This is a genomic window from Mycobacterium sp. NPDC003449 (genome assembly GCF_053588415.1).
In genome coordinates this window covers 1-43,734 of the sequence record NZ_JBSFPX010000039.1, presented here as the reverse complement: position 1 = coordinate 43,734, position 43,734 = coordinate 1, and the positions used below count along the sequence as shown (strand labels likewise).

Below are 43,734 nucleotides of genomic sequence, written 5' to 3'. Positions count from 1 at the left end.
TTTATTCCCCCGGCCCCCCCCTATCTCACCCCGCGCCCCCAACCCCTCTTCCCCCCCCCCCCGCTCTTCCGTTCGGGTGTCCTCCGCCCCCCCCGTCGGCTGACCGCCGGTCAGCCGACGCGCAGCACCGCCTTGCCCGCGACCTGGCGGCCCAGCAGGGCCTGAGCGGCGTCCGACACGTTGTCCCACGAATCCCGCAATCCGATCTGCGGATCCAGCTCACCATCGGCGAGCAGGGTCAGCAGGTAACGCAGATCCGCTTCGATGGGCGTCCGAATGGTGAATGCCTCCAGGCGCTTTCGATTGCCGGTACGACGTTCTTCCTCGAAGTTGATGGTGGTCGGTTCATTGGAGGCCATCCCGATCGATTGCACCGAACCACCGTCGCCGACCAGGGAGAAGCCCTGGGCCAGCATCCGGCCGCCCACGTTGTCGAGCACGCCGAACACCGGCTCGGTCAGGTCGTCGAGACCGACCACGATCTCGTGGGCGCCGATCTCTTCGAGGCCCTCGCCGCGGGCCGGGCTGCCCACCGCGGCGATGACGTGCGCGCCCGCCCGCGCCGCCAGTTGCACCGCGTACCGGCCGACTCCACCGGACGCACCGGTGATCAGTACCCGGCGCCCGACCACCGGGCCGAGGGCGCGCAGCGCCTGCAACGCCGTCACGCCCGCCACGGGCAGCGCTGCCGCCTCGTCGAATTCGACGAACTCGGGCAGCACCGCCAGGTTCGTGGTGTCCAGGGTGCGACGTTCGGCCCAGCCGGCCCCGCCGTTGAAGCCGACCACCCTCGTGCCGGCCGGTGGACCGGAGCCGTCGGGCGCCGGTTGGACCACCACGCCCGCGGTGTCCCAGCCGGGTATCTCGCCGGGTTTGCGGGCGTGGTCGATGAAGTGCAGCTCGCCGAAGTTCAGGGCGATGGCATGGACGTCGATCAAGGTCTGGGAATCGCCGGCCGCGGGCTCGGCCACCTCGTCGAAGCGCAGATTGGCAGGGGCGTGCGGGTCGTAGACGATGGCTCGCATGCTGGGGCAAACCCCGGTAGGTAGCCCGACTATTCCCGTAGCCGGCGATTTCGTAGGGTGGCGCTGATGAGTCGGCAGGACCGTCTTGACTGGGACACCACCTACCGCGGTTACGACACCGCGGTAGGTGGCCCCGGCCTGCCCGGTGCGTTCGCCGCCCACGCCGCGCAGTTTCCGACCGCGGGCACGGCGCTCGACCTCGCCTGTGGACAGGGCCGGGGTGCCGTCTGGTTGGCCGGGCGCGGACTGGATGTCGTGGGCGTGGATGTGTCGGGCGTGGCGATTGCACAGGCCACGGCGCTGGCGAAGCACTATGGGGTCGCCGGGTGTTGCCGCTTCGAGGTAGTGGATCTGGACGACGGATTGCCGCCCGGGCCGCCCGTGGACGCCATCCTGTGCCACCGATTCCGCGACCACGCGCTGTACGGCGCAATGTTCGATCGGCTCGCCCCCGGCGGCGTGCTGGCGATCAGCGTCCTCAGCGAGGTCGGTGGCCCGCCCGGACGGTACCGGGCAGCGCCCGGCGAGCTGGCCGCAGCCTTCTCCGAACTCGATGTGATCGCATCGGGCGAGCGCGGTGGCGAGGCTTGGTTGCTGGCGCGCCGCCCGATGACCGCCACCGCATCATGAGTCGCTCACGTGTTGTATCCGTCGAGCCGAGCCGGCCACGGGTGGGCATTCAGCGCGGTTCGTCCAGGCGGCCGAAGCGGGCCGCCGCGATCGGGTTGGCGTCGGCAACCAGATCCTCGAAGCGGTAGTTCGCGATCTTGGCGATCTCGATCAATGCGAACGCCTTCTCTGTCGCAGGCGGATTGTCCATCCGCGACCAGCCGTTGCGCAGCACCCGGTCGAAGCGTTGGGTTTCACGTGCGCAGATCACCAGCGGGAAACCGAAGTGCTCACGGTAGGCGGTGGCCAGTTCGACGACGTCGTTGTGGTCGTCCTCGCCCAGATGGGACAACGCCACATGGTCAACGGCCAGCGCATGCCCGGTTTCGTCCTCGGCGCCCAGGTCCGGAAACGCCAGGAGCAGCTCAAGTTGCTGCTCGGCGGACCCGGTGAGAACCGCATCCTGGAACGCTTCGCGCAGCGCCCGGGTATCGGTGTACGGACGCTGGTCGAACGCCCGGTCGGTGGCCCATGAAACGTCCTGCACCACATGGCCGAACACGCCGCTGAACCGCTCCTTGGTCATCGCGTTGACCTCGTCGAGCGTGATGGTGCCGCCGCCCGCGACCCGTGGACCGGGCCCACCCAGGTGGAAGAACACGATGTTGAGCAGGATCGCGCAGACTGCGCCGATGCTGATGCCGCTGCCGAACAGCAGATCAATACCTGATGGAAGCGCCTGTGCCACATCGGGATAGGAGGTCACCCAGAATGCGAGCGCCAGGCTTGTGGTGACGATGATGAGGTTGCGATGGTCGGAGAAGTCGACCTTGCCAAGGGTTTGGATGCCGACGACGGCCACGGTGGCGAACAGTGTCAGCGCGGCCCCGCCGAGTACCGGCTGGGGTATCGAGGATACGATCGCGGCCACCTTCGGCAGGAACCCGAGGAGGATCATGATCACCCCGGCTGCGGCAACCACCCAGCGGCTCTTGATGCCGGTGAGTCGGACCAACCCGACGTTCTCGGAGAATGCCGTGTAGGGAAAAGAATTGAAGACACCGCCGATCGTGGTGGCCAGGCCGTCGGCTCGTAGCATCCTGCCGATGTCGGAGGCACTGACCCGCTTACCGACGATCTCGGCGGTGGCGTAGGTGCTGCCGGTCGATTCCACCGCGGTGATCAGCAGCACGATGACCATCGTCAAGCAGGCGACGACATCGAACCTGGGCCAGCCGAACACGAACGGCGCGGTGAACCCGATGAGTGACGCATCGCCCACCTTGTCGAAACTCATGTCGCCCAACGCATACGCCACGGCGCACCCCATGAACAGGCCCAGCAGCACCGCGATGGTAGCCAGGAAGCCGCGGAACAACCGCTGAATCGCCACTATCACGGCGATGGTGCCTACCGCGTACAGCAGCCAGCGCAGATTGGTCGGATCGTGTTCGCCGGTATGGGGATTGGTGACGGCGTCACCGGCGCCGACCGGGATCAGGCACAGTCCGATGATGGTGATCAGCGTGCCGGTGACGACGGGCGGGAAGAAGCGCAGCAGCTTGACGAAGACCGGCGCAATCAGAAATGTGAAGATGCCGGCGACGATCACCGCGCCGTACACGTAGAGCAGGCTGGCCGAGCCACCGCCGTGCGCCAACCCGATGGCGATGATCGGCGACACCCCGGCGAACGTCACACCCTGCAGCAGCGGCAGCCGCACGCCGACCTTCCAGAACCCGACGGCTTGGATGATCGATGCGATGCCACAGGTGAACAGGTCGGCGGTGATCAGCTTGACCAGGTCCTCGGCAGGCAGATCGATGCCGCTGGCGATCAGGATGGGCACCAGCACCGCACCGGCATAGAAGGCCACGACGTGCTGAAAGCCGTAGGTGGCCAGTTTGGGAGCGGGCAGGACCTCGTCAACCGGGTGGAGCCGTTTGCCGGGCTTCTGGGTGATCGGTGCCGTCATCGTCCAAGGATCGGGCAAGGCCCCGGTTCTCGCACGCTGAACCACAGGTGTGCCTGGGGTGGCGCCTCGACGGCGAACGGATTACCGTCGAATAACCCGAGTTCAACAGGAAACGACGGCCTGCTCAGGACTGAAACGGACACCTCCGGGCGACAGATGATGTCACGTGCCCAAAGGAGCCTTCCATGAACGAATTTCGCGTCCCCGCCGTTGACATCGGCCCCTACGTCGCGGGCGCAGACGCCAACGAGAAGGCCGCCGTCGCCGCTGCCGTGGACAACGCCTGCCGGGAAGTGGGCTTCATTCAGATCCACGGACACGGTATCGCCCCGGCGACCATTGCCGACCTCACCACGGCGATGGATGAATTCTTCGCGCAGTCAACGCAATCCAAGAATGGTTCGCGTCGTCCCCGGGAGGAGAACCGCGGTTACAGCCCGCCGAAGTCCGAGTCGCTCAGCCTGAGTCTCGGCGTGGAATCCGCCAGCCGGATGAACGACTTCTTCGAGGCGTACAACGTCGGGCGGTCGACACGGGACTATCGGGACGTGCCCGCGGACGTGCGGTGGCACTACGCCGCCAACACCTGGCCGGAGATCGGCGGATTCCAGGACCGCGTGATGAACTATTTCGCTGAAGCCGAACGTGTTGCGGTCACCATGACGAACATCTTCGCCGATGCACTGGGGCTGCCGGCCACCTACTTCAGGGCGTTGACCGACCACTCGATCAACGTGCTGCGGATGAACAACTACGCCCTGCCCGAGGGCACCGAGGTCGCGCTCGACGGTGATCTCACCGGCATGGGTGAGCACACCGATTACGGCCTCGTCACGATCCTGTGGGCCGATCAGGTGCCTGGTCTCCAGGTGCTCGGAGCCGACGGGATCTGGCACGAGGTCAGCCCGGAAGACGGTGCGCTGCTGATCAACCTGGGCGACTTGACCGCACGGTTGACCAACGAGCGGTGGCTGTCCACGCTGCACCGGGTGAAGCCGCCCATCGTGGACAACACCATCGCGCGGCGCAGGTCGGCGGCGTTCTTCCATGACGGCAATGCGGATGCGGTGATCGCGCCCTTGGGCTCGTGCGTCGACGAGCAGCACCCCGCCGTGTACAGCGCTGTCACCGTCGACGAGCACATCCGCGCCAAACTGGCGGGCTCGCGGGCCGGCGTGCGCAATGTCGGCGCGCGACGCGAAAGCGCCCGGGTGCTGGCCTCGCGCCGATAGCGCGCTACATCGGCGCGTTAGCGGGTACGAAAACCCCGGAGCTGTCGGCCTCCTCCTCGGCCCGGATGACGTGCACGACCGCGTTGATCAACGCCAGGTGGGTGAACGCCTGCGGGAAGTTGCCGAGGTGGCGGCCGGTCCGCGGTTCGATCTCCTCGGCGTAGAGGTGCAGCGGGCTGGCGAAGGACAGCAGGCGTTCACACAGATGCTTGGCCCGGCTCACCTCGCCGATCTCGACCAGCGCCGACACCAGCCAGAACGAACAGATCGTGAACGTGCCCTCCTCACCGGCCAGCCCGTCGTCGGTCTCCTCGACCCGGTAGCGCAGCACCAGCCCTTCCTCGGTGAGCTCGTCGGCGATGGCCAGCACGGTGGCCCGGATCCGCGGATCGTCGGCGGGCAGGAACCTAGTCAGCACGGCCAGCAGCAGCGAGGCGTCCAGCGCGTCGTCGCCGTAACGCTGGGTCAGCACGCCCCGGGAATCGACCCCGCGGGCCAGGATGTCGGCCTTGATCTCCTCGGCGAGCGCCCGCCACTGCTGGGCGTAGCTCTTCTCGCCCTGCAGGTCGGCCAGTTTCGAACCGCGGTCGAGGGCGACCCAGCACATGATCTTGCTCGAGGTGAAATGCTGCGGTTCGCCGCGGACCTCCCAGATGCCGCGGTCGGGCTCCTTCCAATGCTTGATGGCCTCTTCGACCTGGTTCTTGAGCACCGGCCAGAGCGCTTCCGGGATCTGCTCACGCGATTTGGCGTGCAGATACACCGAATCCAGCATGGTGCCCCAGATGTCGTGCTGGCGCTGGTTGAACGCGCCGTTGCCGACCCGCACCGGCCGGGCGCTGTCGTAGCCGGACAGGTGGTGCAGTTCCTCCTCGAGGAGGCTGCGTTCCCCGCCGACGCCGTACATCACCTGCAGCGGATGCCGTTCGCCGTTGTTGGCGCCCGATACATCGGCGATGAACGAAAAGAAGTCGTCGGCCTCGCGGTCCAAGCCGAGGGTGTAAAGGCCCCACAGGGCGAATGTGGAGTCACGGATCCAGGAGTAGCGGTAGTCCCAGTTGCGTTCGCCCTGAGGGGTTTCCGGCAGCGACGTGGTGGGTGCGGCCAGCAGCGCGCCGGTCGGCGAGTAGGTCAGGCCCTTCAGGGTCAGCGCGCTGCGCTGCAGATACGACCGCCACGGGTGATCGGGGAAGTCGCCGACGTTGATCCACTGACGCCACGACTCACTGGTCTTCCACATCTTCTCCGCGGCGTCCTCGAAGGTCTGCGGCGCCGGATGTTTCGACCAGGACAGCGCGACGAACACGTTGTCGCCCTCGGTGAGCCGGGTCCTGGCTCTGGCCTCGCGGCCCTCCAGCCCGATCCGCAGATTGGTGGTGAGCCGCATCGTGGGGTGCGAGTCCGGGTTGCGGCTGGCGCGGGCGATCGCCTCGCCGTAGGCCGGGCCGGAGTATTCCCACGCGGCGCTGACCCGGTGGTAGTCGAAGGCCGGTTCGCAGTTCATCACCATCTCGACGGTGCCGCTCACACATTTCACGGTGCGCAGCAGGATGTGCTCGGCATCCCAGTCCATCGGGGTGCGGCGGTGGGTGCGCGAACGGGTGTCGATGTCGTGCCAGGGGCCCATCACCAGCGCATCGCGCACGATGATCCAACCGGTGTGGGTCTGCCAGGTGGTTTCCAGGATCAGGCTGCCCGGCAGATAGCGCCGGGCGGCGGGCACCGACACCCCGTAGGGGCCCAGCCGGAAATGCCCTGCACCGCGGTCCAGGATCGCGCCGAACACGCTGGGGGAGTCCGGGCGCGGTACGCACAGCCACTCCACCGACCCGGCCGACGAGATCAGGCAGGTGTTCTCGCAGTCCGACAGGAAGGCGTAATCGGCGATCGGCGGGAACGGGTTGCGCAGTCCGGCTGCCGCCGCGTACGGCACGGGAGCCGTCACGGTCAGGGGGGTCGCGGATTCGGGCGCGCCCGTTGTGGCGCCGCCGGCAGCCTCGATGTTTTGCAGGACCATCCGGACATCATCGACTGCGGACGCCGGTGCCGTCTACCCAGGCGGCGCGTGTCGAACGTTACCGGTCGGACGGGATGGATCGGGTGGCCGCCGCGATCGCATACCCTTGCCGGTATGGGCGCACTCCTCAACTGGTGGGACGGCGTCGAATTGTGGCTGACCGGGTTGCCGTTCATCGCTCAGACGGCGGTGGTGATGCCGGTGGTGCTGGCCCTGGCCTACGGTGTCGCGGTGCTGCTCGACGGTGCGCTCGGGCGCGGCATCGACGGGATTCGTCGCCTGGGCCGGGCCGGCGCCGATGCACCCAGCGACGAATTGAGCACCGAATGAATCCCATGCCCCGTTCGAGGGTGACGCTGGTGCTGGTCATCCTGGTTGTGCTGGTCATTTTGATGTGGTGGCTGGCCCGCTGAGACCGCGTCGAGCCAGGACACCGATCGCTGTCGGGTGGTGTGGGCTAACTCTGTTATTCTTCGCGCCATGCACGCAGCGTCCGCCGTCCCGGGGAGCCACATCCTGGCGCTCCCCGTCGTAGGCTCATTCGCCGCTGCCGGTCTCGACTGTTGTCGCTGATTCCAACCCGTCCGCGGTTTGGTGTCGGTAGGGGCTTGCGCCGTGCCCGGATACTGATCCTTCGCCCTTCCGCTTGACGGACCACCACCGTCCGCAGAGAGCTAGGAAAGGTCATTCAGTGCCCATCAACAAGACCAACATCAACAAGTTCTGGCGCCACGCCGTCGTGCTGGCCACCACCGGGGTCCTCGCGGTCGGCTGCGCCGGCGGCACCAGTGACGTCGCCGGGGGCGACGGCGACAACGGGGGCGGCGCCGAGACCAAACTGACCCTGGTCGCCTACGCGGTGCCCGAGCCGGGGTGGAGCAAGATCGTCCCGGCGTTCGCGGCCAGCGAGGCGGGCAAGGGCGTCGGGGTGACGACGTCCTACGGCGCCTCGGGCGACCAGTCCCGCGCGGTCGTCGACGGCAAGCCGGCCGATATCGTCAACTTCTCGGTGGAGCCCGACATCACCCGGCTGGTCAAGGCCGACAAGGTGGCCGAGGACTGGAACGCGGGCAACACCAAGGGCATCCCGTTCGGGTCGGTGGTGTCGCTGGTCGTCCGCAAGGGCAACCCGAAGGGCATCAAGAACTGGGACGACCTGCTGCAGCCGGGCCTTGAGGTGGTCACCCCGAGTCCGTTGAGTTCGGGTTCGGCCAAGTGGAACCTGCTGGCGCCGTATGCGGCGAAGAGCAACGGCGGCAAGGATTCGGCGGCCGGTCTGGACTTCGTGACCAAACTGGTCTCCGAGCACGTCAAGACCCGCCCCGGATCGGGCCGCGAGGCCACCGACGTGTTCCTGCAGGGCACCGGTGACGTGCTGATCAGCTACGAGAACGAGGCCATCAACGTCGAGCGGCAGGGTAAGCCCGTCGAGCACATCAACCCGCCGCAGACCTTCAAGATCGAGAACCCGGTGGCCGTCGTCAAAACCAGCGCCCACGCCGATGCCGCCAAGGCGCTGGTGAACTTCCTCTACACCCCCGAGGGCCAGAAGCTCTGGGCCGAGGCCGGTTTCCGCCCGGTCGACCCCGCCGTGGCGGCGGACTTCACCAAGGACTTCCCGGCTCCCGAGAAGCTGTGGACGATCGCCGATCTCGGTGGGTGGGCCGACGTCGATCCGGCACTGTTCGACAAGGACAATGGATCGATCACCAAGATCTACAAGCAGGCGACTGGATGACGGCAACCGCCGAGACCGAACCGACGGCGCAGCCCGCGCCGGGAGAACCGATTCCCGGCACGGGCCGCAACCGCTACGGCAGCACCTCGCTGCGGGTCGGCGCCGCGTCGATCTGGTTGAGCGTCATCGTGCTGCTGCCGCTGGCCGCGATCGTGTGGCAGTCCGCGGGTGGTGGCTGGGACGCCTTCCGGCTTGCGGTGACGTCCAACGCCGCCGTCGAATCGTTGCGGGTGACGCTGACCATCTCGGCCGGTGTCACGGTGGTCAACCTGGTGTTCGGGCTGCTGGTGGCGTGGGTGCTGACCCGCGACGACTTCGTGGGCAAACGCATCGTGGACTCGGTGATCGATCTGCCGTTCGCGTTGCCGACGATCGTGGCGAGCCTGGTGATGCTGGCGCTGTACGGTCCGGCCAGTCCGGTCGGCCTGCACCTGCAGCACACCAAATGGGGCGTCGGGGTGGCGCTGCTGTTCGTGACGCTGCCGTTCGTGGTGCGCTCGGTGCAGCCGGTGCTGCTCGAACTGGACCGTGAGGTCGAGGAGGCCGCGGCCTCGCTGGGCGCCAACAACCGGATCATCTTCCTCAAGGTGATCCTGCCCGCGCTGCTGCCCGCGCTGTTGTCGGGTGCCGGCCTGGCCTTCTCCCGCGCGATCGGCGAGTTCGGATCGGTGGTCCTGATCGGCGGGGCGGTGCCCGGTGAGACCGAGGTGTCCTCGCAATGGATCCGCACCCTGATCGAGAACGACGACCGGACCGGGGCGGCCGCGATCTCGATCGTGCTGCTGGTGATCTCGTTCCTGGTGCTGTTCGTGCTGCGGGCCGTCGGGTCCCGCGCCGCCAAACGCGAGGAGCTCTCCGCGTGACACTCTCGCCGTGGGTGCGTAACCTGCTCCGCTACCTGGCGCTCGGCTATATCGCGGTGCTGGTCGTGGTGCCGGTGGGGCTGATCCTGTGGCGGACGTTCGCGCCGGGCATCGGTGCGTTCTTCGCCTCGGTGGGCACGCCCGCCGCCGTCTCGGCCCTGAACCTGTCGCTGCTGGTGGTGGCGATCGTGGTGCCGCTCAACGTGTTGTTCGGGGTGCCGACGGCGTTGGTGCTGGCGCGCAACAGGTTCCGCGGCAAGAGCGTGTTGCAGGCCGTCATCGACCTGCCGTTCGCGGTGTCGCCCGTCGTGGTCGGTGTGGCGCTGATCCTGTTGTGGGGATCGGCCGGGCTGTTCGGTTTCGTCGAGCAGAACCTCGGGCTCAAGATCATCTTCGGGTTTCCCGGCATCGTGCTGGCCAGCATCTTCGTCACCGTCCCGTTCGTGATCCGCGAGGTCGAACCGGTGCTGCACGAGATCGGCACCGACCAGGAGGAGGCCGCCGCCACCCTGGGGTCCACCTGGTGGCAGACGTTCTGGCGGGTCACGCTGCCCTCGATCCGGTGGGGGCTGGCCTACGGCATCGTGCTGACCGTCGCGCGCACCCTCGGGGAGTTCGGTGCGGTGATCATGGTGTCGTCGAACCTGCCTGGCGCATCCCAGACCCTGACCCTGCTGGTGGCCGACCGCTACAACCGCGGTACCGCCGATTCGGTGTACGGCGCGTACGCGATCTCGACGCTGCTGATGGCCGTCGCGGTGATCGTTCTGGTGGCGCAGGTGCTGCTGGACCGTCGCCGTAACCGGGCCGAACAGTCCTAGGAGGAGTAAGAGCTATGACCGATGCGATCGTGGTTCGCGGCGCCAACAAGCGCTACGGCGATTTCGCGGCGCTGGACAACGTCGACTTCTCGGTGCCATCCGGTTCGCTCACGGCGCTGCTCGGACCGAGCGGATCGGGCAAGTCCACACTGCTGCGGGCGATCGCGGGCCTCGATCAGCCCGACACCGGGACCGTCACCATCAACGGGCGCGACGTGACCGGGGTGCCACCGCAGCGGCGCGGCATCGGCTTCGTGTTCCAGCACTATGCGGCGTTCAAACACCTCACGGTGCGGGACAACGTCGCATTCGGGCTCAAGATCCGCAGGCGCCCGAAGTCCGAGGTCACCGAGAAGGTCGACAATCTGCTGGAAGTGGTGGGGCTGGCCGGGTTTCAGACCCGCTACCCTAATCAGCTCTCCGGTGGCCAGCGTCAGCGGATGGCGTTGGCCCGGGCGCTGGCGGTCGATCCGCAGGTGCTGCTGCTCGACGAGCCGTTCGGGGCGCTCGACGCCAAGGTGCGTGACGATCTGCGGACCTGGCTGCGTCGTCTGCACGACGAGGTGCACGTCACCACGGTGCTGGTAACCCACGATCAGGCCGAGGCGCTCGATGTGGCGGACCGGATCGCCGTGCTCAACAAGGGTCGTATCGAGCAGGTGGGGTCGCCGACCGAGGTCTATGACGAACCGGCCAATGCGTTCGTGATGTCCTTCCTCGGTGCGGTGTCCGAGCTCAACGGAATCCTGGTGCGCCCACACGATATCCGGGTGGGCCGCAGTCCGGAGATGGCAATCGCGGCGGGCGACGGCACCGCCGAGGCGACCGGTGTGCTGCGCGCCACGATCGACCGGATCGTGATGCTGGGCTTCGAGGTTCGGGTCGAGCTGACCAGCGCCACCAATGGTGCGTCGTTCACCGCGCAGATCACCCGCGGCGATGCCGAGGCGCTCGGGTTGACCGAGGGCGACACGGTGTACGTGCGGGCGACCCGGGTGCACCAGATCCGCCGAGCAGACACAAAACTGCCCGATTTCGCCGAAAACTAGGCAGGTTTGCGTCTGCTCGCCGGGAAACTGGCTAAGCGGCGAAATCGGCGCTGCGCGCGGCGAGGGCCTCTTCGTAGCGGTCCAGCACCGTGGCGGCCACCAGCCGGTGCGGCCCCAGCGGCTCGGCCATCGACATCCCTTGGGCACGCGCGAAGTCGGCGACCCGATCGGTGATCCGGCCATGCGCCAGGAACCACGGTGCGACCACCAACCGCTGGGCTCCGCGGGCGCGTAACCGCTCGGCCGCCTCGGGCAGTGCCGGATCCTGACCCGTCGCGAACGCGACCTGCACACCGGCCCACCGGGTGCCCTCGGCCAGCCGCTCGGCCAGGCCTGCGGTGCGGGCGTTGGCCGCCGGATGAGACGATCCCACGCTGGTGAGCAGCACGCCGAGGCCGCTGTCGAATCGAGAAACCCCCAGTGCGGCAAGGCGTTCCCGCACAACCAGGAGCAGGCGGGGGTCCTCGCCGAGCACATCGGCCTGGCCCACCTTGGCGCCGGACTGCGCGATCAGGTCGGGGATGTCGGTGCGGGCGTGGTAGGCGCTGGCCAACAGCAGTGGCACCACGACGGATCCGGGCGCCGCATCGCCGAGGACATCGGCCAGGTTGGGCAGATTCTGTTCACAGAAGGCCACCCGAACCTCGGTGTCGGGCAACAGTCTGCGCACATGCCCGGCGATCGCATGCGCGTTCGCCGACGAACGCGGGTCGGCGCTGCCGTGCGCGGTGAGGACGAGCGGGCTCACCTCGACCTCATGACGCGTGCAGTCCGCATTCGGTCTTGGCCTGCCCGGCCCACCGCCCGCTGCGCGGATCGGTGCCCGGCGCGGGCTTGGCGGTGCACGGTGCACAGCCGATCGACGGATAGCCCTCATCGACCAGCGGGTTGACCAGGATGCCGTTGGTGTCGATGTAGGCCTGCATGTCCTCATCGCTCCAGGCCGCGATCGGGTTGATCTTCACCAGTCCGAACGCGTTGTCCCAGCTGATCAGCGGGGCGTTGGCCCGGGTCGGGGCCTCCACCCGGCGGATACCGGTGACCCAGGCCGAATAGCCTTTCAGCGCCTTGCTCAACGGCTCGACCTTGCGCATCCGGCAGCAGGCCGCGGCGTCGCGGGAGAACAGCTCCTTCCCGAGCAGTTCGTCCTGCTCGGCGACGGTGTGCTCGGGCGTCACATTGACCACGTGCACGTCGTAGACCGCCTCGACGGCGTCCCGGGTGCCGATCGTCTCGGCGAAGTGGTAACCGGTGTCGAGGAAGAGCACGTCGACCCCGGGCCGGACCTTCGCCGCCATCTCGACCAGCACGGCGTCCTGCATATTCGACGCCACCACATAGTCGCCACCGAAGTGCTCATCGGTCCAGCGCAGCAACTCGGCCGCGTCGGCACCGGCAAGTTCGGCCGCACCGCGTTCGGCCAGATCTCGCAGGTCGGTCTCGGAAACTTCGCTCACGGACAATGCACTCACCTCAAGTCGGCTTCGTCGGCCCGCACGGCCCACTGGGCGAAACGCTCGCCGTCCTCGCGTTGTTTCACGAAGTTGCGAACCACGCGGTCGATGTACTCGCCGAGGTCGGTGGCGAGCACCTTGTGCTGGCGCAGCTTGCGTCCGAAACCGCTGTCCAGGCCGAGGCTGCCGCCGAGATGGACCTGGAAGCCCTCCTCCGGGCCGTTGCCCTCATCCACCATCTGTCCCTTGAAGCCGATATCGGCGACCTGGATGCGGGCGCAGGAGTTGGGGCAACCGTTGATGTTCACGGTGACCGGTACGTCAAGCTCGGCGTTGAGATCGCCCAGCCGGCGCTCCAGATCCGGCACCAGGGTCTGGGCCCGGCCGCGGGTGTCGGCGAAGCTCAGCTTGCAGTACTCGATGCCGGTGCAGGCCATCAGGTTGCGACGCCAGTGCGAGGGCTGGGTCTGCAGACCGAGTGCCTCAAGGCCGTCGCGCAGCGCATCGACCTTGTCGTCGGCGACGTCGAGGATGATCAGCTTCTGGTAGGCGGTGAAGCGGGCCCGGTCGGCGCCTGCCGCCTCCATCAGGTCGGCCACCTTGGTCAGGATGGAGCCCGAAACCCGTCCGGCGATCGGCGCGGCGCCCACGGCGTTGAGGCCGTTCTTGGTCTTCTGCACCCCGACGTGATCGATGGTGTGCGGCACCTGCTCGGGCGCCGGGCCGTCTAGTAGGGGCCGGTGCAGGTACTCCTGCTCGAGAACTTTCCTAAATTTTTCTACGCCCCAGTCCTTGACCAGGAACTTCAGCCGAGCCTTCGAACGCAGCCGCCGGTAACCGTAGTCCCGGAAGATCCCGGTGATGCCCTCCCAGACGTCGGCCACCTCATCCAGCGGAACCCACACGCCGAGGCGCTGGGCCAGCATCGGATTGGTCGAGAGGCCGCCACCGACCCACACGTCCAGGCCGGGGCCGTGTTCGGGATGGTTCACCCCGATGAACGCCACATCGTTGATCTCGTGGGCCACGTCCTGCAGCCCCGAGATCGCGGTCTTGAACTTGCGGGGCAGGTTGGAGAACTCCGGGTTGCCGATGTAGCGCTCTTCGATCGCACGCAGCGCCGGTGTCGGGTCGAGCACCTCGACCAGCGAATCGCCGGCCAGCGGGGAGCCCAGCATGCCGCGCGGGCAGTCACCGCAGGCCTCCATGGTCTGCAGGCCGACCTCGTCCAGCCGCCGCCAGACCTCGGGAACGTCCTCGATCCGCAGCCAGTGGTACTGCAGGTTCTCCCGGTCGGTGATGTCGGCGCTGTCGCGGGCGAAGTCGACGGAGATCTGTCCGAGCGTGCGGATGGCCTGCGCCGACATGGCCTTGCCGTCGGTGCGCACCCGCATCATGAAGTACTTGGCCTCCAGCAGATCGGCGTTGTCGTCGCCGGTCCAGGTGCCGTCGTAGCCCTCGGTGCGCTGGGTGTAGAGGCCCATCCAGCGGAACCGGCCGCGCAGGTCGTTCTTGTCGATGCTGTCGAAGCCGTGGCGCGAGTAGACGTTGATGATGCGATCACGCACGTTGAGCGCGTCGTCGTCCTTCTTGAACTGTTCGTTGGCGTTGAGCGGCTCACGGTGGCCCAGCGCCCACTGGCCCTCACCGCGGGCGCGCTTGGCCGGACGGGCGGCTTTGGCGGGTGCCTGGGGGGTTGTCACGGTTTGGTGCTCCTTCGCGGAGGAGCCGGCCTCAGGTCGCGCGATTCACCGGTGGCTGTCCGGCGGCGCAGATCCGGCGGCCAGCTGAAAATACAGGTGGGCAGGTCTACACGGGATCAGGGCAGACAGCAACAGCTACAGACACGCTTGAAATCGACATGCCGCCGTGCCACCAGCTGGACGCCGGTGATGCTGTCGCGGGCGGAAGTCACGCCAGCCATTGTGCCACGATCGGCGCCATAGCCCCTAACCGGGCGATATTTGCGCTCACGGTGCGCAAAAGTCGCCGCTGGACAGTCTGGGAAAATCGTGGACATGCTTACCCGGACCGCGCTCTTCGGCATCTATATCCATGTGCCGTTCTGCGCGACCCGCTGCGGATACTGCGACTTCAACACCTACACGCCCGCCGAGGCGGGCGGGGCCAATCCCGACGGCTGGCTGGACGCGTTGCGGATCGAGCTGCGGCTAGCGGCCGAACGAATGGGTGCGGTGCCGGTGGCGACGGTGTTCGTCGGCGGCGGCACCCCGTCGTTGCTCGGCGGCGCCGGGTTGGCCGCGGTGCTCGACGCGGTCCGGGACAATTTCGAGCTGGCCGCGGCCGCCGAGGTGACCACCGAGGCCAACCCGGAGTCCACCTCGCCGGAGCTGTTCGACGCGCTACGCGGCGCCGGCTACACCCGGGTGTCGCTCGGGATGCAGTCGGTGGTGCCCAACGTGCTCGCGGTGCTGGACCGCACGCACTCGCCGGGGCGTGCGCTGACGGCGGCGGCCGAGGCCAAGGCGGCGGGTTTCGCGCATGTCAATCTCGACCTGATCTACGGCACGCCGGGGGAGTCCGACGACGACCTGCGGCGCTCGGCCGATGCCGCGGTGCACGCAGGCGTCGACCACGTGTCGGCCTACGCGCTGGTGGTGGAGGACGGAACGGCGCTGGCCCGCCGGGTGCGCCGCGGCGAGGTCGCCGCACCCGACGACGATGTGCTCGCGCACCGCTACGAGCTGCTCGACGCGCAGCTGTCCGATGCGGGCTTCGAGTGGTACGAGGTGTCGAACTGGAGCCGGCCCGGTGGTGAGTGCCTGCACAATCTCGGCTATTGGGACGGCGGCGAATGGTGGGGCGCCGGGCCCGGTGCGCACGGTTTTCTGGGTGCGAGGCGGTGGTGGAACATCAAGAATCCCAACGCCTATGCGCGCGCGCTCGCCGAGGGCAGGCTGCCGGTCGCCGACCACGAGGATCTCGACGCGGCGACCAGGCACACCGAGGATGTGATGCTGCGGGTGCGGCTGCGACGCGGTCTGGCGCTGGACGGCCTGGCCGAGGCCGAGCGTGAGCGGGTGCCCGGGCTGGTGGCCGACGGGCTGGTCGACGTGTGCGACGAGCGGCTGGTGCTGACCGACCGGGGCCGGTTGCTGGCCGACGGTGTCGTGCGCACTTTGTTGGCTTGACGGGGATCACAGCCGCGGGCGCGAGCGTAGCCCACCCGGCCTACCTAGGTTAGGCTACATTTACTTTCCGTGACTGAGGTCAGTATCGAGACGCCCGCCGAAACCGCCGAGTCGATCGAGCTCGCACTGCCGGCCGGGGTGGGCCCGGCGGATCTGGTGGCCGAGCTGGCCCGGGTGCTGCCGGAACGCGACGGTGAGGACTACGTCGTGTACGAACGCGACGGCGAATGGTCGCTGGCGGTCGGCGTGCGCGCGGTCGTCGAACTCGACTCCGACGAGCTGCGGGTGATCCAGGACGGCGTCGTGCAGCGCCAGCCCTGGACCGGCAGGCCGGGGGCGCCGCTGGGGGAGGCCGTCGACCGGTTGTTGCTGGAGACCGACCGGCTGTTCGGCTGGGTGGCCTTCGAATTCGGCACCTACCGGTTCGGGCTGGCGCAGCGGCTGCCTGCGGGCACCCCGTTGGCCCGGATTCTCTGGCCGCGTACGCAATTCGTGATCTCGGCGGCGACGATCCGGCTGATCGGCGCCGATGACCGGCAGGTCGACGCGCTGCGCCGGATACTGGCCGAGGGGGTGCGCGAGACGCCCGCCCCCACCGGTGTGGACGTGCGCGACGATCCGTCCGGGTACCGCGGCCGGGTGGCGGGCGCCATCGACGAGATCGTCGGCGGCCGCTACCAGAAGGTGATCCTGTCGCGGCGCTTCGACGTGCCGTTCGCCGTGGACTTCCCGGCCACCTACCGGGTCGGCAGGCACAACAACACCCCCGCGCGCTCGTTCCTGCTGCACCTCGGCGGGATCCGGGCCCTGGGCTACAGCCCCGAACTGGTCGCCGCGGTGCGCGCCGACGGCACCGTGCTGACCGAGCCGCTGGCCGGCACGCGGGCCTTCGGCCGGGGCGCCGACCACGACCGCGCGGCCCGCGACGAGCTCGAATCGAACCCGAAAGAGATTGTCGAGCACGCGATCTCGGTGCGTACCTCGGTGCAGGAGATCTCCGAGGTGGCCGAGGAGGGGAGCGCGGTGGTGCTCGACTTCATGACCGTGCGGGAACGCGGCAGCGTCCAGCACCTCGGCTCGACCGTCGGCGGACGGCTGCAGCGGTCGATGGACCGGATGGACGCGCTGGAAGCCCTGTTCCCCGCCGTCACCGCCTCCGGCATCCCCAAGGCGGAGAGCGTCGAGGCCATCCTGCGCCTGGACGAGGCGCCCCGCGGCCTGTACTCGGGCGCGGTGGTCACGTTCTCGGCCGACGGCGGGATGGATGCCGCACTCACGCTGCGCGCCGCCTACGAATCCGAGGGCCGGACCTGGCTGCGGGCCGGTGCGGGCATCATCGCCGAGTCCACCCCGGACCGCGAGTTCGAGGAGACCTGCGAGAAGCTCGCCACGCTGGCGCCGCACCTGGTGCGCCGCGCCTGAGCTTGGCGACTCACTGCGTCAGCTGCGCCAGCAGGGCCTTCTTATCGGTCTTGCCGACCGCCGTCGTGGGCAGCGCCGCCATCGGGACCAGCACGTCGGGCCTGGAGTGCGAGGCCACGCCGCGCTGCTCCAGGTGGCTGTGCAGGTCGGCCAGGCTGACCGGCGGCCCGCTGAACACGACGACGGCACACACCTTCTCGCCGAGGTACTCGTCGGGCAGCGCTACCGCCGCGGCCGACCACACCGCCGGGTGGGTGAGCAGATGCTCCTCCAGGTCGAGCGCCGACACGTTCTCACCGCCGCGCACGATGACGTCCTTGACCCGGCCGGTCACCTCGATATAGCCGGCCAGCGGCCCCTCGGCGAACCGGCGCACCCGGTCGCCGCTGCGGTAGAACCCGTCCGGGCTGAACGAGCGCGCATTGGCGGCCTCGGCGTTGAAATAGCCGTTGATGGTGTAGGGGCCGCGCACCAGCAGTTCGCCCTCCTCGCCCGGTGCGACCTCGGTGCCGTCCTCGTCGACGATGCGGACCTCGTCGTCCGGGGACAGCGGCCTGCCCTGGGTGGCGTCGAGCACCTCGGCCGGGTCGCCGATGCGGGTGTAGTTCAGCAGCCCCTCGGCCATCCCGAAGACCTGTTGCAGGCCCGGTGTGAGGGCGGCCCTGACCATCGCGGCGTCGGGCAGGGAGAGTTTGGCGCCGCCGACCTGGAGCAGGCGCAATGTCTTGGGCGCCAGCGGCTCCCAGTCACACGCCTGTGCCCACAGCTTGGCCAGGGCGGGCACCAGCGCGGTGACGGTGACCCGGTGCCGGTCGATCGCGGCGAAGGCCGACTCGGGGCTCGGGTCGGCGGTGAACACCGTGGTGGCGCCGACGCTGAGCGCGCCGAGCAGACCGGGACAGGCCAGCGGGAAGTTGTGCGCCGCGGGCAGGGCCACCAGGTAGACGTCGTCACCGGTCAGCTCGCACACCGCCGCGCTCGCGGTGCAGTTGTAGACGTAGTCCTCGTGGGTGCGGGGGATGAGCTTGGGGGCCCCGGTCGTCCCGCCGGACACCAGCAGCAGCGCGGGCGACGCCGGATCGGGATCGATCGCGGGTGCCGCGGCCGAGGCTGAACGGCTGACCTGCGCCCAGGACCGGAACTCGGCCGGATCGCCGTGTACGAGCACATGTCGCACCGAGGGATGCGTCCGCACCAGGTCCCGCGCCATCTCGCGGTAGTCGAAGCCGCCCGCGGTGTCGCCGACCAGGACCGCCACCGCGCCGCTCACCTGCGCGAAATGGGCCAACTCGGCCAGCCGGTGCCCGGGCAGGCACATCACCGGGACGGCGCCGGCCCGCAGCAGTCCGAACAGCGCGACCGGGAATTCGGCCGAATTGGGCAGTTGCAGCAGCACCCGGTCGCCGGGTCCGACGCCGAGGGCCGCGAGGCCCGCCGCGGCCCGGTCGGCCAGCGCGTCCAGTTCGGCGTAGCTGTGACGGCATTCGGCATCGACGACCGCGATGCGTTCCGGCCAGGTGGCGGCGGCGTCGCGCAGCACCGAATCCAGCCGTCGGCCGGTCCAGTGACCGGCTTGTCGGTAGGCCCGCGCACGATCGGCGGGGAAGGGCGTGAACCCTTCCAGTAGGGGCGGCTGAGCAGCGGATTCGGCGGATCGGCCAGTGGTCGGAGTCACGAAGGGGCCCCCTCGGGTAGGCGTGTTCGGTTAGCCGAATATAGGGTAGCCTCCACGAAGTTAGGGCAGCCTGTGCTTATCGTTCGGAGGTCATTGTGGGCGCAAATGTGGGCGACGTCGCCATTGCGGATGCGAAGACCATCAGGCGGGCGGTGGCCGACCTGCTCGGCGTCGGCAGCGATGCCGTCGACCCCGACGCCGACCTGATCGGGCAGGGCCTGGACTCCATCCGGATGATGTCGCTGGCCGGCCGCTGGCGCAAACAGGGCATCGACGTCGACTTCGCCACCCTGGCCGCCACCCCGACGGTATCGGCCTGGGCCGAGCTGGTCGGCTCACGCAGCCCCGCCGGTGCGGAAGACGCTGCCGGGCAGGGGGATTCACCCCGCACCGGGCCGGATGCCGCCGCCGGTGAGCCGTTTCCGCTGGCCCCGATGCAGCACGCCATGTGGGTCGGCCGGGAAGGCGATCAGCAGCTCGGTGGCGTCGCGGGACACCTGTACGTCGAATTCGACGGCGCGGACGTCGATCCCGAGCGGTTGCAGCGGGCGGCCGCCGCGCTGGCCGAACGGCACCCGATGCTGCGGGTCGAATTCCTCCCCGACGGCACCCAGCGCATCGGCGCGGCAGCGCAGCAGGTGCGGGTCGAGGACCTGCGCGACACGTCACCGGAGCAGGCCGCCGAGCGGCTCTCGGCCATCCAGCGCGCCAAATCCCATCAGCAACTGCACGGCGAGGTGTTCGAGCTGACGCTGACGCTGCTGCCCGGCGGCGCCACCCGGCTGCACGTCGATCTCGACATGCAGGCCGCCGACGCCATGAGCTACCGCACCCTGATGGCCGACCTGGCCACGCTCTACCGGGCGGGCGGGACCGGCGAGCTGCCCGCACTCGGCTACACCTACCGCGAGTACCGGTTGGCCGCCTCCGACACCGCCGGTGAGGGCGACCGGGCCTGGTGGGCCGAGCGGATACCGGACCTGCCCGACCCGCCGCGGCTGCCGCTGGTTCCGCCCGCCGAGCAGGCCGACCCGCATCACACCACCCGGCGCCACCACTGGCTGGACCCCGACACCCGCGACGCGTTGTTCGCCGCCGCCCGCAAGCGCGGTATCACCCCGGCGATGGCGCTGGCCGCCTCGTTCGCCGACACCCTGGCCGGCTGGTCGGCCGAGTCGCGGTTCCTGCTCAACGTGCCGCTCTTCGGCCGCGAGCAGCGCCATCCAGACGTCGACGACATCGTCGGCGACTTCACGTCCTCGCTGCTGCTCGGCATCGACCTTGAGGGCACCGCAACCGCCGCCGAGCGGGCCAGGGCGGTGCAGGAGACGTTCCACACCGCCGCCGCGCACGCCGGCTATCCCGGGCTCTCGGTGCTGCGCGACCTCGGCCGCCATCGCGGTACCCAGGTACTGGCCCCGGTGGTCTACACCAGCGCGCTCGGCCTTGGCGAACTGTTCGCCACCGGGGTGACCGAGACGTTCGGCAAACCGGTCTGGATCAATTCGCAGGGCCCGCAGGTGCTCCTCGACGCGCAGGTCACCGAATTCGACGGCGGGGTGCTGGTGAATTGGGACGTGCGCGAGGAGGCCTTCCGGCCGGGTGTGGTCGACGCGATGTTCGACCGCCACATCGCCGAACTGCGCCGCCTGGCCACCGACGACACCGCATGGGAAGCCCCGTCGCGACCGTTGCTGGCCGAATCGCAGCGGGCGGTGCGCGACGCGGCCAACGCGTCGACGGCCGTACCGGGCGGCCTTGCGCTGCACCAGGGTTTCTTCGCCAACGCCGCCGCCCGCCCCGACGCCGTCGCGGTGATCGGATCGAACGGTGCGGTGACCTACTCCCAGCTGCGTGAGCGCGTGCTGGCGGTGGCGGCGGCGTTACGCGTCGCGGGTATCCGCGCCGGCGAGAGCGTCGCCGTGATGGGACCCAAGGGGCCCGACCAGGTGACCGCGCTGCTGGCGATCCTGGCGGCCGGCGCGGTCTACGTCCCGGTCGGGGTCGACCAGCCCGCCGAGCGGGCCGAACGGATGCTCAAGAACGGCGACGTCCGGATGGCGTTGTCCTGCGGTGACGGACCGCCGACCTGGCTGCCCGCCCTGACCGTCTCCGAGGCCATCGCCGTCGGCCGGCGCTCCGGCGAGATCGAGCCCGCCGCAACCGATCCCGCCGAACTGGCCTACATTCTGTTCACCTCGGGCTCGACCGGCGAACCCAAGGGCGTCGAGGTCACCCACGACGCCGCGATGAACACCATCGAGGCACTCAACACCCACTTCGGGGTGGGCCCCGACGACCGGGTGCTGGCGCTGTCACATCTGGAATGCGATCTCTCGGTGCTCGACGTGTTCGGCACCCTGGCCGCGGGCGCCACCATCGTCGTGGTCGACGAGGCCGACCGGCGCCATCCGGATCACTGGGTGGCCCAGATCGACACCCACGGCGTGACGGTGCTCAACTTCCTGCCCGGCTGGCTGGAGATGCTGGTCGAGGTGGCGGGCGGGACCGCACTGGCATCGGTGCGTGCCGTGCCGACCGGTGGTGACTGGGTCCGCAGCACCATGGTGCGCAAACTGCAGGCGCTGGCGCCGGGGGTACGCCTGGCCGGTCTGGGTGGGGCAACCGAAACCGCCGTGCACGCAACCCTGTTCGAGGCCGGTGAGCTGCCCGAGGAGTGGGCCGCGGTCCCGTACGGCAAGCCCCTGGCCAACAATGCGTGCCGGGTGGTCAATGCCGCGGGCGAGGACTGCCCGGACTGGGTGCCGGGCGAGTTGTGGATCGCCGGCCGCGGCATCGCCCGCGGATATCGGGGCAGGCCCGATCTCACGGCCGAGCGGTTCGTGTCCCACGCCGGCCGGACCTGGTACCGCAGCGGCGATCTGGCCCGGTACTGGCCGGACGGAACGCTGGAGTTCGTCGGCCGTGCCGACCACCGGGTCAAGATCAGCGGTTTCCGCATCGAACTCGGCGACATCGAATCGGCGCTGCAGCGGCTCCCCGGCGTCCATGCCGCGGTGGCGGCGATCGTTCCCGTCGCGGGCGGTGAGATGCTGGCCGCGGTCATCGGACGCGACCACACCGCTACGGGCGCGTCGGAGCCGGCCCCCACCGACGCCGAACTGCGTTCGGGCCTGGCGGAGTTCCTTCCACCGCACATGATTCCGCGCTACTTCGAGATCGTCGAGCAGATCCCGTACACGGCGGGCGGAAAGACCGACCGGCGCGCGGTGGCCAGGAGGCTCGGCGACGCGGTGGCGGGCGGCGAGCGGACCCGGGTCAGGCAGCCGTCGACCGCCCTGGAGCGGGCGCTGACCAGCATCATGGCCGACCTGCTCGGCGCCGCCGACCTCGGCGTGGATGCCGACTTCTTCGAACTGGGCGGTGATTCGGTGCTGGCCACCACGGCCGTCGCGCGGATCCGGGACTGGCTGGACACCCCGACCGTGATGGTGCCCGACGTCTTCGCCACCCGCACTGTCGAGGCACTGGCCGCCCGGCTGACCGCGCGCGAGCCGGGCAGCGACCGGCTCGAACAGGTCGCCGAGCTCTACCTCGAGGTCGCCGCCATGGACGACTCCGACGTGCTGTCCGCACTCGACCCCGCGTCCGCGTCATGACCGGTGCCGATACCGGACTGGCCGTCAAACCCTGGATCAAGAAGTATCCGGCCGGCGGCAGCGCCTCGACACCCACCCTGGTGTTCCCGCACGCGGGCGGCGCGGCTCTGGCCTACCGGTCGTTGGGAACGGCACTGGCCCAAGCGGGTTCGGACGCCTATGTGATGCAGTACCCACAACGCGGCGACCGGCTGACCCACCCAGCCCCGGTGACCATCGGCGAGCTGGGCCGTGACCTGTTCGAGGCCGGCGACTGGTCCGGGCTCGGCCCGCTGCGCCTGTTCGGGCATTGCATGGGTGCGGTGGTGGCCTTCGAGTTCGCCAGGATCGCCGAACGCGACGGCGTCCCGGTCGAAGCCCTGTGGGTGTCGGCCAGTGAAGCCCCGTCCCTGGTCGCCGCACGCCCCGACCTGCCGATGGCCCGCGACGAGATCCTCGCCGACCTGGTCGACCTCGGCGGCACCGATCCCGAGCTGCTCGCCGACGAGGACTTCGTGGAACTGCTGCTGATGGCGGTGCGCGCCGACTACGCGGCGTTCAACCGTTACACCTGCGACGCCGGTGTGGCCATCGCGGCCGACATCTACGCCCTCGGCGGTGAACGCGACCACCTGATCAGCGAGGATATGCTGCGGCGCTGGGAGATTCACACCACGGGTGCGTTCACCTGCTCGATGTTCGACGGCGGACACTTCTACGTCAACGATCACACCGGGGACGTGGCGGAGCTGGTCAATGAGCTCTGACCGGCACTCCCGACCCGACGCCGCGGATCCCGTGGTGATAGTCGGCATGGCAGTGGAGGCCCCGGGTGGCATCGACACCGCCGACGACTACTGGGCCCTGCTGTCCGAACAGCGCGAGGGGCTCGGCCGCTTCCCGACCGACCGTGGCTGGACGATCCGTGACCTGCTGGAGGGCTCCCGCCGCGACGGCTTCAAACGCATCCACGACCTGGGCGGCTTCCTGTCCGGCGCTGGAACATTCGATCCCGCGTTCTTCGGGATCTCGCCGCGGGAGGCCACCGCCATGGACCCACAGCAGCGGGTCGCGCTGCGGCTGGCCTGGCGGTCGCTGGAGCACGGCGGGATCAACCCCGACGATCTCGCCGGACACGACGTCGGCTGCTATATCGGGGCCTCGTACCTGGAATACGGCCCCGCGCTGGCCGAATACTCCCACCACACCGGGCATCTGATCACCGGAACCTCACTCGGGGTGATCTCGGGGCGGATCGCCTACACGCTCGATCTGGCCGGCCCGGCACTGACCGTGGACACCTCGTGCTCGTCGGCGCTGACCGCATTCCACACCGCGGTCGGCGCGGTCCGGGCCGGGGACTGCGATATGGCCCTGACCGGTGGTGTCTGCGTGATGGGCACACCGGGTTTTTTCGTCGAATTCTCCAAACAGCACGCGCTGTCCGACGACGGGCGCTGCCGCCCCTACAGCGCACACGCCAGCGGAACGGTCTGGGCCGAGGGTGCCGCGATGTTCGTCCTGCAGCGCCGCTCACGCGCGCTGGCCGACGGCAGGCACATCCTCGCCGAGGTCCTCGCGACCGCCACCAACCAGGACGGCCGCACCACCGGGCTCACCGCCCCCAGCGGCAGCGCCCAGGAGCGGTTGTTCGCCAAGGCGATCGAGCGGGCCGGGGTTCGTCCCGGCGACGTCGGCGTGATCGAGGGGCACGGCACCGGGACCCGGCTGGGCGACCGCACCGAACTGCGATCACTGGTGGCGACCTACGGTGCCACCGCACCGGGTGCCGGCGCGCTGCTGGGTTCGGTCAAGTCCAACGTCGGGCACGCCCAGGCCGCGGCGGGCGCCCTCGGGCTGGCCAAGGTGATCATCGCGGCCCAGCACGGCGCGGTGCCCGCCACCCTGCACGCCGACGAGCCGAGCCGGGAAATCGACTGGGAATCCCAGGGTCTGCGGCTGGCCACCAAACTCACCGAATGGCCCGCGGCGCACGGCGAACGGATCGGCGCGGTGTCCGCGTTCGGGATGAGCGGGACCAATGCGCATGCGATCGTCGCGGTTCCCGAGACCGCGGGCGAGGCGGCGGCATGACCGCCGATCACCTGCCCGACGGACGAGTGCCGGTCCTGCTCAGCGCGCACACCGCCGACCTGATCGGGCAGGACGCCGCGGCGATCGGACGGTATCTGCACCGGCATCCCGAAGCCGGGGTGTCCGGTGTGGCGCACACCGTGGCCGGTACCCGCAGGCTGCGCCGGCACCGCGCGGTGGTCCGGGCCGCGGACCGCGACGAACTTCTCGACGCCCTCGCGGCGCTGGCCGATGGGCGCGAACACCGGCTCGTCACCCGGGCCCAGGCGGGCAGGCCCGATGGTGCACCGCCGCGGATCGCCTTCGTGTTTCCCGGCCAGGGCGGCCAGTGGCCGTCGATGGGTGCCGAGGCCTACGACCGGCTGCCCGAATATCGCGCCGAGGTCGACACCTGCGCCGCGGCGTTCGCGGATGCGGGCGCGACATCGCCGCTGGACTACCTCCTGGCCGATGCCACCGCGACGGCGGGCGACTTCTCGCAGGTTCAGATTCAGGGCGCCCAGTTCGTGCACGGCGTCGCCCTGGCGCGGGTGTGGCGCTCGGTCGGTGTGCTGCCCGATATCACGGTCGGGCACAGCCTCGGTGAGATCGGCGCCGCCTATGCGGCGGGCACCATCACGCTGGCCCAGGCCGTGGCGGTGGTCATCGCCCGCGCCACCGTGCTGGACCGGCTGACCGGACCGTACCGGGTCGCGGTGCTCGGCATTTCGCCGGAGGAGGCCGCCGCGGTGGTGGCCGAGGTGCCGGGCTGGCTTGAGCTGTCGGTGGTGAATTCCCGGTCTTCGGTGGCGGTGTCGGGCGAGACCGCGGCCGTGGCCGCCGCGGTGCGCACCGTGACCGGGCAGGGCGGGTTCGCCAAAGAGATCGAGATCGGGTTCCCGGCGCACACCACGGCCCTGGACTCGGTACGCACCGAACTCGAATCACTGCTCCCGGCCGGTGAGTTCGCCGCGACGCCGGTGCAGTTCATCGGGTCGGCCACCCACGACGTCGTCGACGCCGGGACCGGCTTCGCCGACTACTGGTACACCAACCTGCGCAGCACCGTCCGCTTCGACAAGGCGGCGCGCACCGCGGCGCGGCGGGGAGCACGGATCTTCGTCGAACTCTCGGCCCATCCCGCGCTGCTGTTCGCCATGGGCGACCTCGAGGACTCCACCGAGTCCGCACTGCTGATGGTCGGCTCGGGGCGACGCGACGAACTGCTCACCGATGAGCTCTCGGCCGCCGTCGCCACGGTGGCATTGGCCGACCCCGGTTACGCCTGGCGCGATCTGCTCGGGCCGCCGTCGCAACGACTCCCGGGGTTCCCGTTCGCGCCGATGCGGGCCGAGCGGCACTGGTGGGGCCCCGATCCGCTGCCGCCGGTGGCCGGCCTGACCGTCGCGGTGGAGCACTGGGAGGACCTGCCGGTGCTACCGCGGGCCGACCGGCCGCGCCGGGTGGCGATCATCGACCTGGACCCCGGTTCCGGGACGGCCGACGCGCTGCGCAACGCGGCCACGTCCGACGACCGCGTCCAGCCGACCGATCCCGGCGGCGCCGACCTGCTCGTCGTGGTCGCGCCGGTGCTCGCCGCGGCCGACCCCGTCGCGGCCGCAGCCGAACTGGGCCGCCGCGTCGACGACGGGCTGCTCGGCTATGTGAAAGCGATCTCGGCGAACACCCGTGATGTCTGGCTGGTCACCAGGGGCGGCGAACAGGTACCGGGCGACGACGGACCGGCACTGCCCGGCGCGGCGGCGCTGGCCGCGATGCACCGCAGCATCGGCTTCGAGTATCCCGAACAGACCTTCCGGCACCTCGACCTGCCCGCCGAACCCGCTGACCCCGGCACGGCTCCGGATCTCACGGCGGCCGTCACGGCGCTGCTAGGCGACCTCGACGAGATCGCGCTGCGCGGCGGAGAATCCGCGGGATCCGGACCGAAACTGCTGCGGCGCACCATGCTCGAGGATTCGTCCGGCGGAGCGGAATGGTCGGCGGAGTCCGGGATCCTCGACGAGGTGGTGATCACCGGAGGTGCGGGGGCGGTCGGAATGCACTACGCCCGCCGACTCGCCGAGCTCGGTGCCCGGCGTATCGTGCTGCTCAGCCGCGGGGGACTGCCGGCCGACCGGCTCGCCGAGATCGGGGGCGGATCCGGTGCCGAGATCTTCGCCCCCAGCTGTGATCTCACCGATGCCGCCCAGGTGGCGGCCACCGCGGCCGAATTCGCGGGCGGCGGCGCCTCGCTCGTGGTGCACGCCGCCGGGGCCGCCACCATCGCACCGGCCGGGGAGCTGACCGGCGACGCCGTCCGGCAGACCTTCGCGGCGAAGCTGACCGGCGTCGCCAACCTGGTCGCGGCCTGGCCGCTGCGAGCAGATGCCCGAATCATGCTGTGCTCTTCGGTGTCCGGGCTGTGGGGTGGCCACGGCCACGCCGCCTATGCGGCGGCGAACCGGCTGCTCGACCTGCTGGCGGTGCAGCTGCGGGCGCAGGGACGCCACTGCACCTCGGTGCGCTGGGGGCTGTGGCAGGGCGCCGGCATCATCGACGCCGATGAGATCGCCCGGGTCGAGCGGTCCGGGCTGCGGGCAATGGCACCCGACCTGGCCGTGGAAGCCGGCCTGCGCGACTACCCGGGCGATCCGCTGGTGTTCACCGCCGACACCGCGCGGCTGCGGACGTTTCTGGGTATCGACGGTGCACCCGGGGACGAGGGTGACCAAGACCGCAGCGCCCAGATCGCCTCGGCCGCCACGGACGCCACCGGCGCGATGCGTCTCGCGTTAGGGTCGGTGCTGAAACTGGCGGATACCTCGGGGCTGGATCTCGACGCGTCGCTGCTGGACCTCGGTGTCGACTCGCTGCTGGCACTCGACCTGCGCAAGAAGCTCAAGAACGCCACCGGGAATTCGGTTCCCCTTGCCACGATTCTCGGCGGCGCCAGCGCCACCGAGTTGATCGAGCACCTGGAAAAGACCTGAGAAGGAAACACTTTCGCGTGACTGATATTGCAGATGCCGATGTGGCCGCCACCCGCACCTCCGACGCCCGCCTGGAGTTGATGCGGCGCAGGCTCGCCGAGCGTGGGCTGGCCGCGGGCACCGGCGACGCGGTCGACCCCACCGCGCTGTCGGACGGGCAGCGCCGGATGTGGTTCGTGCAGGGATTCGACCCCAGCGGGGTGCTGCTCAACGTCAGCCTGTCCTACCGGTTGGCCGGCGAAATCGACGCGCAGCGTCTGCACGCCGCGATCGACGCGGTCGCGCGGCGCCACCCGATCCTGCGCACCACCTACCGGGCCGATGAGAACGGTGAGCCGCGGGCCACGGTGCACGATGACCTGGCGCCCGGCTGGGCCACCCACGACCTGTCCGACAAATCCGAACGTGCCCGCCGGCTGCGGCTCGAAGTGCTGGCCCAGCGGGAGTTCGGCACCGCATTCGACCTCGGTGCCGATTCGCCGCTGCGGATCACCCTGATCAAGACCGGCCCGGCCGAACACGTGATGTTGCTCGTGGCGCACCACATCGCCTGGGACGACGGGTCATGGCGGGTGTTCTTCACCGATCTGACCCGCGCCTACTCCGGCGAGGCGTTGCCGGACACCCCGACGGGTTCGGGGGCCACCGCAGGCCCGGGCGATCAGGAATCCGACCAGGACCTGGCGTACTGGCGCGGGGCGCTGGCGGATCCGCCGGAACCGCTGGAACTCCCGGGGCCCAACGGATCGGTGGTGCCGACCGGGTTCCGGTCGCAACGCAGCACGCTGCGACTGCCCGCCGACACCGTCGACAAGGTGTCGGCGCTGGCCCGCGACACCGGCGCCACGCCGTACATGGTGCTGCTGGCCGCATTCGGTGCGCTGGTCAACCGCTACACCCACACCGCCGACTTCCTGGTCGCCACGCCCGTGCTCAACCGGGACACCGACGAGACCATCGGCTACTACGGCAACACCGTCGCCATGCGGATGCGGATCGATCCGGCTACCGGGTTTCACGAACTGGTCACCGCGACCCGGGACACCGCGCTGGGCGCATTCGCCCACCAGCGGGTCAACTTGGACCGCGTCGTGCGCGAACTCAACCCCGACCGCCGCCACGGCGCCGAGCGGATGACCCGGCTCAGCTTCGGTTTCCGCGAACCCGACGGCGGCGGATTCAGCCCGGACGGCGTCACCAGCGCCCGCGCCGAACTGCGCGGCCAGCACACCCAACTGCCCCTGGGATTCATGGTCGAATGGGATGGTTCGGCGGCGACCGTCGAGGCCGAACATCTGACCGAGGTCCTCGACGCCGACCTCGCCGCCCAGATGCTGCGGCACTTCGCGGTGCTGCTCGAGGCCGCCCTGGCCGACCCCGACCGCCCGCTGTCACGCCTTGACCTGTTCACCCCCGAGGATGCCGCGTGGACCCGCGCGGTGTCCGGCGGCGAGGAATTCGACACCCCCGCCACCACCCTGACCACGCTGGTCACCGACCAGGCGGCCCGCACCCCCGACGCGACGGCCGTGGTCTACGAAGGACGCCACTACAGCTACCGCGAGCTCAACGAGTCGGCGAACCGGTTGGCGCACTGGTTGATCGAACGGGGGATCGGCACCGAGGACCGGGTGGCGGTGCTGCTGGAGAAGTCTCCCGAACTGGTCATCACCGCGCTCGCCATCGTCAAGGCCGGCGCGGTGTACCTGCCGGTGGACCCGACCTATCCGCAGGACCGGCTGGACTACATCCTGTCCGATTCCGATCCCAAAATCGTGCTGTCCGAACCGGTCACCGGTCTGGACAGCTATCCGGCCACCGACCCGACCGACGGCGAACGGGTCCGTCCGCTGCACCCCGACAACACCGCGTACCTGATCTACACCTCGGGCTCGACCGGGCAGCCCAAGGGTGTGCCCGTCGCGCACCGCCCGATCGCCGAGTACTTCGTCTGGTTCGCCGGGGACTACCAGGTGTCGCAGGACGACCGGCTGCTGCAGGTCGCATCGCAGAGTTTCGACGTGTCGATCGGCGAGATCTTCGGGATGCTCTCCGCGGGTGCCCGCCTGGTGATCCCCAAACCGGGCGGACTGGGCGACATCGCCTACCTGACCGAGTTGTTGCGCACCGAGGGCATCACCTCGATGCACTTCGTCCCGTCCCTGCTCGGCCTGTTCCTCTCACTGCCGGGGGTGAACGAATGGCGGACCCTGCGGCGGGTGCCGATCGGCGGCGAGGCGCTGCCGGGGGAGATCGCCGACAAGTTCCACGCCACCTTCGACTCGCTGCTGCACAACTTCTACGGCCCCACCGAGACCGTGCTCAACTGCACGCGCTACAAGGTGACGGGCAAGCAGGGCGCCCGCATCGTGCCGATCGGAACGCCCAAGATCAACACCACGATCCACCTGCTCGACGATGCGCTGCAGCCGGTTCCGGTCGGGGTGATCGGCGAGATCTACATCGGCGGAACACATGTCGCGCAGGGATATCACGGCAGGCCCGGTCTGACCGCCGAACGGTTCGTCGCCGACCCGTTCAACCCCGGCGGCCGGATGTACCGGTCCGGTGACCTCGCGCGCCGCAACGCCGACGGTGACGTCGAGTTCGTCGGCCGCGCCGACGAGCAGGTCAAGATCCGCGGATTCCGGATCGAGCTCGGCGAAGTGTCCTCGGCCATCTCGGTCGACCCTTCGGTCGGCCAGGCCGTCGTCTTGGTCAGCGATCTGCCCACCCTGGGCCGCAGCCTCGTCGCCTACATCACCCCGGCCGCCGACGCCGGGCGGGTCGAGATCGACCGGATCAGGGCCAGGGTGAGCGCCGCACTGCCCGAGTACATGATCCCCTCGGCCTACGTCGAACTCGACGAGATCCCGATCACCGCGCACGGCAAGATCGACCGCAGGGCGCTGCCCGAGCCGGAGATCAAGTCCGGCACCGAATTCCGCGATCCCGCCACCGAAACCGAGCGCGGCGTCGCCGCGTTGTTCGCCGAGCTGCTGGACCGCGACCAGGTGGGTGCCGACGACTCGTTCTTCGACCTGGGCGGGCATTCGCTGCTGGCCACCAAGCTGGTGGCGGCGGTGCGGACCCGATTCGGTGTCGACGTCGGGGTGCAGGACGTCTTCGAACACGCCACCGTCTCGGGGCTGGCCACCCACGTCGACGCCCTGCTCGCCTCGGGCGCGACAACGGGCAGGCCCGGGATCGTCGCGGTGCCCCACGACGGACCGCTGCAGATGTCGGCGGCCCAGCTGCGGCAGTGGTTCCAGTTCCGCATCGACGGCCCGAACCCGGTGAACAACGTGCCGTTCGCGGCGCGACTGACCGGTCCATGCGATGTCGACGCGCTGATCGCCGCGGTCGGCGATGTGGTCGAGCGCCACGAGATCCTGCGCACCACCTACCGCGAGATCGACGGTGCGCCATACCAGATCATTCACGAAGCCGGACCCGTCCCGGTGCGCCGGGCCGGCGGCGACGGCGAGGACTGGGTGCAGGCCGAGTTGGAGGCCGAGCGCAAGTACTGCTTCGATCTGGAATCCGAGTGGCCGGTCCGGGCCGCGGTGCTCTCCACCGCCGATGAGCACGTCTTGTCGCTGCTCGTCCACCACATCGCCGCCGACCACTGGTCGGGTGCCGTGCTGTTCACCGATCTGCTCACGGCCTATCACGCCCGCCGGGCCGGGCAACCGGTGCGGCCGGACCCGCTGCAGGTGCAGTACGCCGACTTCGCGGCCTGGCAGGCCGAACTGCTCTCCGGTGCCGATCAGACCATCGCCGACCAGCGCCGGTACTGGACCCGGCAGTTGGCCGGGCTCTCCGAGGACAACAATCCGGAGAACGGGCTACAGCCCGACTTCCCGCGGCCGCCGGTTCCGACCGGAGAAGGTGAGTCTTTCGACTTCACCATCGACGCGGCGACTCGGGAGAGGTTCGTCGCACTCACCGGTGAACTCGGCGTCACCGAGTTCATGCTGCTGCAGGCCGCGGTCGCGATCGCGTTGCAGAAGCTGGGCCAGGGCAACGACATTCCGCTCGGAACTCCGGTGGCCGGGCGCACCGCACCCGAACTCGACGCACTGATCGGGTTCTTCATCAACATCGTGGTGCTGCGCAACGACCTGTCCGGCAATCCGACGCTGCGCGAGGTGCTGCGTCGGGCCCGCGAGATGGCGCTGGCGGCCTATCAACACCAGGATCTGCCGTTCGACCGGGTCGTCGACGCGGTGAGCCCGGTGCGCACGCTGTCGCGCAACCCGCTGTTCGGTGTCGTGGTGCACGTGCGGGAGGATCTGCCGCAGGATCAGGTGATCGACACCGGTGATGACGGCGAAACACGTTTCACCGCACTGGAACCCACCTTCGACGTGGCACACGCCGACCTGTCGCTGAACTTCTTCGCCGAGGCCGGCGCGGGCTATCGGGGCACCGTGATCTACCGCACCGAACTCTACGAGCCGGCCACCGCGCAACGCCTGGTCGGCTGGCTGCACCGGATCGTCGATGCCTTCGCCACCGACGTCGATCAGACGCTGCGCGACCTCGGGACGATCGATCCGGCCGAGCGGGCCCGGATGGTCGAGGACTGGAGCCACCGGGCGATGCCGCCGCCGGGGCTGCCGCAGACCGAGGGCGCCACCCACGTCTACGTGCTCGACGAATGGCGGCAGCCGGTCGAGACCGGGGTGATCGGCGATGTCTACTACGCCGGTGGCGCGGTCGACGGGGCGGCCGCCTCGGCCACCGGCGTCGCGGCGAAGCGGTTCGTGCCCAATCCATTCGGCGAGGGCCGGCTGTACCGCACCGGCGACCGGGCCCGGTGGACGACCGACGGGCGGCTGCAACCCATCGTGGCAGGCGAGCCGCGGCTGCAGGCCGCCCTGGAGGCGGTCGACGGTGTCGCCGCGGCGGCCACCCGGATCTGGGAGACCCGCGCGACACCACTGCTGGCCGCCTACGTGGTGCCGGCCCGGCCGGTCGACGACGGCAAGGCCTTCATCGATGCGGTGTGGGCGGCACTGCCCGAGGACCTGCCCGCCGATCTGGTGCCCGCCGTGATCACCGTGGTCGACGACCTGGCGCCCGGCCTGTCGCGCCCCAGGGTCGGCGTGGCCGCGGTGGCCGGATCGGCCGCGCTGCCGCAGACCCCGACCGAACAGGCGCTGGCGGATCTGCTCACCGAGCTGCTTGAGATCCCCGAGGTGGGCCGCGACGACGAATTCTTCAGCCTTGGCGGGGACAGCATCCTGGCCGTGCAGCTGGCCGCGCGGGCCCGCGACGCGGGTCTGACGCTGACCGCGCGCATGGTGTTCGAGCATCCCGAACTGGCCGATCTGGCCGCGGCCGTCGACGCCGAGGACACCTCGGCGGTGGCCGCGGCGGACACCCACCACGCCCCGATGTCCGCGTCGGGGCTGTCGGCCGACGAATTGGCTTCGCTTACGGCGTCCTTCGGGCAGGACGGGGGCACCTCACCGTGACCTCGACCGGGGCGCCACCCGGCGTCGAAGACGTGCTGGCCCTCAGCCCGCTGCAACTGGGGCTGTACTCACTGGCCGGACTGGCCCAGGCCGACGACGGGGCGGAGCCCGGCGCCGACCCCTACCTCATCGCGATGGCCGCCGATATCGACGGCCCGCTCGATGCGACGCTGTTACGCGACTGTGCCGGGGCGCTGCTGGTCCGCCACCCCAACCTGCGGGCCAGCTTCTTCCAGGGCAACCTCGCCCGCCCGGTGGCCGTGGTCCCGGCCACCGTCGAGCTGCCGTGGCGGCATGTCGTGGCAGATTCCGGTGAGGTGGCGGCCATCGAGGCCGAAGAGCGAAGCAGGCCTTTCGATCTCGGCTGTGGGCCGCTGATCAGGTTCCTGTTGATCGAACAGCCCGGGCTGCGCTGGCGCCTGGTCGTGAACGCCCACCACATCACGATCGACGGCTGGTCGCTGCCGGTGTTCGTCGGTGAGCTGATCGCGCTGTACCGGGCCAAGGGCGATGCCGATGCACTGCCCGCACCGCCACGCCCGTACCGCGACTACATCGGCTGGCTGGCCGGGCGCGATCAGCAGGCCAGCAGGCAGCGCTGGCGGGCCCACCTCGACGGTCTCGACGGGCCGACCCTGCTGTCACCCGCGCTGACCGGACGCGAGCCGGCGCCGGGACTAGCCCGGCGCACCGAGGTGACGCTGGACGAGGCGGCGACGGACGAGATCCTGCGGGCCGCAAGGACCCGCGGCGTCACCGTCAACACGCTCTTCCAGATGGCCTGGGCGGCAATCCTTGCGACATTCACCGACCGCACCGATGTGGTGTACGGCATCACCGTGTCCGGACGTCCCGACGAGCTGTCGGGGGTCGAGTCGATGGTCGGCCTGTTCATCAACACCGTGCCGTTACGGGTCCGGGTCGATCCGTCGGAGCCGGTCGGCAGGCAGTGTCTGGCGCTGCAACGCGAGGCCGCCGAACTACGCGAGCACAGCTACCTCAGCCACACCGAACTCCGGTCGCTCGGCGGGATCGGCGAGCTGTACGACTCCCTGCTGGTGTACGAGAATTTCCCGCCCGGCGGCCTGGTCGGCAGCGACGAGTTCCCCCTCGACGAGGCGGTGCTGCGGCCGTCGGCCCTGGAGAGCCTGACGCATTTCCCGGTCACCGTCGCCGCGCATCCCGCCCACGGCCGGCTCACCGTCCTGGTCGAAACACTCGACGGTGCACTGGGAGCACTCGATCCCGAGGCGCTCGGCCTGCGGGTGCTCGCCGTGCTGCGGCGGCTGCTGGACTCGTGGGATCGTCCGCTGCGCGAGGTCACCGTGACCCTCGACGACGAAGCGCGACCGTCGCCGGAGCCCGATGTCACCGTGCCGCAGGGCGGATTTCACACCGCCTACACCGAGGCGGCCGCGCAGCGGCTGGGTTCGGTCGCGCTGAGCTGGGACGGCGGCGAGCTCAGCTACCGCGAACTCGACGAGGCCGCCGACCGGCTGGCCGCCGAACTCGACCGCCGCGGCGTCGGTGCGGAGACACCGGTGCCGATCCGGTTGCGCCGTGGGCCCGACTATGTGGTCGCGATGCTCGCGGTGCTCAAGGCCGGCGGGCTGATCGTGCCGCTGGACCCGGCGATGCCCGCCGAGCGGGTCGACGAGATCGTCGGGCAGACCGGTGCGATGCTCATCGTCGACGACGCCTTCCTGGCCGGCGTGGGCGGTGAGCCACCGGCCGATTTCCGGCCGGCGCCGGTGCTGCCGGGCCAGAGCGCCTATATCGTCTTCACCTCGGGGACGACCGGAAAGCCAAAGGGGGTCATCGGAACCCATCAGGCCCTGCTGGCCTACGCCGCCGACCACGCGCGCCAGGTGCTGCGCCCGGCGGCCAAGCGGCTGGGCCGCCCGATGCGGGTCGCCCACGCGTGGTCGTTCACCTTCGACGCGGCGTGGCAGCCGCTGGTGGCGCTGCTCGACGGGCACAGCGTGCACATCGTCGCGGACGAGGTCCAGCGGGACGCCGAAGCCCTGGTCGAGACGATCGGCCGGTTCTCGATCGACATGATCGACACCACCCCGTCGATGTTCACCCAGCTGCGCGCCGCAGGTCTGCTCACCACGGTGCCGCTGGCCGTGCTGGCGCTGGGCGGCGAAGCCATCGACACCGCGGCGTGGCAGGCGATCCAGGCCGAGTGCGAGCGCACCTGGATGTCGGCGCACAACTGCTACGGCCCGACCGAGACGACGGTCGAAGCCGTGGTCGCGGCGATCCCCGAGCACCGGCAGCCCTGCATCGGCCGCCCCACCGATTCGACCACGGCCTATGTGCTCGACGGCTGGTTGCGGCCGGTGCCCGACGGGGTGGCCGGTGAACTCTATTTGGCCGGTGGGCAACTCACCCGCGGATACCTCGGAAGGCCGGGGGAGACGGCCGGGCGTTTCGTGGCCGATCCGTCGCGCCCGGGCGCCAGGATGTACCGCACCGGGGACGTGGTCCGCAGGCTTCCCGACGGCTCGATCCAATTCCTGGGTCGCAGCGACGATCAGGTGAAGATCCGCGGGTTCCGGGTGGAACCGGGCGAGGTGGCCGCCGCGCTGCACCGTCACCCCGGTGTCCGGCACGCGCACGTCGCGGTGCGCAGGCACCGCAGCGGACCGCGGCTGACGGCCTATGTGGTGACCAGGGCCCCGGTGGAGGACCTGCGCCGGATGCTGACCGAGACACTGCCGAGATACCTGGTGCCGCATCACATTCTCGTCGTCGACGAGATTCCGCTGACCACCAACGGCAAGGTCGACGATGCGGCCATGGCCCGCGTCGACGCCGGGCGCCGGTCCGATCGGTTCGAGGCGCCGGTGACCGAGACCGAGAAGGTGGTCGCCGAGGTGCTGGCCGAGGTGCTCGATGCCGGTGACGGTTCCGCGGTGGATGTCACCGCCGACTTCCTCGACCTCGGCCTCGACAGCATCGTCGCGCTGTCGGTCGTCCAGGCGGTCCGGCGGCGCGGCCTGGCGCTGCGGGCCCGGCTCATGCTGGACTGTTCGACGGTGCGCGAACTCGCCGCCGCGATCGAGGCCGACGCCGAATCCCGTCAAGCCGGGGGCCAGGACGTCGAGGCTGAGTCCGGCCCGATTCCGGTGCTGCCCAACGGTCGTTGGCTTTATCAGTACGGCGATCCGCGCCGGCTGGCTCAGACCGAGGCGTTCCGACTGCCCGACGGCATCACCCGTGAGCACCTCGAAACCCTGCTGAGCACCGTCGTCGCCGGCCACGAGGTACTGCGCACCCGGTTGGACCGGGTCACCCAGACGCTCGTCGCGCAACCGCCCCGGCAGGTGCTCACCGAGGTGACCACATCCGGCGACCTGGGCGTGGCCGTCACCGAGCAGGCCAGGAGCTCGGTGCAACGCATCGACCCGCAACAGGGTTCGATGCTCGACGCGGTGTGGTTGCGTCACCCCGATGCGGGCGCCGGCGTGCTGATCCTGACCGCCCATGTGCTGGCACTGGACCCGGCGTCCTGGCGGATCATGATCGGTGAACTCGAGAACGCCTGGCATGTCCTGGCTTCCGGGCGCTCACCGGCACCGGTACGCGAACACACATCGTTGCGGCAATGGTCGCGGCTGCTGTCCGAGCGGGCACTCAAACTCGACACCTGCGACTTCTGGGCGGGCCAGTTCGACGGCGAGGATCCCGATATCGGTGCCAGGCGCATCGACCCGGCCACCGACCGGATGGGCGATGTGGCGGTCGAGATGGCGTTCGCCGACCCGGATGTGACCGCACGGCTGCTGACCGGGCCGATACCGGTGACCGAGGTGCTGGCGGCGGCGACGGGCCGGGCGCTGTCGCAGTGGCGCAGACACCGCGGACAGTCGACGCCCGCTCCGCTGCTGGCCCTGGAGACCTACGGACGCTCCGACGGAGTGCTCTCGGCCGGACTCGACGACGACCGCGACGTCGACACCGGGGACACCATGGGACTGCTCAGCATGATCTACCCGCTGCGCCTGAGAGCCGACGACGCCCGCGGCGTCGCCGCCCAACTCGCCGCCGTCCCAGGCGATCCGATCGACTACGGCCTGCTGCGCCACCTCCGCGAGGACACCGCGGAACGGCTCGGCGGGTATCGCGATCCGCAGATCCTGCTCAACTACCTCGGCCGCATCGAAGTCCCTTCGTCCGATCACGCGCTGCGTCAGGACCGGGCACTGCTGGCCGGTGTCACGCCGGTGCCCGAACCCGATGTCGCGGTGCGCCACGAGCTGACCATCATGGCCGCGGTGATCGACCGCGGCGGGTCGGCGGTGCTGGGCGCGCAGTGGCGAACCGTGCCCGACATTCTGTCCGCCGAGGACATCACCACCCTGCAGACGATGTGGCTGCAGGCCTTGCGAGAGGTGATCGAGTGAATACCCCGACCCTGGCCGTCATCGGTGCCGGACCCAAGGCCATCGCGGTGGCGGCCAAGGCCTCCGAGCTGCGCGCGATGGGTATGCCCGCACCCGACGTCGTCGTCGTGGAACGCACCGGCGTGGCGGCCAACTGGCAGGCCGTCGGCGGCTGGACCGACGGGCAGCACCGCCTGGGAACCAGCCCGGAGAAGGACGTCGGTTTCCCGTACCGCTCCTCGCTGGTGCCGCGGCGCAACGCCGAACTCGACGACCGCATGGTGCGGCACAGCTGGCAGTCCTTCCTGATCGACATCGGGCATTTCGCGGAGTGGATCGACCGGGGCAGGCCCGCGCCGACCCACCGGCGGTGGAGTCAGTACCTGAACTGGGTGGCCGACCGTATCGATATGTCCGTCGTCACCGGTGAGGTCACCGAGATCGGCGTGGACGACGCCAAGGGATCGTGGGTGCTGCGCACCGACGAAACCACGGTGCCCGCCGACGCCGTCATGGTCACCGGTCCCGGTCAGGCCGAAAAGGCGATCCTGCCGGGCAATCCGCGGGTACTGTCCATCGCGCAGTTCTGGCACCGGGCCGCCGCCCAGGAGCTCATCTCCGCCGAGCGGGTGGCCGTGGTCGGCGGCGGTGAGACCGCTGCGACGATGCTCAATGAGCTTTTCCGGCACCGGGTTTCGACCATCACCGTGATCTCGCCGCAGGTCACGCTGTTCACCCGGGGCGAGGGTTTCTTCGAGAACGCGCTCTACTCCGATCCCACCCACTGGGCGGGCCTGACGCTGTCCGAGCGGCGCGACGCGATGAACCGCACCGACCGCGGCGTGTTCTCGGCGCGGGTGCAGGAGGCACTGCTCGCCGACGATCGGATCCGGCACCTGCGCGGCCGGGTCGCGCATGCGGTCGCCCGCGACGAGAAGATCCGGCTGACCCTGCGGACCGACTTCGCCGCGCGCGCGGCGCTCGGGCCGAGTAGTGAACGCCTGGAAACCGTGCACGGTTTCGACCTGGTGATCGACGGTTCGGGCGCCGACGCCATGTGGTTCGTGCCGCTGCTGGCCCAGGATGCACTGGACCTGCTGGAGCTGGGGCTGGGCGCGCCCCTGACCGGGGAGGCCCTGCAGGAGTCGATCGGCCACGACATGTCCGTCGCCGGTGTGACCCCCAAGCTGTTCCTGCCGGGGCTCGCGGGCCTGAACCAGGGGCCGGGCTTCCCCAACCTGAGCTGCCTCGGATTGTTGTCCGACCGGGTGCTCGGCGCCGACCTCGGGTCGGGCGCCGCCGCGGCCACCGACCGATCGATCAGGAGTACCGATGAGCAACAATCCATTCGATGACGAGGACGGCACCTTCCTGGTGCTGCGCAACGACGAGGATCAGCACAGCCTGTGGCCGGCGTTCGCCGATGTGCCCGCCGGCTGGCGCATCGTCTTCGGGGAGGGCACCCGCACCGACTGCCTGACCTATGTCGAGCAGAACTGGACGGATCTGCGCCCGAGAAGCCTGCGCGAGGCGATGGCCGGGTAACTGCCGCTAGGCCTGTTGCGGCGTGAAGGCGTCCATATCGAACAGGCGGGCGTGCAGGATGGTGCGGTTTCGCAGCGCGGCGCGCACCGCCCGGTGCAGCCCGTCCTCCAGATAGATGTCGCCGCGCCACCTGACCGCATGCGGGAACAGATCCCCGTAGAACGTCGAATCCTCCGAGAGCAGGCGGTCCAGCGCCAGTACGGTGGTCGTGGTGACGAGTTCGTCGAGGCGTAACTGACGGGGCGGAATGCGTGACCAGTCCCGATGGGACAGTCCGTGCTCGGGATAGGGTTTGCCCTCGAGGACACCTTTGAAGATCATGGGCGGTCCGCCTCGGGGCCACCCATGTGAGGTTTCGCCACCGACATAGTTGCTTAGGCTAATACCGACGGGGCGGATCGCCGGCGGTCCCTCGCGACGGAAGGCGCGGCAGCGGGCGCGTCGGCATGCACGATGCGTGGGGGCATGGCCCATGCGGTCGGTAAACGCCCTGCTGGGTCAGTAAAATGGACCGGGCAAAACAGACGCTTCGTCTTTCGAAGGGCAGGTGAACACGTGGGTAGCGCCGATGATCGTCGTTTCGAGGTTCTTCGTGCGATCGTCGCCGACTTCGTGTCCACCCAGGAGCCGATCGGTTCCAAGACCCTGGTGGAGCGCCACAACCTGGGCGTCTCCAGTGCCACCGTCAGAAACGACATGGCCGTGCTGGAGGCCGAGGGTTACATCACCCAGCCGCACACCAGCTCGGGCCGGGTGCCGACGGAGAAGGGCTACCGCGAGTTCGTCGACCGGATCGACAACGTCAAACCGTTGTCCTCATCGGAGCGGCGCGCGATTCTGTCCTTCCTGGATTCCGGGGTCGATCTGGACGATGTGCTGCGGCGCGCGGTGCGGCTGCTGGCCCAGCTCACCCGGCAGGTGGCGATCGTGCAGTACCCGACGCTGTCCACCTCGGCGGTGCGCCACCTCGAAGTGGTGGCGTTGACCCCGGCCCGGTTGCTGCTGGTGGTGATCACCGACAGCGGGCGGGTCGATCAGCGGATCGTCGAACTCGGCGACGCCATCGACGAACACGAACTGTCCAAACTGCGCGAGACGCTCGGGCAGGCACTGGAGGGCAAACCGGTCTCGGCGGCGTCGATCGCGGTGTCGGACCTGGCCACCCACCTCAACGGCAGCGGCGGGCTGGCCGATGCGATCGGTCGGTCGGCCACCGTGCTGGTCGAGACCTTGGTCGAGCACACCGAGGAACGGCTGCTGCTCGGCGGCACCGCGAACCTGACCCGCAACACCTCCGACTTCGGCGGTTCGCTGCGTTCGGTGCTGGAGGCGCTCGAGGAGCAGGTGGTGGTGCTGCGGCTGCTGGCGGCCCAGCAGGAGGCGGGCAAGGTGACCGTGCGCATCGGCCACGAAACCGAGGCCGAGCAGATGGCCGGGACGTCGGTGGTGAGCACCACCTACGGCAGTTCCGGCAAGGTGTACGGCGGTATGGGTGTAGTGGGCCCGACCCGGATGGACTATCCGGGAAACATCGCCAATGTCGCGGCGGTTGCTCTCTACATCGGTGAAGTTCTAGGTAGCCGGTAACCCCGGCACGAAAGGTCAGGCAAGGTCTAGCGTGGCACGCGATTATTACGGCCTGCTCGGAGTGAGCAAGGGCGCGAGCGATTCGGAGATCAAACGCGCATACCGGCGGTTGGCGCGGGAACTGCATCCCGACGTCAACCCCGATGAGGCAGCCCAGACCAGGTTCACCGAGATCCAGGTCGCCTACGAGGTGCTGTCGGATCCGGAGAAGCGCCGCATCGTCGATATGGGCGGCGATCCGATGGAGGCGGTCGGCGGTTCCCCCAACGGGTTCGGCGGCTTCGGCGGGCTGGGCGACGTCTTCGAGGCGTTCTTCGGGGGCGGCACCGCGTCGCGTGGGCCGATCGGCCGGGTCCGGCCCGGCGCCGACTCGCTGCTGCGGATGCGGATGGACCTCGAGGAGTGCGCCACCGGGGTGACCAAACAGGTCACGGTCGATACGGCGGTGCTGTGCGACCTGTGCCACGGAAAGGGCACCAACGGCAATTCGACGCCGGTGGCCTGTGACACGTGCGGCGGCCGCGGCGAGGTTCAGACCGTGCAGCGGTCGCTGCTGGGCCAGGTGATGACGGCGCGGCCGTGTCCGGTGTGCGGCGGGGTCGGTGAGGTGATCCCCGATCCGTGCCATCGGTGCGGAGGCGACGGCCGGGTGCGGGCCCGCCGCGAGATCAGCGTCAAGATCCCGGCCGGGGTCGGCGACGGGATGCGGGTGCGGTTGGCAGCGCAGGGCGAGGTCGGCCCCGGGGGCGGGCCGGCGGGCGACCTGTACGTGGAGGTCCACGAGAAGCAGCACACCATCTTCGTCCGCGACGGCGACGACCTGCACTGCACGGTGTCGGTACCGATGGCAGACGCCGCGCTGGGCACCACCGTCACGGTCGAGGCCATCCTGGACGGGCCGACGGAGATCAGCGTCGCCGCGGGCACCCAACCCGGGGCGGTGACCACGCTGCGTGGGCACGGCATGCCGCATCTGCGCTCCGGGGTACGCGGTGACCTGCATGCCCATATCGACGTGGTGGTGCCGTCGCGGCTCGACCACACCGATATCGAACTGCTGAGCAAACTCAAGGAGAACCGCGTCCGCGACGTCGCCGAGGTGCGTTCGACCCAGGCCGCGTCCGGGTCGTCGGGCTTGTTCAGCCGGCTGCGCGAGACGTTCACCGGCCGCTGACGCCGGCGGGCCGGCACAGTGAGCTCAGCGCTGTTCTACGTCGACGCGCTGCCAGGGCCGGGCGGGCTCGCGGTGGTCGACGGCGACGAAGGGTTCCACGCCGCCAATGTCCGGCGTATCCGGGTCGGCGAGCGGATCGACCTGAGTGACGGCGCCGGCGCGCTGGCGCACTGTGTCGTCGAGGAGGCCGCCAAGGGCAGGCTGACCGCGCGGGTGACCGAGCGGCTGACCGTCGCCGCGGCCCGGCCCGCGGTCACCGTGGTGCAGGCCCTGCCCAAATCGGATCGCTCGGAGTTGGCGGTCGAACTTGCCACCGAGGCCGGGGCGGATGCGTTCCTGGCCTGGCAGGCCCGACGCTGCGTGGCCCGCTGGGACGGCGCGAAGGTGGACAAGGGGCTGCGGCGTTGGGGGGCGGTGGCCCGGTCCGCCGCGCGTCAATCCCGGCGCGCCCATATTCCGGCCGTCGACGGGATCGCATCGACGGGCGAGCTGATCCGGCGGGTCGCCGACGCGGTGGCCGGCGGGACGGTCGTGTTGGCCCTGCACGAGTCCGCGACCGAACCGGTCTCCGGAATGCCACTGGCCCAGGCCGATTCGGTGATGCTCATCGTGGGGCCGGAGGGCGGGATCGCCGACGACGAGATCGCCGCGCTGACCGGGGCCGGGGCCCGGGCGGTGCGGTTGGGGCCGACCGTGCTGCGCACCTCGACCGCTGCGGCGGTCGCCCTCGGCGCAATCGGTGCGCTGACGGCGCGCTGGGAGTTGTAGCGGACGCCGAGCGATGCCGCGGATTACGGCGAGCGGTACCGAATTTCCGCGGCCGATAAAGCTCTGAGCGTGATGAGAAACACATGATTGCCGGTCGGTCCCTTTAAAGGGGCCGTTCGAGCATTCTTTGGGCATCAATATCGTCGCCTTGATCGAATGCACAAAGGGCGGCGAGGGTGAAATCGGCCACATATACCGGCGACGACAATGGCACCCGATCGGGCTCGGACGGCCGCCGGCCGCGGGCGCGTCCCGTCCCGGCTTTCCGCGATCGCAATTCCCGGACCATGCGTGCCGCACCCGACCGGGCGCCGCCGCGGCCGAACCGACGGAGTTCACGGGTCGGGACGACGGTCTGCCATCCGGTGGGATGCTGCCATCCGGCGGTCAATTACTGCCATCGGAATTAATGCGCTGACCAGCGTGTTCAAGAGTTTAGATCGGCACAACGGAGCGCCGACAGAGCGTCCGAACCGCGACATCTGGGCCACGGCTCGAACATCGAGAACAGACATTGAGAAAGAAGCGCACGATCATGAAGAAGTTCGGATTCGCCACCGTCATCGCCAGTGGATTGGCCGCCGCGGTACTGGGCCTGGCCGGCCCGGCGCAGGCCGATGTGGGCCACCACGAATGGGTGAACAACATCGGTCCGCATGTGACCGTTCCCCAGGTGGACACCACGGTTCACCAGAGCCACTGATCGACGGCAGTCTCCCCAAAAGGGCACCCCACACGGGGTGCCCTTTTGTTGTCGCGGTCACATTGCCGGCCCGTGGAAGTCTGCCATTCGGCGGTTAATTGCTGCCATCGGAATTAATGCGTTGAACTGTGTGTTCAAGAGTTTAGATCGGCACAACGCAGAGCCGGGAAAACAGATATTCGAGAAAGAAGCGCACCATCATGAAGAAGTTCGGATTCGCCACCGTCATCGCCAGTGGATTGGCTGCCGCGGTGTTGGGTCTTGCCGGTCCGGCGCAGGCCGATGTCGGCCACCACGACTGGGTGAACAACCAGGGTCAGCATGCGACCGCTCCCCAGGTGGACACCACGGTTCACCAGAGCCACTGACCGACGGCCGGCCTCGCA

Annotated in this window: 31 protein-coding genes; 22 read left to right on the top strand and 9 right to left on the bottom strand. The window is 69.5% G+C overall.

What is annotated here, in order from left to right:
• Window positions 1–110: 110 nt before the first annotated feature.
• Complete coding sequence (locus ACWDTP_RS13165; protein ID WP_450020270.1) at window positions 111–1,025, bottom strand: zinc-binding dehydrogenase; 915 nt, start codon at window positions 1,023–1,025, stop codon at window positions 111–113.
• Window positions 1,026–1,091: 66 nt separating this feature from the next.
• Here ACWDTP_RS13165 and ACWDTP_RS13160 point away from each other — a divergent pair, with 66 nt between their 5' ends.
• On the top strand, window positions 1,092–1,655 hold the full coding sequence (locus tag ACWDTP_RS13160) for a class I SAM-dependent methyltransferase (RefSeq protein ID WP_450020268.1): 564 nt from the start codon (window positions 1,092–1,094) through the stop codon (window positions 1,653–1,655).
• 49 nt (window positions 1,656–1,704) lie between these two features.
• On the opposite strand, the gene ACWDTP_RS13155 is transcribed toward ACWDTP_RS13160, so the two are convergent.
• Window positions 1,705–3,609, bottom strand: a complete 1,905-nt coding sequence (locus ACWDTP_RS13155) for a solute carrier family 23 protein (RefSeq protein WP_450020266.1) — start codon at window positions 3,607–3,609, stop codon at window positions 1,705–1,707.
• A gap of 185 nt (window positions 3,610–3,794) precedes the next feature.
• Here ACWDTP_RS13155 and ACWDTP_RS13150 point away from each other — a divergent pair, with 185 nt between their 5' ends.
• Window positions 3,795–4,841, top strand: coding sequence for an isopenicillin N synthase family dioxygenase (locus ACWDTP_RS13150; protein ID WP_450020264.1), 1,047 nt, complete (start codon window positions 3,795–3,797; stop codon window positions 4,839–4,841).
• 4 nt (window positions 4,842–4,845) lie between these two features.
• Here the strand turns inward: ACWDTP_RS13150 and ACWDTP_RS13145 are convergent, their stop codons facing one another.
• Window positions 4,846–6,858 (bottom strand): glycoside hydrolase family 15 protein, encoded by a 2,013-nt coding sequence (locus ACWDTP_RS13145; protein WP_450020262.1) that lies wholly within the window; start codon window positions 6,856–6,858, stop codon window positions 4,846–4,848.
• 114 nt (window positions 6,859–6,972) lie between these two features.
• On the opposite strand from ACWDTP_RS13145, the gene ACWDTP_RS13140 reads away from it, so the two are divergent.
• From ACWDTP_RS13140 to ACWDTP_RS13120, 5 genes are all read left to right on the top strand, one after another.
• Window positions 6,973–7,188, top strand: coding sequence for a hypothetical protein (locus tag ACWDTP_RS13140; RefSeq protein ID WP_450020260.1), 216 nt, complete (start codon window positions 6,973–6,975; stop codon window positions 7,186–7,188).
• Between the two features lie 361 nt (window positions 7,189–7,549).
• Window positions 7,550–8,596 carry a sulfate ABC transporter substrate-binding protein gene (locus ACWDTP_RS13135; protein ID WP_450020259.1) on the top strand — a complete coding sequence of 349 codons (1,047 nt, stop codon included), beginning with the start codon at window positions 7,550–7,552 and terminating at the stop codon, window positions 8,594–8,596.
• Window positions 8,593–9,459, top strand: coding sequence for a sulfate ABC transporter permease subunit CysT (cysT, locus tag ACWDTP_RS13130; protein WP_450020257.1), 867 nt, complete (start codon window positions 8,593–8,595; stop codon window positions 9,457–9,459). Before ACWDTP_RS13135 ends, cysT begins: the two co-directional genes overlap by 4 nt.
• Entirely contained in the window at window positions 9,456–10,280 is an 825-nt protein-coding gene (cysW, locus tag ACWDTP_RS13125) for a sulfate ABC transporter permease subunit CysW (protein WP_450020255.1), read from the top strand. Before cysT ends, cysW begins: the two co-directional genes overlap by 4 nt.
• Before the next feature lie 14 nt (window positions 10,281–10,294).
• Window positions 10,295–11,329, top strand: a complete 1,035-nt coding sequence (locus ACWDTP_RS13120) for a sulfate/molybdate ABC transporter ATP-binding protein (RefSeq protein WP_450020253.1) — start codon at window positions 10,295–10,297, stop codon at window positions 11,327–11,329.
• 31 nt (window positions 11,330–11,360) lie between these two features.
• On the opposite strand, the gene ACWDTP_RS13115 is transcribed toward ACWDTP_RS13120, so the two are convergent.
• The 4 genes from ACWDTP_RS13115 to ACWDTP_RS13100 all read right to left on the bottom strand — a co-directional run bounded on the left by ACWDTP_RS13115 (window position 11,361) and on the right by ACWDTP_RS13100 (window position 14,707).
• Window positions 11,361–12,077, bottom strand: a complete 717-nt coding sequence (locus tag ACWDTP_RS13115) for a sirohydrochlorin chelatase (protein WP_450020251.1) — start codon at window positions 12,075–12,077, stop codon at window positions 11,361–11,363.
• A gap of 7 nt (window positions 12,078–12,084) precedes the next feature.
• The gene (locus tag ACWDTP_RS13110) at window positions 12,085–12,792 is read right to left on the bottom strand and encodes a phosphoadenylyl-sulfate reductase (RefSeq protein ID WP_450020249.1); all 708 of its coding nucleotides are present in this window, start codon (window positions 12,790–12,792) and stop codon (window positions 12,085–12,087) included.
• Between the two features lie 5 nt (window positions 12,793–12,797).
• Window positions 12,798–14,486 (bottom strand): nitrite/sulfite reductase, encoded by a 1,689-nt coding sequence (locus ACWDTP_RS13105; RefSeq protein WP_450020247.1) that lies wholly within the window; start codon window positions 14,484–14,486, stop codon window positions 12,798–12,800.
• A gap of 116 nt (window positions 14,487–14,602) precedes the next feature.
• Window positions 14,603–14,707 carry an Ms4527A family Cys-rich leader peptide gene (locus tag ACWDTP_RS13100; protein ID WP_450020245.1) on the bottom strand — a complete coding sequence of 35 codons (105 nt, stop codon included), beginning with the start codon at window positions 14,705–14,707 and terminating at the stop codon, window positions 14,603–14,605.
• A 94-nt stretch (window positions 14,708–14,801) separates the two neighbouring features.
• On the opposite strand from ACWDTP_RS13100, the gene hemW reads away from it, so the two are divergent.
• Together hemW and ACWDTP_RS13090 are read left to right on the top strand one after the other, a co-directional pair.
• The gene (gene hemW / locus ACWDTP_RS13095; protein ID WP_450020243.1) at window positions 14,802–15,935 is read left to right on the top strand and encodes a radical SAM family heme chaperone HemW; all 1,134 of its coding nucleotides are present in this window, start codon (window positions 14,802–14,804) and stop codon (window positions 15,933–15,935) included.
• A gap of 69 nt (window positions 15,936–16,004) precedes the next feature.
• Complete coding sequence (locus ACWDTP_RS13090) at window positions 16,005–17,357, top strand: salicylate synthase (protein ID WP_450020241.1); 1,353 nt, start codon at window positions 16,005–16,007, stop codon at window positions 17,355–17,357.
• Window positions 17,358–17,367: 10 nt separating this feature from the next.
• On the opposite strand, the gene ACWDTP_RS13085 is transcribed toward ACWDTP_RS13090, so the two are convergent.
• Window positions 17,368–19,032 carry a (2,3-dihydroxybenzoyl)adenylate synthase gene (locus ACWDTP_RS13085; RefSeq protein ID WP_450020239.1) on the bottom strand — a complete coding sequence of 555 codons (1,665 nt, stop codon included), beginning with the start codon at window positions 19,030–19,032 and terminating at the stop codon, window positions 17,368–17,370.
• Window positions 19,033–19,127: 95 nt separating this feature from the next.
• Here ACWDTP_RS13085 and ACWDTP_RS13080 point away from each other — a divergent pair, with 95 nt between their 5' ends.
• The 8 genes from ACWDTP_RS13080 to ACWDTP_RS13045 are packed head-to-tail and all read left to right on the top strand — an operon-like array spanning window position 19,128 to window position 39,116.
• Window positions 19,128–22,652 carry a non-ribosomal peptide synthetase gene (locus tag ACWDTP_RS13080; RefSeq protein ID WP_450020237.1) on the top strand — a complete coding sequence of 1,175 codons (3,525 nt, stop codon included), beginning with the start codon at window positions 19,128–19,130 and terminating at the stop codon, window positions 22,650–22,652.
• Window positions 22,649–23,398: a thioesterase II family protein gene (locus ACWDTP_RS13075; protein WP_450020235.1), complete on the top strand. Its 750-nt coding sequence runs from the start codon at window positions 22,649–22,651 to the stop codon at window positions 23,396–23,398. The genes ACWDTP_RS13080 and ACWDTP_RS13075 overlap by 4 nt, the downstream gene beginning before the upstream one ends.
• Window positions 23,388–24,725: a beta-ketoacyl [acyl carrier protein] synthase domain-containing protein gene (locus ACWDTP_RS13070; RefSeq protein ID WP_450020233.1), complete on the top strand. Its 1,338-nt coding sequence runs from the start codon at window positions 23,388–23,390 to the stop codon at window positions 24,723–24,725. The genes ACWDTP_RS13075 and ACWDTP_RS13070 overlap by 11 nt, the downstream gene beginning before the upstream one ends.
• Window positions 24,722–27,697: a mycobactin polyketide synthase MbtD gene (gene mbtD / locus ACWDTP_RS13065; protein WP_450020231.1), complete on the top strand. Its 2,976-nt coding sequence runs from the start codon at window positions 24,722–24,724 to the stop codon at window positions 27,695–27,697. Before ACWDTP_RS13070 ends, mbtD begins: the two co-directional genes overlap by 4 nt.
• 17 nt (window positions 27,698–27,714) lie before the next feature.
• Window positions 27,715–33,180, top strand: a complete 5,466-nt coding sequence (locus tag ACWDTP_RS13060) for an amino acid adenylation domain-containing protein (RefSeq protein ID WP_450020229.1) — start codon at window positions 27,715–27,717, stop codon at window positions 33,178–33,180.
• Window positions 33,177–37,592: an amino acid adenylation domain-containing protein gene (locus ACWDTP_RS13055; protein ID WP_450020227.1), complete on the top strand. Its 4,416-nt coding sequence runs from the start codon at window positions 33,177–33,179 to the stop codon at window positions 37,590–37,592. The genes ACWDTP_RS13060 and ACWDTP_RS13055 overlap by 4 nt, the downstream gene beginning before the upstream one ends.
• The gene (mbtG, locus tag ACWDTP_RS13050) at window positions 37,589–38,926 is read left to right on the top strand and encodes an NADPH-dependent L-lysine N(6)-monooxygenase MbtG (RefSeq protein WP_450020225.1); all 1,338 of its coding nucleotides are present in this window, start codon (window positions 37,589–37,591) and stop codon (window positions 38,924–38,926) included. Before ACWDTP_RS13055 ends, mbtG begins: the two co-directional genes overlap by 4 nt.
• Window positions 38,904–39,116 carry an MbtH family protein gene (locus tag ACWDTP_RS13045; RefSeq protein ID WP_450020223.1) on the top strand — a complete coding sequence of 71 codons (213 nt, stop codon included), beginning with the start codon at window positions 38,904–38,906 and terminating at the stop codon, window positions 39,114–39,116. The genes mbtG and ACWDTP_RS13045 overlap by 23 nt, the downstream gene beginning before the upstream one ends.
• Window positions 39,117–39,122: 6 nt before the next feature.
• On the opposite strand, the gene ACWDTP_RS13040 is transcribed toward ACWDTP_RS13045, so the two are convergent.
• Window positions 39,123–39,437 carry a type II toxin-antitoxin system VapB family antitoxin gene (locus ACWDTP_RS13040; RefSeq protein ID WP_450020221.1) on the bottom strand — a complete coding sequence of 105 codons (315 nt, stop codon included), beginning with the start codon at window positions 39,435–39,437 and terminating at the stop codon, window positions 39,123–39,125.
• 234 nt (window positions 39,438–39,671) lie between these two features.
• Between ACWDTP_RS13040 and hrcA the strand changes: the two genes are divergently transcribed.
• The 5 genes from hrcA to ACWDTP_RS13015 all read left to right on the top strand — a co-directional run bounded on the left by hrcA (window position 39,672) and on the right by ACWDTP_RS13015 (window position 43,716).
• Window positions 39,672–40,703, top strand: a complete 1,032-nt coding sequence (gene hrcA / locus ACWDTP_RS13035; protein ID WP_450020219.1) for a heat-inducible transcriptional repressor HrcA — start codon at window positions 39,672–39,674, stop codon at window positions 40,701–40,703.
• 31 nt (window positions 40,704–40,734) lie between these two features.
• Window positions 40,735–41,877 carry a molecular chaperone DnaJ gene (gene dnaJ, locus ACWDTP_RS13030; RefSeq protein ID WP_450020218.1) on the top strand — a complete coding sequence of 381 codons (1,143 nt, stop codon included), beginning with the start codon at window positions 40,735–40,737 and terminating at the stop codon, window positions 41,875–41,877.
• 18 nt (window positions 41,878–41,895) lie between these two features.
• Window positions 41,896–42,645, top strand: coding sequence for a 16S rRNA (uracil(1498)-N(3))-methyltransferase (locus ACWDTP_RS13025; RefSeq protein WP_450020216.1), 750 nt, complete (start codon window positions 41,896–41,898; stop codon window positions 42,643–42,645).
• Between the two features lie 535 nt (window positions 42,646–43,180).
• Window positions 43,181–43,348: a hypothetical protein gene (locus tag ACWDTP_RS13020; RefSeq protein ID WP_450020214.1), complete on the top strand. Its 168-nt coding sequence runs from the start codon at window positions 43,181–43,183 to the stop codon at window positions 43,346–43,348.
• 200 nt (window positions 43,349–43,548) lie between these two features.
• A complete protein-coding gene (locus ACWDTP_RS13015) occupies window positions 43,549–43,716 on the top strand; it encodes a hypothetical protein (RefSeq protein WP_450020212.1) in 168 nt (55 codons plus the stop codon).
• Window positions 43,717–43,734: the final 18 nt, after the last annotated feature.

Excerpts from the sequence above, each read along its gene's own strand:
- ACWDTP_RS13165 (WP_450020270.1), bottom strand. The coding sequence starts at position 1,025 with ATGCGAGCCATCGTCTACGACCCGCACGCCCCTGCCAATCTGCGCTTC.
- ACWDTP_RS13160 (WP_450020268.1), top strand. The coding sequence starts at position 1,092 with ATGAGTCGGCAGGACCGTCTTGACTGGGACACCACCTACCGCGGTTAC.
- ACWDTP_RS13155 (WP_450020266.1), bottom strand. The coding sequence starts at position 3,609 with ATGACGGCACCGATCACCCAGAAGCCCGGCAAACGGCTCCACCCGGTT.
- ACWDTP_RS13150 (WP_450020264.1), top strand. The coding sequence starts at position 3,795 with ATGAACGAATTTCGCGTCCCCGCCGTTGACATCGGCCCCTACGTCGCG.
- ACWDTP_RS13145 (WP_450020262.1), bottom strand. The coding sequence starts at position 6,858 with ATGGTCCTGCAAAACATCGAGGCTGCCGGCGGCGCCACAACGGGCGCG.
- ACWDTP_RS13140 (WP_450020260.1), top strand. The coding sequence starts at position 6,973 with ATGGGCGCACTCCTCAACTGGTGGGACGGCGTCGAATTGTGGCTGACC.
- cysT (WP_450020257.1), top strand. The coding sequence starts at position 8,593 with ATGACGGCAACCGCCGAGACCGAACCGACGGCGCAGCCCGCGCCGGGA.
- ACWDTP_RS13120 (WP_450020253.1), top strand. The coding sequence starts at position 10,295 with ATGACCGATGCGATCGTGGTTCGCGGCGCCAACAAGCGCTACGGCGAT.
- ACWDTP_RS13100 (WP_450020245.1), bottom strand. The coding sequence starts at position 14,707 with ATGGCTGGCGTGACTTCCGCCCGCGACAGCATCACCGGCGTCCAGCTG.
- hemW (WP_450020243.1), top strand. The coding sequence starts at position 14,802 with ATGCTTACCCGGACCGCGCTCTTCGGCATCTATATCCATGTGCCGTTC.
- ACWDTP_RS13075 (WP_450020235.1), top strand. The coding sequence starts at position 22,649 with ATGACCGGTGCCGATACCGGACTGGCCGTCAAACCCTGGATCAAGAAG.
- ACWDTP_RS13070 (WP_450020233.1), top strand. The coding sequence starts at position 23,388 with ATGAGCTCTGACCGGCACTCCCGACCCGACGCCGCGGATCCCGTGGTG.
- mbtD (WP_450020231.1), top strand. The coding sequence starts at position 24,722 with ATGACCGCCGATCACCTGCCCGACGGACGAGTGCCGGTCCTGCTCAGC.
- ACWDTP_RS13045 (WP_450020223.1), top strand. The coding sequence starts at position 38,904 with ATGAGCAACAATCCATTCGATGACGAGGACGGCACCTTCCTGGTGCTG.
- ACWDTP_RS13040 (WP_450020221.1), bottom strand. The coding sequence starts at position 39,437 with ATGATCTTCAAAGGTGTCCTCGAGGGCAAACCCTATCCCGAGCACGGA.
- ACWDTP_RS13020 (WP_450020214.1), top strand. The coding sequence starts at position 43,181 with ATGAAGAAGTTCGGATTCGCCACCGTCATCGCCAGTGGATTGGCCGCC.
- ACWDTP_RS13015 (WP_450020212.1), top strand. The coding sequence starts at position 43,549 with ATGAAGAAGTTCGGATTCGCCACCGTCATCGCCAGTGGATTGGCTGCC.